The organism is Sagittula sp. SSi028 (genome assembly GCF_048553715.1).
In the GTDB taxonomy this organism is placed as follows: domain Bacteria; phylum Pseudomonadota; class Alphaproteobacteria; order Rhodobacterales; family Rhodobacteraceae; genus Sagittula.
Map to the genome: position 1 here is coordinate 56,597 of NZ_JBLZNC010000010.1, position 43,036 is coordinate 99,632.

The 43,036-nt window shown below is 63.8% G+C and carries 45 protein-coding genes and 1 pseudogene (1 of these 46 only partly in view); 25 read left to right on the forward strand and 21 right to left on the reverse strand.

Annotation, left to right across the window (positions count from 1 at the left end; translation table 11 throughout):
- The 7 genes from ACN5AZ_RS16470 to ACN5AZ_RS16500 form a co-directional block, all read right to left on the reverse strand.
- Positions 1-144, reverse strand: partial view of a carbohydrate ABC transporter permease gene (locus ACN5AZ_RS16470; protein WP_419430000.1) — the beginning only. 750 nt of this gene lie to the left of the window's left edge; the window shows 144 of its 894 coding nt (coding positions 1-144); it begins with the start codon at positions 142-144; its stop codon lies off the left edge, out of view.
- A gap of 57 nt (positions 145-201) precedes the next feature.
- Positions 202-1,458, reverse strand: coding sequence for an ABC transporter substrate-binding protein (locus ACN5AZ_RS16475; protein ID WP_419430001.1), 1,257 nt, complete (start codon positions 1,456-1,458; stop codon positions 202-204).
- Positions 1,455-2,546, reverse strand: a complete 1,092-nt coding sequence (locus ACN5AZ_RS16480) for an ABC transporter ATP-binding protein (protein WP_419430002.1) — start codon at positions 2,544-2,546, stop codon at positions 1,455-1,457. Before ACN5AZ_RS16480 ends, ACN5AZ_RS16475 begins: the two co-directional genes overlap by 4 nt.
- A complete protein-coding gene (locus ACN5AZ_RS16485) occupies positions 2,543-3,304 on the reverse strand; it encodes a DeoR/GlpR family DNA-binding transcription regulator (RefSeq protein ID WP_419430003.1) in 762 nt (253 codons plus the stop codon). Before ACN5AZ_RS16485 ends, ACN5AZ_RS16480 begins: the two co-directional genes overlap by 4 nt.
- A 132-nt stretch (positions 3,305-3,436) precedes the next feature.
- Entirely contained in the window at positions 3,437-5,020 is a 1,584-nt protein-coding gene (locus ACN5AZ_RS16490) for a sodium:solute symporter family transporter (RefSeq protein ID WP_419430004.1), read from the reverse strand.
- A gap of 236 nt (positions 5,021-5,256) precedes the next feature.
- Positions 5,257-6,072: an SDR family oxidoreductase gene (locus tag ACN5AZ_RS16495; RefSeq protein WP_419430005.1), complete on the reverse strand. Its 816-nt coding sequence runs from the start codon at positions 6,070-6,072 to the stop codon at positions 5,257-5,259.
- A 17-nt stretch (positions 6,073-6,089) separates the two neighbouring features.
- Entirely contained in the window at positions 6,090-6,887 is a 798-nt protein-coding gene (locus ACN5AZ_RS16500) for an SDR family NAD(P)-dependent oxidoreductase (protein ID WP_419430006.1), read from the reverse strand.
- Positions 6,888-7,063: 176 nt separating this feature from the next.
- Here ACN5AZ_RS16500 and ACN5AZ_RS16505 point away from each other — a divergent pair, with 176 nt between their 5' ends.
- From ACN5AZ_RS16505 to ACN5AZ_RS16515, 3 genes are all read left to right on the forward strand, one after another.
- Positions 7,064-7,525 (forward strand): NUDIX hydrolase, encoded by a 462-nt coding sequence (locus ACN5AZ_RS16505; protein WP_419430007.1) that lies wholly within the window; start codon positions 7,064-7,066, stop codon positions 7,523-7,525.
- Between the two features lie 75 nt (positions 7,526-7,600).
- Positions 7,601-9,091, forward strand: a complete 1,491-nt coding sequence (locus ACN5AZ_RS16510) for an inorganic phosphate transporter (RefSeq protein ID WP_419430008.1) — start codon at positions 7,601-7,603, stop codon at positions 9,089-9,091.
- 101 nt (positions 9,092-9,192) lie between these two features.
- A complete protein-coding gene (locus ACN5AZ_RS16515) occupies positions 9,193-10,215 on the forward strand; it encodes a GSU2403 family nucleotidyltransferase fold protein (RefSeq protein WP_419430009.1) in 1,023 nt (340 codons plus the stop codon).
- Here the strand turns inward: ACN5AZ_RS16515 and ACN5AZ_RS16520 are convergent.
- Entirely contained in the window at positions 10,212-10,856 is a 645-nt protein-coding gene (locus ACN5AZ_RS16520; protein WP_419430010.1) for an amidohydrolase family protein, read from the reverse strand. The two genes, ACN5AZ_RS16515 and ACN5AZ_RS16520, sit on opposite strands and share 4 nt — an antisense overlap.
- Positions 10,857-11,033: 177 nt before the next feature.
- Here ACN5AZ_RS16520 and ACN5AZ_RS16525 point away from each other — a divergent pair, with 177 nt between their 5' ends.
- Entirely contained in the window at positions 11,034-11,498 is a 465-nt protein-coding gene (locus ACN5AZ_RS16525) for an aldo/keto reductase (protein ID WP_419430011.1), read from the forward strand.
- A 4-nt stretch (positions 11,499-11,502) separates the two neighbouring features.
- On the opposite strand, the gene ACN5AZ_RS16530 is transcribed toward ACN5AZ_RS16525, so the two are convergent.
- Positions 11,503-12,405, reverse strand: a complete 903-nt coding sequence (locus ACN5AZ_RS16530) for an FCD domain-containing protein (protein WP_419430012.1) — start codon at positions 12,403-12,405, stop codon at positions 11,503-11,505.
- Positions 12,406-12,532: 127 nt separating this feature from the next.
- Here ACN5AZ_RS16530 and ACN5AZ_RS16535 point away from each other — a divergent pair, with 127 nt between their 5' ends.
- The 5 genes from ACN5AZ_RS16535 (at position 12,533) to ACN5AZ_RS16555 (ending at position 16,652) form a co-directional block, all read left to right on the forward strand.
- Complete coding sequence (locus tag ACN5AZ_RS16535) at positions 12,533-12,775, forward strand: hypothetical protein (protein WP_419430013.1); 243 nt, start codon at positions 12,533-12,535, stop codon at positions 12,773-12,775.
- Between the two features lie 90 nt (positions 12,776-12,865).
- A complete protein-coding gene (locus tag ACN5AZ_RS16540; protein ID WP_419430014.1) occupies positions 12,866-13,861 on the forward strand; it encodes a substrate-binding domain-containing protein in 996 nt (331 codons plus the stop codon).
- Positions 13,858-14,376: a zinc-binding dehydrogenase gene (locus tag ACN5AZ_RS16545; RefSeq protein WP_419430015.1), complete on the forward strand. Its 519-nt coding sequence runs from the start codon at positions 13,858-13,860 to the stop codon at positions 14,374-14,376. The genes ACN5AZ_RS16540 and ACN5AZ_RS16545 overlap by 4 nt, the downstream gene beginning before the upstream one ends.
- A gap of 11 nt (positions 14,377-14,387) precedes the next feature.
- Positions 14,388-15,905: a UxaA family hydrolase gene (locus ACN5AZ_RS16550; RefSeq protein WP_419430016.1), complete on the forward strand. Its 1,518-nt coding sequence runs from the start codon at positions 14,388-14,390 to the stop codon at positions 15,903-15,905.
- 21 nt (positions 15,906-15,926) lie between these two features.
- Complete coding sequence (locus ACN5AZ_RS16555; RefSeq protein ID WP_419430017.1) at positions 15,927-16,652, forward strand: SDR family oxidoreductase; 726 nt, start codon at positions 15,927-15,929, stop codon at positions 16,650-16,652.
- A 53-nt stretch (positions 16,653-16,705) separates the two neighbouring features.
- Here ACN5AZ_RS16555 and ACN5AZ_RS16560 read toward each other — a convergent pair whose 3' ends face one another.
- Entirely contained in the window at positions 16,706-17,239 is a 534-nt protein-coding gene (locus ACN5AZ_RS16560; protein WP_419430018.1) for a ricin-type beta-trefoil lectin domain protein, read from the reverse strand.
- A 20-nt stretch (positions 17,240-17,259) separates the two neighbouring features.
- A complete protein-coding gene (locus ACN5AZ_RS16565) occupies positions 17,260-17,898 on the reverse strand; it encodes a PEBP family protein (protein WP_419430019.1) in 639 nt (212 codons plus the stop codon).
- A gap of 295 nt (positions 17,899-18,193) precedes the next feature.
- Between ACN5AZ_RS16565 and ACN5AZ_RS16570 the strand changes: the two genes are divergently transcribed.
- From ACN5AZ_RS16570 to mdoH, 6 genes are all read left to right on the forward strand, one after another.
- Complete coding sequence (locus ACN5AZ_RS16570; RefSeq protein WP_419430020.1) at positions 18,194-19,792, forward strand: thiamine pyrophosphate-binding protein; 1,599 nt, start codon at positions 18,194-18,196, stop codon at positions 19,790-19,792.
- Positions 19,776-20,987 carry a CaiB/BaiF CoA transferase family protein gene (locus ACN5AZ_RS16575; RefSeq protein WP_419430021.1) on the forward strand — a complete coding sequence of 404 codons (1,212 nt, stop codon included), beginning with the start codon at positions 19,776-19,778 and terminating at the stop codon, positions 20,985-20,987. Before ACN5AZ_RS16570 ends, ACN5AZ_RS16575 begins: the two co-directional genes overlap by 17 nt.
- A gap of 106 nt (positions 20,988-21,093) precedes the next feature.
- A complete protein-coding gene (locus ACN5AZ_RS16580) occupies positions 21,094-22,458 on the forward strand; it encodes a tetratricopeptide repeat protein (RefSeq protein ID WP_419430022.1) in 1,365 nt (454 codons plus the stop codon).
- A gap of 17 nt (positions 22,459-22,475) precedes the next feature.
- Positions 22,476-23,744, forward strand: coding sequence for an OpgC family protein (locus ACN5AZ_RS16585; protein WP_419430023.1), 1,269 nt, complete (start codon positions 22,476-22,478; stop codon positions 23,742-23,744).
- Complete coding sequence (locus tag ACN5AZ_RS16590) at positions 23,731-25,251, forward strand: glucan biosynthesis protein (RefSeq protein WP_419430024.1); 1,521 nt, start codon at positions 23,731-23,733, stop codon at positions 25,249-25,251. Before ACN5AZ_RS16585 ends, ACN5AZ_RS16590 begins: the two co-directional genes overlap by 14 nt.
- Positions 25,227-27,143 carry a glucans biosynthesis glucosyltransferase MdoH gene (gene mdoH, locus ACN5AZ_RS16595; protein WP_419430025.1) on the forward strand — a complete coding sequence of 639 codons (1,917 nt, stop codon included), beginning with the start codon at positions 25,227-25,229 and terminating at the stop codon, positions 27,141-27,143. Before ACN5AZ_RS16590 ends, mdoH begins: the two co-directional genes overlap by 25 nt.
- A 7-nt stretch (positions 27,144-27,150) precedes the next feature.
- Here the strand turns inward: mdoH and ACN5AZ_RS16600 are convergent, their stop codons facing one another.
- From ACN5AZ_RS16600 to ACN5AZ_RS16625, 6 genes are all read right to left on the reverse strand, one after another.
- The gene (locus ACN5AZ_RS16600; RefSeq protein WP_419430026.1) at positions 27,151-27,441 is read right to left on the reverse strand and encodes a hypothetical protein; all 291 of its coding nucleotides are present in this window, start codon (positions 27,439-27,441) and stop codon (positions 27,151-27,153) included.
- Positions 27,438-28,274, reverse strand: a complete 837-nt coding sequence (locus ACN5AZ_RS16605) for an alpha/beta hydrolase family esterase (protein ID WP_419430027.1) — start codon at positions 28,272-28,274, stop codon at positions 27,438-27,440. Before ACN5AZ_RS16605 ends, ACN5AZ_RS16600 begins: the two co-directional genes overlap by 4 nt.
- Positions 28,271-28,744, reverse strand: coding sequence for a rhodanese-like domain-containing protein (locus tag ACN5AZ_RS16610; protein WP_419430028.1), 474 nt, complete (start codon positions 28,742-28,744; stop codon positions 28,271-28,273). The genes ACN5AZ_RS16605 and ACN5AZ_RS16610 overlap by 4 nt, the downstream gene beginning before the upstream one ends.
- Before the next feature lie 6 nt (positions 28,745-28,750).
- Positions 28,751-29,266: a YHS domain-containing (seleno)protein gene (locus ACN5AZ_RS16615; protein ID WP_419430029.1), complete on the reverse strand. Its 516-nt coding sequence runs from the start codon at positions 29,264-29,266 to the stop codon at positions 28,751-28,753.
- Between the two features lie 264 nt (positions 29,267-29,530).
- Positions 29,531-30,076: a YaeQ family protein gene (locus tag ACN5AZ_RS16620; RefSeq protein WP_419430030.1), complete on the reverse strand. Its 546-nt coding sequence runs from the start codon at positions 30,074-30,076 to the stop codon at positions 29,531-29,533.
- 88 nt (positions 30,077-30,164) lie between these two features.
- Complete coding sequence (locus ACN5AZ_RS16625) at positions 30,165-30,578, reverse strand: VOC family protein (RefSeq protein ID WP_419430031.1); 414 nt, start codon at positions 30,576-30,578, stop codon at positions 30,165-30,167.
- A gap of 330 nt (positions 30,579-30,908) precedes the next feature.
- On the opposite strand from ACN5AZ_RS16625, the gene ACN5AZ_RS16630 reads away from it, so the two are divergent.
- The 10 genes from ACN5AZ_RS16630 to ACN5AZ_RS16675 all read left to right on the forward strand — a co-directional run bounded on the left by ACN5AZ_RS16630 (position 30,909) and on the right by ACN5AZ_RS16675 (position 39,654).
- Complete coding sequence (locus tag ACN5AZ_RS16630) at positions 30,909-31,742, forward strand: transporter substrate-binding domain-containing protein (protein WP_419430032.1); 834 nt, start codon at positions 30,909-30,911, stop codon at positions 31,740-31,742.
- A 106-nt stretch (positions 31,743-31,848) separates the two neighbouring features.
- Positions 31,849-32,586: an amino acid ABC transporter ATP-binding protein gene (locus tag ACN5AZ_RS16635; RefSeq protein ID WP_419430044.1), complete on the forward strand. Its 738-nt coding sequence runs from the start codon at positions 31,849-31,851 to the stop codon at positions 32,584-32,586.
- Entirely contained in the window at positions 32,583-33,251 is a 669-nt protein-coding gene (locus tag ACN5AZ_RS16640) for an amino acid ABC transporter permease (protein ID WP_419430033.1), read from the forward strand. Before ACN5AZ_RS16635 ends, ACN5AZ_RS16640 begins: the two co-directional genes overlap by 4 nt.
- Before the next feature lie 9 nt (positions 33,252-33,260).
- Positions 33,261-33,929: an amino acid ABC transporter permease gene (locus ACN5AZ_RS16645; protein WP_419430034.1), complete on the forward strand. Its 669-nt coding sequence runs from the start codon at positions 33,261-33,263 to the stop codon at positions 33,927-33,929.
- Positions 33,930-33,952: 23 nt separating this feature from the next.
- Positions 33,953-34,879, forward strand: coding sequence for a nitrilase-related carbon-nitrogen hydrolase (locus ACN5AZ_RS16650; RefSeq protein WP_419430035.1), 927 nt, complete (start codon positions 33,953-33,955; stop codon positions 34,877-34,879).
- Between the two features lie 21 nt (positions 34,880-34,900).
- Positions 34,901-36,355, forward strand: a complete 1,455-nt coding sequence (gene hydA / locus ACN5AZ_RS16655) for a dihydropyrimidinase (RefSeq protein WP_419430036.1) — start codon at positions 34,901-34,903, stop codon at positions 36,353-36,355.
- Complete coding sequence (locus tag ACN5AZ_RS16660) at positions 36,352-37,008, forward strand: aspartate/glutamate racemase family protein (RefSeq protein WP_419430037.1); 657 nt, start codon at positions 36,352-36,354, stop codon at positions 37,006-37,008. Before hydA ends, ACN5AZ_RS16660 begins: the two co-directional genes overlap by 4 nt.
- Positions 37,005-37,943 carry a LysR family transcriptional regulator gene (locus ACN5AZ_RS16665; RefSeq protein WP_419430038.1) on the forward strand — a complete coding sequence of 313 codons (939 nt, stop codon included), beginning with the start codon at positions 37,005-37,007 and terminating at the stop codon, positions 37,941-37,943. The genes ACN5AZ_RS16660 and ACN5AZ_RS16665 overlap by 4 nt, the downstream gene beginning before the upstream one ends.
- Before the next feature lie 35 nt (positions 37,944-37,978).
- Entirely contained in the window at positions 37,979-38,905 is a 927-nt protein-coding gene (locus tag ACN5AZ_RS16670) for a dihydrodipicolinate synthase family protein (protein WP_419430039.1), read from the forward strand.
- Positions 38,905-39,654, forward strand: coding sequence for an SDR family oxidoreductase (locus tag ACN5AZ_RS16675; protein WP_419430040.1), 750 nt, complete (start codon positions 38,905-38,907; stop codon positions 39,652-39,654). Before ACN5AZ_RS16670 ends, ACN5AZ_RS16675 begins: the two co-directional genes overlap by 1 nt.
- A 22-nt stretch (positions 39,655-39,676) precedes the next feature.
- On the opposite strand, the gene ACN5AZ_RS16680 is transcribed toward ACN5AZ_RS16675, so the two are convergent.
- The 4 genes and pseudogenes from ACN5AZ_RS16680 to ACN5AZ_RS16695 form a co-directional block, all read right to left on the reverse strand.
- Positions 39,677-40,450: a pyrroline-5-carboxylate reductase gene (locus ACN5AZ_RS16680; RefSeq protein ID WP_419430041.1), complete on the reverse strand. Its 774-nt coding sequence runs from the start codon at positions 40,448-40,450 to the stop codon at positions 39,677-39,679.
- Positions 40,451-40,582: 132 nt separating this feature from the next.
- Positions 40,583-41,845, reverse strand: coding sequence for an ABC transporter substrate-binding protein (locus tag ACN5AZ_RS16685; RefSeq protein WP_419430042.1), 1,263 nt, complete (start codon positions 41,843-41,845; stop codon positions 40,583-40,585).
- A 26-nt stretch (positions 41,846-41,871) separates the two neighbouring features.
- A complete protein-coding gene (locus ACN5AZ_RS16690; protein WP_419430043.1) occupies positions 41,872-42,825 on the reverse strand; it encodes a branched-chain amino acid ABC transporter permease in 954 nt (317 codons plus the stop codon).
- Positions 42,822-43,036, reverse strand: a pseudogene (locus ACN5AZ_RS16695) (branched-chain amino acid ABC transporter permease); the annotation flags it as partial. The gene ACN5AZ_RS16690 and the pseudogene ACN5AZ_RS16695, both read right to left, overlap by 4 nt.

A 43,036-nucleotide genomic window follows, 5' to 3' on the forward strand; every position in this document is an offset into this window, starting at 1 on the left:
GGTGCCCTTGGTCCAAAGCGCGCTCCAGAACGTGGCGGCAGAGGGATACAGCGCAAAGACCGACAGCATCACCAGCGCAGGCGACAGCAGCAGCCAGCCGTGGATGGCGCGGCGGCGGCGGGCAAGGTGAAGCGGATCGGTCATGGCGGGTCTCTGTGATGGATGGGGCCTGCCACGGTGGGCAGACCCCTTGGGTGCGGGTTACTTGTAGGCGCGCAGCTGGCGTTCGGCGGCGGCCTGCGCCTCGGCCAGTGCGTCCTGTGCGGATGTCTCGCCGGTCAGCGTGGACTGGATCGCGGCGTTCAGACCGTCGCGCACGCGGGCGGTCTCGAAGGTCGAGAACTCTGCCACGGCATGTTCCAGCTGGTCCCGCGCCACAAGCGCCGGGGGGAATTCCGCGGTGTAGTTTTGCAGCGCCTCGGTGTCGTAGGCGGCGGGGGAGACGCCCATGTATCCGGTGGAAATCGACCATTCCGCCGCCTGTTCCGGTGCGGTCATGAACTGGATCAGCTTCAGCGCGGCCTGCTGTTCCTCCTCGGAGGCATCTTTGAACACGTAAAAGTTGCCGCCCCCCGTCGGAGAGCCCAGACGTTCCTGCGCAGGCAGCATGGCCACGCCGAAATCAAAGGGCGCCGCGTTTTTCACAGCGGTCAGGTTGCCGGTGGAATGCCACATCATCGCGGTATCCCCTTCAAGGAAAGCCTGACGCAGGGTGCCCCATTCGATGGTGCCCTCGGGCATGATGCCATGCTCGCTGGACAGGGATTTCCAGAACTCCAGCGTCTCGACCACGGCGGGGTCAGTGAAAAAGGTGGTGGTGCCGTCGTCGGACATCAGCTCTTGGCCGTTCTGGATCGCCAGTGCCTGAAACATCCAGTAGGGATAGCCGGTCGAGGGGATCATCAGCCCGTGATGGTCGTCCGTGGTCAGCGCCTTGCCCATCTCCACCAGTTCGTCCCAGGTGGTCGGGGCCTGTTCGGGGTCAAGACCTGCCGCGCGGAACATGTCCTTGTTGTAGTAGGCCACGATGGTCGAACGCTGGAACGGGATGCCCCATGTCTGCCCCTCGATCTGGCCGTTGGCCATCAGCGCGGGGTAGAAGCTGTTCAGCCAGTCCTGATCGTCGGTCAGGCTTTCGAATGGCACGATCATATCCTGTTCGATGAGGTCGTAGGCGTCGATGGAAAACATCACGGCCAGCTGCGCGGGCTCGCCTGCCTCAAGCGCGGACAGCGCCTTGATTCGGGTGTCGTCATAGTTGCCCGCATAGATCGCATTGACCGTGATGTCGGGATTTTCCGCCATGAAATCCGCCACGATGCTGTCGACCACTTCGGTCAGGGCACCGCCGACGGCGATGGGGTAATACATGGTCAGCTCGGTTTGCGCGGCTGTGGGCTGCGCAAGTGCAGAAGAGGTTGCGGCAAACAGTGCCGCCAATGATGTGTAACGGGTCATGATGTCGTCCTGTTGAGTTGCTGAGGTCGCGGTATTGCCGCATCACGGGCCATCCGGTCCGGCTGCGGGGTGGTAATCTGTGGATCGGTCAGCCGCCCGCTGGCGCTGTCGAAGAACAATCGCCGGTCGGCGGGCAGGCTAAGGCCCACGCTGTCGCCAATCGCCTGCGGGGCCGCGCCTGCGACGATCACCGCCAGCCCCTGCGCGCCGGGATGGTCCAGCGTCACAAGGGTATCTGCGCCGAGAAATTCGCGGTCGAGCACGCGCGCCTGCAGGTCCGCGGTAGACGGATCGCTCAGCCGGATGTGTTCGGGGCGCAGGCCGACGGTGACGCGCTGCGACAGGCCCAAAGCGCTGCCTTCGATCAGGGCCATGGGCGGCTCTCCGATAAATTGCGCGGCAAACAGCGTGGCGGGGCGGTCATACAGATCGGACGGGCTGCCGATCTGTTCCACGCGGCCCCCCTGCATCAGCACCACGCGGTCAGACAGGCTCATGGCCTCGCCTTGGTCGTGGGTGACATAGACGACCGTCAGACCCAGCGTGCGGGCCAGCGCGCGGATGTCGCGCCGCACCGCATGGCGCAGCTTGGCGTCGAGGTTCGACAGCGGCTCATCCATCAGGCACAGCGGGCGTTCGGACACGGCGGCCCGCGCCAGTGCCACGCGCTGCCGTTGGCCGCCGGAGAGGGCTGCGGGTTTGCGGGTCTCCAGCCCCTCCAGCCCCGTCATCCGCAGGGCGCGCGCCAACCGCTCGCGACGCTCGCGCGCAGGCACGCGCCGGACCTTCAGCCCGAACAGCACGTTTTCCGCCACGCTGAGATGCGGGAACAGGGCGTAGGACTGGAACACCATCGACAAGTTGCGCTGCCCCGGCGGCAGGGCAGTGACGTCCCGCCCGTCTATGACGATCCGTCCTTGGCGGGGCTGCTCCAACCCCGCAATCAGGCGCAACAGGGTCGATTTTCCGCAGCCCGAGGGGCCGAGGATCGACAGGAATGCGCCCTTTGGCAGGTCCAGGGACACGTCGCGCACGCCGCCTTGGCCATCCCAATCGCGGGTGATCTGCTGCAGCTGAAGAAAGCTCATGCCTGCACCTCTGCGATCAGGGGCGCTTGGGGCAGGTTGCCCAGCATCGTGGCAAAGCCCGCGTCGGGGTGTGCGTCCAGCACGATATGATCGGCGTCGCGCAGATGCCCGCCGACAGCGGCTGCGGGGCGCCCGAATTTGGACACATCCGCCACAAGGATCGACTGGCGCGCGTTGAGGCGCATGGTCTCGCGCATGGCGACTTCGGTCTCGTCGAAATCCAGCAGGCTGCCGTCGGGATCGATCCCGCCCACGCCGTAGATCGCCACATCGGCGCGGTATTTGCCAAACAGCTCTAACGCCTGCGGGCCAAGAATATCGCGGTCGGGCAGGCGCAGTTCTCCGCCCGGCAGGATGATGCGGGCGTCCGGCGCGTCTGACAGCGCAATGGCCGCGTTCAGATTGGGCGTGATCGCGGTCAGCCCCTTGCGCTGTGACAGGGCCGCCGCAACAAGCGCAGGCGTCGTGCCGATGGAAAAGAACAGCGTCGCCCCGTCGGGGATCAACGCGGCCACCCGCGCGGCGATACGCCGTTTGGCGGCCACGTTCAGAACACTGCGCGCGGCATAGGGCAGGTTCGCGGCCTGTTCGATGAACTCTGCCCCGCCATGCAGGCGGCGCAGCTTGCCCGTGGCACATAGCGCGTTGATGTCGCGCCGGATGGTATGGGACGACACGCCGAGATCCTGCGCCAGATCATCGACGCCGACGCGCCCCGCCACACGGGCCTTGTCCAGAATAAGAAGCTGTCGGTTCATCGCGTCCCCCTTGCCCTTGCTCATTTGAGCAACGCAGGTGACAGGGCGATGACGATAAGGTGACATCTTGGTAAATCAGATGTTCATTTGTGCACGCCGCGCGCCTGAACGCGCGCGGCGCGTGGGCAAAGCTTACCAGAAGGCGATCAGGATGCCCGCCATCACAGCCGTCAGAACCAGCCCCCACAGGCGCACATCCAGCAGCCCGCCGGTTGTGCCCTCGGCGGTGGAATAGGCCATGTGCGGACGCCAGATCAGCATGTCATCGGGCGCGCTCTGTGGCGGCAGCACAGTCACCGACAGCCCGTAGTGCACCACACAGGACAGCACCGTCATCACCGGCACCGTGACCGTGAAATGCAGCGGCCAGACGCCGATCTGGCCCAGACCGAACAACACCACACCCAGACCGTGCATTGACAACAGCGTGACCAGCGCCGCGCGGTCGCTGACCCTGCGGCTGAGCGCGCCAAGGGAGTAGATCGCCACAATCGGCGGCACGATGATGGAAAACGCCTGCTGCAGATAGTCCCAGATGCCACCGGCAAACTGGATCAGCGGGGCGACGAGCACGGCAATCAGCATAAAGACGATGGTGCTGATGCTGCCGTATTTGCGCGCCGCGCGCGGGTCGATGTCGTCCTCGGGGCGGGTGATGAAATCATGCACAACCAGCGTCGAAGAGCTGTTGAGCGTGGAATCCACCGTCGACATGATCGCCGCCACCAGACCGGCCAGCACAAGACCCGTCAGGCCCGCGGGCAGGATCTGGGTAATCATCACCGGAAAGACCATGTCCTTTTCCGGCAAATCCGGCAGCAGCGACACCGCCATCGCGCCGGGCAACACCATGATGAACAACGGCACGCATTTCAGCAGACCGCCCAGAATGGCCCCGCGCTGCGCGTCTTGCAGGCTGCGCGCGCCCAGCACCCGCTGCACCACATACTGGTTGGTGATCCAGTACCAAAAGCCCAGCATCCACACGCCGAAAAACAGACCGGGCCACGGCAGGCTCTCATCACTCGTGGGTTTGACCATGTCCAGATGGCCGGTGGGCAGCGCCTCGCGCACCGTCGCCCAAGAGAAATCCAGCGACTGGAACATCAGGTAAGTGACGATGGAACAGCCGACCAGCAGCACGATGGCCTGCAACACATCGGTGTAGACCACCGCCTTTAGCCCGCCGGTGGCCGCATAGCCCCCCGCAAACAGGCCCACGGCAATACAGCTGACCCACAGCGACAGATCGGGAAAGAACGTGGTCATGACAACGCCGCCGGCATACAGCCCGCCCGCGGTTTCCACCACGACCGTGAAAAAGATCGTCAGCCCCGAGAAATACAGCCGCACCCCGCGCGAATAGCGGCGGTCCAGCCATTCCGGTGTCGTTGTGACCTTGGCCCGCAGATAGAGCGGCGCAAACACAAAGGCCAACAGCAGCAAGGGCACGCCGGACATCCACTCAAACGCAGAGGTCGCGATCCCCGTGGCATAGGCCGATCCCGTCAGCCCGATGATCGTCGTGGTCGAGATGTTGGAGGCAAACAGCGAAAACCCGATGGCCCCCCAAGTCAGCGACCGCCCCCCCAGAAACAGGTCCTCGCCGGTTTTGGTGCGCATGGACACCCAGACACCGATGGCCAGAACCACGGCGAGGTAGACAAAGATTACCGCAATATCCAGTCCGGTGATGGCGCTTTGAATAGAGTCCACGATCGCTTTCCCGTTTCTGTGGCGGCGCAGGGCCGCGGGATCAAAAAAACCCGCACGCCGGTCAGGGCATGCGGGATGAATTCAACGCGCGCAGATCAAGGAGACGGGCAAAGGTGAAATCGCATTAGGGATGTTCATGCCGCCCTCTTCATCAGCCAAAGGTTGCTAAAATCTGCGCACCTGCCCAACGGCGGGAACCCGCGCTAAGTTCCTTGGACAACGGCAGTTTTCTGCCCTTAGGCGCCGACGATCATGCCGCCATTCACATGAATGGTCTGGCCGGTGACAAAAGACGCGTCGCGGCTGGCAAGGAAGATATAGGCCGGCGCGATCTCGCGCGGGTGGCCCACACGGCCAATGGGGGCGGCCATGTTGCGCAAAATGTCCTCGTCGAAATCCTCGAACACCTCCTGGATGTCGGTGGCGACGGGGCCGGGGGCCACCTCGTTCACGCGGATGCCCTGATCCATGTATTGCTTGGCCAAAGACCGGGTGAAGGTCGAGATCGCCCCCTTCGTCGCGGAATAGGGCAAGAGCGCATCGTTGCCGACAAAGGCATTGATCGAGGTCGTGTTCACGATGGCCGCGCCGCGTGTCATATGCCGCAGGGCGGCGCGCGACAGATAGAACATGCCCGCCATGTTCACGTCGAAATGGGCGCGCCAGTCGTCATCGCTGACCTCTTCGAGCGAGGCATAGGGTTTCTGGAAACCGGCGTTGTTGACCAGAACGTCGATCCCGCCCCAAGCGTCGATCACCGCCTGCACCGCCGCATCGCAATCGGCGCTGGAGGCCGTGTCGCCCTGTATCACTAGCGCTTCCGTGTCTTCGGCGATGATGGCGCGGCGGGTGTCCTCGGCCTTGTCCTTTGCCGAGTGGTAGATGATCGCCACCTTGGCCCCCTCGCGCGCCATGTGTTGGGCCACCGCCCGCCCGATGCCGCTGTCCCCGCCAGAAATCAGCACGCGCTGCCCCTGCAGTTTGCCCGAGCCGCGATAGTGGTCGTCGATGTATTCGGGCGTCGGCAGATGGGAAACCTTGTCCTGTGTCATGGGATGCACCTGAATGCTTAGGTGTTGATCGCAGCCACGGCCCCGCCGTCCACGCGCCATGCCGATCCGTTGGTAAAGCTCGCCCGGTCCGAACACAGCAGGGCTGCGGCTGCGGCGACCTCCTCGGCGCGGCCACGGCGTTTGAGCGACAGATAGGGGCGTTCCTCGTCCAGAAAGCCCTTGATCGCTTCATCGCGGGACACGCCTTTGGCCTCGGCGCGCTTTTCCATCATGCCGTCGGTCATCGGGCTTTCGATAAAGGCGGGCATGACCGCGTTGACCAGAACGCCGCGCGGGCCATAGGGCAGGGACAGCGCTTTGGTGTAGCTCAGCAACGCCGCTTTGGAGGCGTTATAGACCGCCTCGTCCGGATAGGGCTGCACCGCGTTCTCGGAGACGGTAAAGACAACGCGGCCCCATCCCTTGTCGACCATGGGCGGCACCAAGGCTTGCGTCATGCGCACGGCGGACATGAAATTGACGTTCCAGCATTCGAACCAGTCGTCATAGCTCATCTCCAGCGGGTCGCCCTTAGCCCCTGTGATGCCTGCCATATGCACCAGAATATCCGCGCCCCCGTGGCTGGCGATGCTGGCGGCCAGCGCTTTGACCTGCGCATCATCCGTGAGATCCGCCACCTTTTGCCCGCACACCGCAGGGCCCACGGCCTCAGCCGCGCGGTCCAGCCCGTCCTGCGTTGTGTCGGTCAGAAACAGCCGCGCGCCGTCTTCGGCCAAGGCCTGCGCCGTGGCCATGCCAATCCCGCCGGCAGCCCCGCTGATCACGGCGAGCCGCCCGTCAATATTCAGTTTCATGGGACACCCTTTCCTTGTGTTCAGGACAACAGTTGCAACCCAGTTGGGTTCCGTGGCTTCTTCCCTGATCGGGCAGGCTTGCAGTTCGCCCCGAAACACGACATGACCGGTGGGCTGGCGTGGACCTGTTCCACACCGACAGCCAAACTGCCCCCAAACCACACGGATTCCCCTGATTGAAGCGCCTGATCCTGCACGTTCTGACCGATTACATCCGCCCGATGCTGTCCCGACCCGGCAAGTATCAAACGGCGGCACTGTGTTATCGGGAGACGTCCGGCGCGCGTGAGGTTTTGTTGATTTCCAGCCGTGGCACAGGACGGTGGGTGATCCCCAAGGGCAACCTGATGCGCGGTCTCAGCGCCGCAGAGGCCGCCGCCACCGAAGCCTGGGAAGAAGCGGGGGTGCGTCCGCTCTCCGCGCCGCAGCCGATGATCGGGGAATTCTCCTACCTCAAGATGAAACGGTCCGGCCTGCCGGTCAAAACCACCGTTCTTGTTTTTCCGCTGGAAGTGGCCGGACTGGAAGAGACATTTCCCGAGGCAGGGCAGCGCAGGCGTGTCTGGGTCAGCCCGCAAGAGGCCGCCACCATGGTGGCCGAGCCCGAGTTGCAGGACATATTGCGCGATTTTGCCTGATCGCGCGTTCATCCCGGTGGCTGTTGTATATCTGTTACATTCTGGGTAAGGCGCGCGCCAACGCAGGAGCGCATGATGCCACAGAACGAACTTGACCCGAAGCACCTTGAAACCCTCGACCGCGATCTGGGGCGGCTGTCCACGCTGGAAACCGCCACATCCTATACCAGCCGTCCGGTCATCGGATTGGGTGTCGGGCTGTTGTTCATGGTCTTTGCCGCGCTTTTGGCGGCGATGGTGTTCGGGCAGGCCAACAACACGCTTGTCGTGGTGATTGCGGCGGCCTTCGGGGCCTATATGGCGCTGAACATCGGTGCCAATGACGTGGCCAACAACATGGGACCGGCGGTGGGGGCGAATGCGCTGACCATGGGCGGGGCCATCGCCATCGCCATCGTCTTTGAAAGCGCGGGCGCGCTGTTGGCGGGCGGGGATGTGGTGTCCACCATCGCCAAGGGAATCATCGCTCCCGAAAGCCTTGGCACCTCGGGGACGTTTATCACCGCGATGATGGCGGCGCTGCTGGCCTCTGCCATCTGGGTCAATCTGGCGACGTGGATCGGGGCGCCGGTGTCGACCACCCATTCCGTTGTCGGTGGCGTCATGGGCGCGGGGATTGCCGCTGCGGGTTTTGGCGCGGTCAGCTGGGATCAGATGGGCGCCATCGCGGCAAGCTGGGTGATCTCGCCCGTGTTGGGCGGTGTCGTGGCAGCGGGCTTTTTGTGGTTCATCAAATCCAACATCATCTACACCGAGGACAAGATCGCCTCGGCCCGACGCTGGGTGCCCGTGCTGGTGGGCATCATGGGCGGGGCCTTTGCCACCTATCTGGCGGTGAAGGGTCTGAAACGCATCGTGTCCATTGATCTGGGCGATGCGCTGCTGATCGGGGCGGTCTCTGGCGTGGTGATCTGGCTGGTGATGATCCCCGTGATCCGCAAACAGTCCGAGGGTCTGGAAAACCGTAACAAGTCGCTGAAGGTCCTGTTCGGCATCCCGTTGATCGTCTCGGCCGCGCTGCTGAGCTTTGCCCACGGGGCCAATGACGTGGCCAACGCGGTCGGCCCGCTGGCGGCGATTGTGCAGGCGTCGACCACCGGCGATTTCACCCATGCCTTTGGCATTCCGCTGTGGGTCATGGTTATCGGCGCGCTCGGGATTTCCTTTGGTTTGTTTTTGTTCGGGCCGAAGCTGATCCGTATGGTCGGCAACCAGATCACAAAGCTGAACCCAATGCGCGCCTATTGCGTGGCGCTGTCTGCTGCCATCACCGTGATCGTGGCAAGCTGGCTGGGCCTGCCGGTCAGCTCGACACATATCGCGGTCGGTGGTGTCTTTGGCGTCGGGTTCTTCCGTGAATGGGACGCAGAGCGCCGGATGCGCAAGGCCAAGGCCGTGATCCCCGGCGCCAAACGCCTGCCCCCCGAAGAGCGCCGCCGCCGCAAGCTGGTCCGCCGGTCGCATTTCATGACCATCATCGCCGCATGGATCATCACCGTGCCCGCCGCCGCCCTTCTGTCGGCAGGCCTGTTCGCGGTGATCAACGGCGTCATGTCGGCGGGATAGCGGGTCTTTCGCCAATTACTAAACAAAATACTTTCCTGTATAGTAGTCACGCTGCTATACAAGACCAACTTTTGTTTAGTAACGCGGGGAGAGGGCAGCTTATGGCGGATTTGCGAAGCGGCGCGCGCTCGGCCTATTCGGATTTGCTGCGCCTGCTGCAAGACGACAGAGTGGGGGCGCTGCGCGGCTCTGTGCGGTCAAAAACCATCGGTGGCAAGCTGCATTGGTACAGCACCGAACGCATCGGGCGGGACCTGAAATGGTGGTACATCGGCCCCGACACCGACGACACGCGCCACAGGATCGACCAGCTGCGGCATTTGCAGGAACAGGCCCCTGACCGCAGGCGGGAACGGGCACGTCTGGTGCGCCTGCTGCGCGCCGAAGGGTTGACGCCCATGGACCGCGAAACCGGCAGCCTGCTGTACAACATGGCCAAGGTCGGCACCTTCCGCTTGGGCGGGACGTTGATCGGCACCCATGCCTTTCGCCTGATGGAGGGGGAGCTGGGCGTGACCCTGCCGCAAGATGGGGCCGAAACCACCGGTGATGTGGACATTGCACAGTTTGAGCGGCTGTCACTGGCCCTTGGCGATCAGGTGGAACCGTCGTTGGCCGACACGTTTTCCGCGCTGAAGTTTGACCCCATCGACGGGCTGGACCGCAACAGCGTCTGGCGTTGGCAGCAGGCGAAATCGGGCACGCTGATCGAATTTCTCACCCCGTCGTTCGAAGAGGACGAAGGCATCAAGGCGCTGCCTGCTTTGGGCGTCAAAGCCCGCGCGCTGCACCACCTGAATTATCTGATTGCGGACCCGATCCCGGCGGCGGCGCTCTACCGCGAAGGGGTGCTGGTGCAGATCCCGCGGCCCGAACGCTTTGCCATTCACAAGCTGATCGTCGCGGATCGCAGGCGCGAAGGCCCTGACGCAGACAAGGCGCATAAGGACCGGCGGCAGGCGGCGTGGCTGATCGAACAGATGGCCGACGACCGCCCCGCCGATCTGTGGGAGGCCTACAGCGACGCCCTGTCACGCGGTCCGAAATGGCGCGCACGCATCGAAAGCACGCTGAAACGCATGCCGGACACGCAGGCCCTGTTGGACGACTGCGCCGAGGGCTAACCCTTCGTTTCAATCGAGGTGGAACACCTCCTCCATCGCGGCCCACCATTCGCCAGCCCCGACAGTTTGCACATGATCTGCGGGTGACGGGCCAGTGTGGCCATACCCTGCCGCCAGTCCGGGCCTGGGTCATTCCCGTCAAAACGCGGTTTCGCGCAGTGATCGATGACGATGGACAGATCCGGCAACTGGCGGGCCAGCGTCTCGATCACCGCCAGATGCCGCGGCGTGATCAATGCATCCAGCCGCAGACCGGCATTCGCCACCGCACGCAAGCCGCGCAACACATCCTCGCGCAGGATCCAGTCTGTGTCGTCGATGTCCTGCAGCATGGGGCGAACCCCCTTCAGCCGAGGATGGGCGATCTGCTGCAGTTGCGCGGGCACATCGCCGCCAAGGTCCACCCAGCCGACCACCCCGCGCACCAGTGGCGTCTGATCCGCCAGTTCCAGCAAAAAGCGGGTCTCTGCCAATGTGGGCGCGGCCTGCACCACAACCGTACCCGTCACCCCGGCGGCACGGGCCAATGGCGCAAGATCCTCGGGCAGCAGATCGCGCCGGATCTGCGCCACGCTGTCATCCATCCAGGTGTAATCCCCCCGGTTGATCCGCCAAAAATGCTGATGCGCGTCGATGATCACGGTTTTTCCTTGCGTCGTGAATTGTTCTAAATAATAACAAACCGAAAAGGGAGGCCCGTCAATGTCTAATTCCTGCGTTGTGCAATTCGGCTCTAACCGGCTCTTGCAAGCCCACGCGGATCTGTCTCTGGCCGATCCCGCCTGTGTTGCGGCGCTCGAAGCAACAGGAGGCATCCAATGACCCCGCAAGACATCGGCACAACAGGCGTGCGCGTCAGCCCGCTGGCCTTTGGCTGCGCCAGCATCGGCAATCTGTATCGCGCCACCACGGATGCCAAGGCGCAGGCCGTTCTGCACAGCGCGTGGGCGGCGGGATTGCGCTATTTTGACACTGCGCCACATTACGGGCGCGGCCTGTCCGAGATGCGGCTGGGGAGCTTTCTGGCGGACCACCCAGATGTGGTGGTGTCCACCAAGGTCGGGCGCGTCCTGTCGCCCGCAAAACAGCCGATTGCCGAGGCCGACGGCTTTGTCGCGCCCGCGCAAAACGGTGTGCGCTATGACTATTCCGGCGACGGGATCGAAGAGAGCTTTGAGCAAAGCTGCCAGCGGTTGGGACGCGACCGTATCGACATTTTGTATGTGCATGACCTCGGCGAATACACCCACGGGGCGGAACAGTTCGACGCCCTGTTTGCGTGATCCGTCAGCCCAGATCGTGATGGCGCAGCGATGACAGCAAGGTGGTTTTGGACGTCCGCAAATGGCGTTGCGCCGCTTGGCGCGCGGCCTCTGCATCGCGGGCTTCCAGCGCATCAATGATGGCCAGATGTTCGTCAATGGCGGCGGCGTTGCGGTCCTTTTCCTCTGTCTTATCCCACATGTAATGATAGTGGAAAATCAAAGAGATCACCTTTTGAAACTCGGCAATAAACCGGTTCGAGACCACCGAATTCAGCGCGCGGTGGAACCGCTCGTCGAGCTTCGAGAAGGCGTGGAAATCCGTATCAATTGCCGCACGCAGGGCCAGATGGTCGTGCCGTAGCTCTGCCAGCTTGGCCCAGACCGGATGATCCACCGGGGCCTCGACCACATGGGCGATGGCGTTTAATTCCAGCACCGACCGGAAATCCGACAGCTCGATCGCAAAATCCTTGGTAAAGCCCAGCAGCATCCAGCCCCCTTGTGGGCGGCGCGACACCAGCCCGAAACGGCTGAGACCGGCGAGGAATTCCTTAAAATCATGCTGGGGCACGTCAAAGGTGCGCGACAGTTCCGCCACCGACAGCGGGGTGTTTGCGGGCACATCGAACCGCAGCACCCAGTCCAGAAACCTCTGTTCCAGATCGCGCCGGTCCTGCGCCGCTTCGGGCAGGGACATGCGATCGGCCTTCACCGGATGGCGCAACAGGTGTTTGTCCCGCCCCTCCCATGAAATCAGCCCGTTGTCCTGCATCTGCGCCAGACAGCGCCGGATCACCGTGCGGCTGACGCCCACCTTTTCCGCAAGCCGCGTTTCCGACGGGATGGAGGCGTCGATGCCCAGAGCCTCACAAAAGGTGAGGATATCGTTATAGGCCTCTCTGAAGCGTGTGTCCGTGCGCGCCATGGCAGATCCTGTCGATTGCGGCCTGTGGGCCAATGTTCTTGTTCATTATTATAAAAAACATTTGACAGGAATCAAGCTGAACCGTTTATGTACTAAATAATTAAATTCCGGTCCAAGGGGGAGCGTCATGTCTCAAGCCATCAAAACCGCCCAAGGGGGTGCGCCCCTGATCGGCCTGATGCCCGGCGCAGCCAAGCTGCACCGGCTGAGCGCCTTGATGACGCTGCTTTTGCTGATTGCGGGCTTTGCCTTTGCCAGCCCTGCGTTCTTTTCGGTCAACAACGGGCTGACGGTGCTGTTGCAGACCTCTGTGATCGGGCTGTTGGGGATCGGCGCGGTCTGGATCGACCAGATGCGCAACAGGCGCTGACGGTCACAGACGGATGCCCACCTGCAGAGGAGGCAGGGGCGCACCCCCGTCCAAACACGATCAACCCCAATCTCAGTGGAGGAGAATGAGATGCGTGGCTTGATACTAGGTATGCTGGCGTCCGCGCTGGCCATGACAGCGGAGCTGGCCCAGGCGGGCGAAATCGCGGTCATCGTGAAAACCACCGGCTCGAACTTCTGGCAGAACGTGAACAAAGGCGCAGAAGCCGCGATTGCCGCGCAATCGGAACACAGCTTCAGCTTTGACGGCCCCGCCACCGACAGCGCCCTGACCGAGACGGCGGAAGGCACCTTTCAGGCGTTTCTGTCCACCGACAACTGTGGCGCCGGCGAGGAAGTCGCCAAGCGCATGATTGACGAGACAGGCACCACCGGCAAGGTTGCCGTTATGTCCTATGTGGCGGGCGTCGGGTCTGAAATCGGGCGTGTGGGCTGTTTCCCGGGCTATCTCGCGGCGCATTCCGATCTGGAAATTGTTGGTCCCTATTATTCACAAAGCCAGATGGCTTTGGCGCTGAACCAGACGACGGATATTCTTGCCTCCAACCCCGATCTGGTCGGCATCTTCGGGGCCAATGAACCCACCGCCGCGGGCATGGGGCGCGCCATCATGCAGGCGGGCAAGGCCGGAGATCTGGTCGCCCTCGGCTTTGATGGCAACGAGGATTTGCAGCAGTTTGTGCGCGACGGGCTGATGGAAGCCACCGCCGTGCAGGGCTCTTTCGTGAGGGGAGAGATGGGGGTCAACGCCATTGCGCGGGCCATCTATTTCGACACCCGCATCCTGATCATGGACGAACCGACAGCGGCGCTTGGGCCGTCGGAGACCGCGATGGTGGCCGATCTGATTCGCCAGCTTCAGGCCGAGGGCATCGGCATTCTGCTGGTCAGCCACGACATGCATGATGTGTTTGAACTCTGCGACCGCGTGGTGGTGATGAACAAGGGCACGCTGGTAGGGGCGCATCACATTGACGAGGTGACCAAGGACGACGTTCTCAGCCTGATCGTCAAGGGCGAGCTGCCCGCCGACTGGTCCGCCCGCAATCTGGAGGCGGCCCAATGAAAGACACCCCCACGGATACGATGACCTGCGGTGTCTGCCTTGAGCCGGGCCGCTTTGGTCTGGAACAACGCGCGCGCCCCATCGGCATCGGCACCGCGCTGTTTGCACGGATCGCCGGGGCAGAAGTGCATATGATGGATCTCAGCCCCGACCGGCTGGCCACCGTGTCGCGGCTGTTCGGCTTTGACGTGGTGTTCGATGCCACCGGCAACGCCAAGGCGATCGAGGCGGGCTTTGCCCTCGTGGCGCATGGCGGCGTCAGCGTTCTGGTCAGCGTGGTCAAGGATCACATCACCTTTGCCGACACGGAATTCCACAAACGCGAAAGCCAGATCATCGGCAGCCGCAACGCCCTGCGCGCGGATTTCGACCACGTGATGACGGCCATGCGCGCAGGCCAGATCCCGACGGATGCCCTGCTGTCCGACGTCATGCCGCTGGCCGATCTGCCCGCCCGTTTTGCCGCCATCGCCACAGACCGCAGCCATCTGGTCAAGGTGCTGGTGACGCCGTGAAAGATACTGATATGACTGAAAGCCCCTTTGCGCTCTGCCTGCATGCAGCGGACAATGTGCTGGTCGCCCTGCGCGCCATTCCCGCAGGGACCGCATTGCCGCAGGGTGTCACCACCCGTGATGTGATCCCCGCAGGCCATAAACTTGCGCTGCGTGATACAGACGCGGGGGCCGTTATCGTCAAATACGGCCAGATCATCGGCACAACGACCGAAGCCATTCGGGCGGGCGCGCATGTGCACGTGCATAACCTTGGTATGGGCGCGCATAAGCAGGACTATGACTTTGGTGCCGCTGCGCAGGCTCTGCCACCGATCGATCCCCCCGCGCAATTCCAGGGCTTCCACCGCCCGTCAGGCCGTGTGGGCACACGCAACTATCTGGGCATTCTAACTTCGGTGAATTGCGCAGGCTCCGTGGCGCGTTTCATCGCGCAGGCGGCAGAGCGGGCGAACCTGTTGGACGTCTTTCCGAATGTGGACGGCATCGTGCCGATTGTGCATGGCTCCGGCTGCGGCATGTCGGGCAAGGGCGAGGGGTACGACACCCTGTTCCGGACGCTGGCCGGTTACGGGCACAGTGCGAATTTCGGCGCGATCCTGATGGTGGGCTTGGGCTGCGAGGTGATGCAGATCCCCGACCTGATCGACCGCAAAGCGTTAAAGGACAGCGCGCGCTTTCGCTATATGACCATCCAGACCGAAGGGGGCACCGCCGCCACCGTGGATCGCGGGCTGGGCCTGCTGCGCGAGCTTGCTGCCGAGGCGAACAAGGCCACCCGCGCCCCCGCTCCGGCCAGCGCGCTTGTTCTGGGGATGCAATGCGGCGGCTCGGACGGCTATTCCGGCATCACCGCCAATCCCGCGCTCGGGGTCGCGTCGGACCTTCTGGTGCGGCATGGCGGCACCTCGATCCTGTCCGAGACGTCAGAGATCTATGGTGCGGAACACCTGCTGACGCGCCGCGCGGTCGATGCCGCGACCGGCCATAAGCTGATTGATCTGATCGACTGGTGGGAGGATTACACCGCCCGCAACTTTGGCGAGATGGACAACAACCCCTCGCCGGGCAACAAACGCGGCGGGCTGACCACGATCCTTGAGAAATCGCTGGGGGCCGTGGCCAAGGGCGGCAGCGCGCCGCTGGCAGGGGTGTATAAATTCGCCGAACCCATCGACAGGCCCGGTTTCGTGTTCATGGACAGCCCCGGCTACGATCCCTGTTCGGTCACGGGACAGACCGCATCGGGGGCCAATCTGATCGCCTTTACCACCGGACGGGGCAGCGTGTCGGGCTATCAGCCGGTGCCCTCGATCAAAATCGCCTCCAACCCCGATCTGTGGCGGCGGATGCAGACCGATATGGATGTGAACTGCGGCGATATTCTGGAGGGCGTCACCCTGCAGGACAAAGGGCAGGAGATCTTTGACCTGATGCTGCGCACGGCCTCTGGCGCGCAAACCAAAAGCGAGGCGCAGGGCTTTGGCGCGGTGGAATTTGTGCCATGGCAAATCGGGGCGGTGATGTGATGCCCAAAGACAGGAGAGACCATGAGTTTTGATCTGACAGGCCAGCGCGTGCTGGTGACCGCCGCCGCGCAGGGCATTGGCCGCGCCAGCGCCGAGGCCTTTGTCCGCGCCGGTGCCAGCGTGTTGGCGACCGATCTCAACGAAAGCGGGCTGGCCACGCTGACCGGCTGTGACACCGCCCGACTGGACGTGCTGAATGCGGCCTCTGTGGCGCAGGTCTGCGCACAGGCGGGGCCGGTTGATGTGTTGTTCAACTGCGCGGGGTTCGTTCACGGCGGCACCGTGCTGGACTGCACCGAAGACGAGCTGGATTTCGCCTTTGATCTGAATGTGAAATCCATGATCCGCATGGTGCAGGCCGTGCTGCCGGGCATGGTGGACCGCGGATCGGGCGCGATCATCAACATGTCCTCGGTCGCCTCGTCGGTCAAAGGCGTGCCGAACCGCTGCGTCTATTCCACAACCAAGGCCGCTGTGCTGGGGCTGACGAAATCCATCGCCGCCGATTACGTGGCCAGTGGCATCCGCTGCAATGCAATCTGCCCCGGCACGGTGCAATCGCCCTCGCTCGACGACCGTCTGGCGGCAACCGGCGATTACGACACGGCACGGGCGGATTTCATCGCGCGCCAACCGCTTGGCCGGATCGCCGAGGCGTCAGAGATCGCTGACCTTGCGGTCTACCTAGCGGCGGCCACCTACACCACGGGGCAGGCGCATTGCATTGACGGGGGCTGGGCGCTGTAAACCGCGCCATATCTGCGCCCCGCCACATCCGGCGGGACGCAGATCACTGCGGTTTAGTCAGCGGTGCGATAGGCCCAGGTCTGCGACGCAGCCGCATCGTCGGAACAGGCCGCAAGGGTCAGCTCCTTGATCTGGTTTTCCTGACTGCGGCCAAAGCGCGTGTCCTCGCCCAAGGTCAGGCACAGCGTCTCGTCAGCGGCGGGCGAAATCACGCCTTCGCCGTCAAAAACAAACTGCTGCGCGTCAGATCCGTCACAATCGACCAGCTCCAGTTCCGCCCCGGCGGCAAGGTCGACAGGCTGCATACAGACGTCAAACTCGGGCATATAGAACACGCCATCCGCGAATTGGTCGGAATCAAATCCCTGATCGACAAAGATCTCGCCCTTGGGGCTGTAGCAGGTGTGCCCTTGCAGACCCGCCGCCGGATCGGCCTGCGCGCCTTGGCCGCCAGAGATATCGATGCAGTAGCCGTTCTGGATATTGTCCAGCTTGTCTGTGGCGTAGACCTCGACCGTGTCAGCAAAAGCAGCACCGGCGCACAGGGACGCCGCGACTGCAGTGATGGAAAGTGTCTTGGTAAACATATTAGGTTCCCTTGTTAGGATTAGTTAACGGTCAAACGGCACAGCACCGTGTTGCTTTGTTCCAGATCCGGCCCCCAGATGAACTGTGCCTCGGGGGTCCAGTCGACCTCGGTGTAGCCGAATTTCGGGTCGACCTCGGCGGCGGAGAAGACGCTTGCCGCAGGCCAGTCGCTGGCGTCGAACTCTGCAAGATCCCATCCCTCGGGCGCGTCTTCGGCGGCAAAGCCACAGGCCCCTTCACCGGCGACCGGATCGGCCACATCCTCGCATGACTTATCCAGCGGCGCGGTATGGATCACCTTGCACTGCCACGCGGCGTCGCTGACCGCCGCAATCGCGCCGTCCCCATCGCGGATCTGCAGGATCACACCGCCGTCGCCCATCTGCTGGCGGCGCGTGCCGATGTATTCCAGCCCTGTGTCGTTCTCTTTGAAATCCTTGGCGATCAGCCCGATGGTAAAGGGGCGCTCTGCCTCGAAGGTAAAGCTTTCCTTGTTGAACGACCGCTCCGTGGTGATGGGCACGCTGTCGGTTGCCACGACCTCGCCATCAATATGCATCTCGAACCAGTTGTCGGCCCAGACATCAGCGGAAAAGGTTTCGGCCTGCGCCGCTATGGGCAGGACCAAGAGGCAAGCAGGGATCAGACGGTGAGGCATGGCGCGACCTTTTATTGCAAAGTACCTTTACCACGGGTCAACGCGGAATTTCCGTCGCGCGATCCCGAAAAAATTCTCTCACCAGCGTTTTACAATCCTGCCGTGTACGGATCGTGACCCGCTGCCCGCTATCGGTAAAACTTTACCGACTAAGCAGAGCGAATTCCGGCGCGCTCAATCAAACGGAAACCTCTCGGGCGGTAGCCGTTCACCTGTGGATGACGTTTGCGTGGGGTGGGCTTGTTCGGCAGGGGGCGATCATGCACCAGTTGCGCAAACAACAATAGGATGAACCATGCGCGCAGCGGACGTTATCGCCAAACGGCTGTATGAACAGGGATGCCGCTATGCCTTTGGCATGCCGGGCGGCGAGGTGCTGACCCTTCTGGATGCTTTGGACAAGGCGGGGATCGAATTCATCCTGTGCCGCCACGAGAACGCCGCCGGTTTCATGGCAGAGGCCACGTATCACCGCACCGGCGCGCCGGGCATCTTGTTGGCCACCGTGGGGCCGGGGGCGCTGAACGGGATCAACGTGGTGGAAAACGCCCGTCAGGACCGTGTGCCGATGATCGTGCTGACCGGCTGCGTCGATGCGGATACGGCGCAGGTCTACACCCATCAGGTGCTGGACCAGCCGCAGGTGTTCCGCCCGATCACCAAGGGCAGCTTTACCCTAACCGCAGGGGCCGCGCATGTGATCATCGACAAGGCGCTTGGCCTCGCCACGCAAGGGCGGCCCGGTCCTGTGCATATCGACGTGCCGATTTCCGTGGCCGACGCGCCGGCCGACGGGGGCGGTACGTTGCGCCCGCCCGCCCTGCCCACCGCGCCTGCCGGTCCTGCCGTGGACGCCATCCGACACAGTCTGGCAGGGGCCAAACGCCCGCTGATTGTCGCCGGTCTGGATGTTCTGTCCGATGAGGGGGCCAAGATTGTCACCCGCGCCGCCGAAACGCTGCAGGCCCCCGTCATCACCACCTACAAGGCCAAGGGGCTGCTGCCGGAAAACCACCCGCTTTCCTTGGGCGGCGCCGGTCTGTCGCCCAAAGCGGACCAGATCCTGCTGCCGCTGATCGCGCAGGCGGATGTGGTCCTGTGCATCGGCTACGATCCGATCGAGATGCGGCAGGGGTGGACCAACCCGTGGGACCCCGCGCGCCAGACGGTCATCGACGTGACCGCCGTGCCCAATGACCATTACATGCACCACGCCACCTACAACATTGTCGGCGATCCGGTGCACAGTGTGGCCGCGCTGTTGCCCGAGGCACCGCTTACCGGCTGGGACATCCCCGCCGCGGCCGAGGCCAAGACCGCGATGCAACAGGCCTTTGCCCCCTCCGACACATGGGGACCGTCGCAGGCCATCGCCATTTGCGGGGATATGCTGCCCAAGGACACGCTGATCACCGCCGACAGTGGCGCACACCGGATCTTGTTGTCGCAAATGTGGGAATGTCGCTTTCCGCGCGCGCTGACGCAATCCTCGGGGTTTTGCACCATGGGCTGCGCCGTCCCGCTGGCCATCGGCGCCAAGCTGGCGGACCGCGACCGCACGGTTGTCTCCTTCAGCGGGGATGCCGGGTTCCTGATGGTGGTCGGAGAGCTGGCCACCGCCGCCGAACAGGGGCTCGCCCCGATTTTCGTGGTCTTCGTCGACGCCTCGCTGGCGCTGATCGAACTGAAACAGCGCGGACGCCAGATGAAAAACGTGGGCGTCGATTTCCAGGGCACGGATATGGCCGCGCTTGGCCGCGCCTTCGGGGGCAACGGCGTGTCGGTGCGCGATGCGGACGGGCTGCGTCAGGCATTGACCGATGCCATGAGCGCGGAAACCTTTACGGTGATTGCGGTTCACATCGACAGGCAGGCCTATGACGGAAGCTTCTGACACGCCCGGCGCGCTGGACGGGGTTCTGGTGCTGGATCTGTCGCGGATCCTTGCCGGACCGACCGCAACACAGATGCTGGGCGATCTTGGCGCCACGGTGATCAAGATCGAAAACCCCAAAACCGGCGGCGATGACACCCGACGATGGGGGCCGCCTTACGTGGACACGCCCGACGGGCAAAGCGATCTGAGCGCCTATTTCCTTGCGGCCAACCGCAACAAGTTCTCCGTCGCCGCCGACCTTTCCACGCCAGAGGGGCAGGCATTGGTCCGCCAGATCGCGGCGCAGGCGCAGATCGTTGTCGAAAACTACAAACCCGGCGGGCTGATGAAATACGGGCTGGATTACGACAGCCTGCGCCAGATCAATCCCGCGCTGGTCTATTGTTCCATATCAGGCTTTGGCCAAACCGGTCCGAACCGGGACCGCCCGGGCTATGATCTGATGGCGCAGGGCTTTGGCGGTATCATGTCGATCACCGGCGCGCCGGATGGCCCCCCGATGAAAGTCGGCGTGGGCATCGCGGATGTCATGTGCGGGATGTATGCGACCATCGGCATTCTGGCCGCGCTCCGCCACGCCGAGGCCACCGGCGACGGGCAACAGATCGACCTCGCGCTGGTGGACAGCCAGATGGCTTGGCTGGTGAACGAGGGGACAAATACGCTGGTCTCCGGCACGCCACCGCAGCGCCGTGGCAACGGTCATCCCAACATCGTGCCCTATGATGTCTTTGCCACGCAGGACGGCCACATCATTCTGGCGGTCGGAAATGACGGACAGTTTCAGGCGTTTTGCAAGGGAATCGACCGGCCCGATCTGGCAGCCGACCCGCGCTTTGCAACAAATCCGTTGCGCATCGAGCACCGCGAACAGTTGACCGGTCTCATTTCTGTAACACTTGCCGAAATGGGCAGCGCCGATTTGTTACAAAAGCTGCGCGACCACGGCGTGCCCTCCGGCCCGATCCACCGCATCGACGAGGCGTTGCACTCCGATCAGGCCCAAGCGCGCGGCGCTGTGGTGCAAATTCAGGCAGATACCAGCGCCGGACACGTCGATTTACTGGGAAATCCGCTGAAAATGTCTCGAACACCGGTGAGATACGCCAAAGCGCCGCCGCGTTTCGGCGCAGACACCGACGACCTGAAACGCCTGTTGGATCAAGCCCGCGGACCGTCATCCTCACGGTAAATTCATTGACCGATCACGTTTCGGGAGGTCACGGGCAGGTGAAACGATGTTTTAGATAGGTCGCGCTATCCACGTTGCAGACAGGTCAACGATGGAAGGCGTTTCAATGCGAACCGACATAAGCACCAGCGACATCAGTCTGGATGACGACAAGGCGTTGCATCACTGGAACGGAGTCATCCACGGGGTGTTGTCGCACGGGCAGGCCACCGGCGACCATCTTGCCGCGCTGACCACACAGGCCCCTGATTTTGCCATGGGCCACGCGATGAAGGGGCTGGCCTGTCTGATGCTGGGCCGCCGCGAACTGTTTGACGCGGCACAGGCCGCAAGTGACGCAGCCACCCGCGCCCTGTCCTTGGGCGGGGCCACCGCACGCGAACGCCTGTGGTGTCAGGCGTTGCAGGATTGGCTGGCGGGCGCACCCTCGCAGTCGATTGCCCGCATGGAAGAGGCGATGCGCCTCAACCCCGCCGACACCATCAGCATGAAACTGTCCCATGGCATCCGGTTCATGCTGGGCGACAACCACGGCATGTTGCGCTCCGTCGACCGTGTCATTGGCGCCCATGATCACAGCCACCCTCTGTATGGCTACGCCTTGGGCTGCCGGGCCTTCGCGCTCGAGGAAGTGGGCCGCTATGACGAGGCGGAGCAGACCGGACGGCGCGGTCTGGACTTTGCCCGCGACGACGCATGGGGGCTGCACGCGGTCGCCCATGTCTATGACATGACCCATATGACCGAACAGGGGATCGCGCTGATCGACGGCTTCCCCGACGCGTGGTCGCACTGCAACAACTTCCGGTTCCATGTCTGGTGGCACAAGGCGCTGCTGCACCTTGACCAAGGCGACATTGCCACTGTTCTGGATCTGTACGACACCAAGATCCGGGATGAGAAAACCGACGACTACCGCGACTTCTCCAACGCGTCCTCGCTGCTTGTCCGGCTCGAACTTGAGGGCGTCGATGTGGGGGACCGCTGGGTGGAACTGGCGACGCTGGCCGCCAAACGCAGCGACGATGGCTGTCTGACCTTTGCCGACATGCACTATATGCTGGCGCTCATGGGGGACACCGACAGCGGCGCCGCGGGTCGCCTGACCGCCCGCATGGCGCAAAGCGCGCAGATTGATGACGACATCGGCCGTGTCATGCAAAGCCCCGGTCTGGCCCTGTCGCACGGGCTGGAATGCTTTGGCGAGGCGGATTACGCCACGGCCTTCGCCCAGTTGCATGCCGCGCAACCGCATTTTCAGGCCATGGGCGGAAGCCACGCACAGCGCGACGTCTTTGAACGCCTCACGATCGAGGCAGGCCTGCGCGCGGGCCGCATCGATGACACCGAACGGCTGATTCTGGCCCGCACCGCCCTGCGCGGCGGCCATGAGGACAGCTTTGCCGCCGCACGCATGGGCCAGATCGCCCAGATGCGCCGCGCTCAGGCGGTTTCGACCGCCGCCGAATAAGACGGACACCGACCCAGATGACCACTGCTGACACCAACATGCTGTCCCCGTCACGGGCGACAACCGCCACGCCCGCGTCCAAGCGCACGCGCGACATCCGGCTGGATTTCTTTCGGGGCATCGCGATGTTTATCATCCTCTTCGCCCATACGCCGGGCAACCCGTGGACCAGCTGGATTCCCGCCCGCTGGGGATTTTCCGACGCGACCGAGATGTTCGTGTTCTGCTCTGGCATGGCCAGTGCCATTGCCTTTGGCGCGACCTTTGATCGGGCGGGCATGGTGCTGGGCACTGCGCGGGTGGGCTTTCGCATATGGCAGGTCTACTGGGCGCATGTGGGCCTGTTCTTTGCCACCACGGCGCTGGTGGTCTTTCTGACCGACCTCGAGATCACCAGCCAGAACTACTGGGGCAACCTGAACCTGTGGATGCTGTTCACCGAAAGCGACCGCTGGGAAAACCCCAATATCCTGTTCAGTTTCATGACCTTGCAATGGGTGCCGAACCTGTTCGACATCCTGCCGATGTATATGGTCATTCTGGCCATGATGCCTGCGGTGATCGCCTTGGCGCGGGTGCATTTCGGGCTGGTGGTGATCGCTTCGGTCACTGTCTGGCTGCTGGCGCAACGGGCGCTGACAGACACGCTTGGCCTGCCGTATCTGAACTTCTCCGCCGAGCCTTGGCTGCGCGATGATGGCAGCCAACGACAGTGGTTTCTCAACCCCTTTGGCTGGCAGCTGATCTTTTTCACGGGCTTTGCCTTTATGCGCGGCTGGATTCCCAAACCGCCCGTCTCCGCATGGCTGATCGGTCTGGCCTTGGCCATCGTGCTGCTGAACATCCCGTTTTCAAACATCGGCGTGCGTGAATTCGGCTTTGACTTTGCCCGCAACTGGCGCGCGGACAACGGCCAGTGGTTCTCCAAATCCGACCACGGCATCCTGCGCTTTGTGCAGTTTATGGCGCTGGCCTATCTCGCGTGGGTCATCGCAGGGGACAAGGGCGCGCGTATTCGCGCAGGCTCCGGCACGCTGTCGCACCTGTGGCAGCCGACGTTGGCCATGCTGCTCAAGGTCGGGCAGCAATCGCTGGCGGTGTTTGTCGTCTCGATCGTGGTGGGCCGCCTGAACGGTGCCATTCTCGACATCATCGGGCGGGACTGGATGACTGTGACCTTGGTGAACCTGTTCGGCATGACCGTTCTGGTGACCACCGCCTATGTCGCGGGCTGGATGAAATCGCAGCCGTGGCGCGTGAAGGGGCCTGCCCATGCTGCGGCGTGAGTTTCTGGGCCTGCTGGGCGCGCTGACCGCCAGCCCGACATTCGCACAACAGGCCGAGCCGGGGTTGCAACTGGGCCGCGCCACGCCCTTTGCGCCCAAGAATGTGGTCGATCTCGCACGGCGCAGGGCGCAAAGCCGCTACGTCCCGCCCCAACCTGTGCCCGCGCCATGGACCAACATCAGCTACGAGGATTACACCGCGATCTGGTTTGACGGGCGCAATGCCCTGTGGCGATCAGAGGCCGACACCCCCCTGCGGATGGATGTCTTTGCGCCGGGTCTGTATTTCGCAACGCCGGTCGATATCTCGGTGGTGGACGGTGGGCACCAGCGGCCTTTGCGCTTTGATCTGGACGTGTTTGACAAGACCGACCGTTTCCCCGATCTGCCCGTCGATGACAGCTTGGGCTATTCTGGGCTGCGCCTGCGGGCCGAGCTGGAACGTCCCGGTATCTTTCAGGAATTCGCCGTCTTTCAGGGGGCGAGCTATTTCCGCGCCATCGGCACGGGCGACATCTACGGTCTGTCCGCGCGCGGTCTGGCCATCGACACCGCCGCGCCCGAAGGGGAGGAGTTCCCCGATTTCCGGGCCTTCTGGATCGAGAAGCCTGCGCCGGGGCAGGACACCTTCACCGTGCATGCGCTGCTCGACAGCCCAAGCGTGACCGGCGCCTACCGGTTCAAAATCACCCCCGGCCAGCCCTTGGTGATGCAGGTCACGGCCCATCTGTTCCCGCGTCGTGATCTGGACAACGTGGGGATCGCGCCGCTGACATCGATGTTCCAATACGACCAGACGAACCGCGCGCGCTTTACCGACTGGCGACCGGCGGTGCATGACAGCGACGGGCTGCTGATCAACAACGGGGCGGGCGAAACCATCTGGAGACCGCTTGCCAACCCTGAAACGCTACAAATCAGCGCCTTTGTCGACGAGACACCCAAAGGCTTTGGCCTGATGCAGCGCGCCCGCCGGTACAGCGATTTCACCGATCTCGAGGCGCAGTATCACCGCAGGCCCGGCGCGTGGATCGAACCCTTGGGCGATTGGGGGCAGGGGTCGGTGGCACTGGTCGAAATCCCGACCCCGTCCGAGGTCTTTGATAATATCGTCTGCTACTGGCGGCCCGCAGGTGGCTTGGCCGCCGGATCGGAACACCGTTTTGATTATTTGCTGACCTGGGGCGCGGATGTCGCCTATGGCAAGGGGCTGATCGTGCTGAACACGGCCATCGGGTCGGCCTTTGACAATGACGGGATCATCGCGGTTATCGATTTCGCTGATGGACCAAACGTGCCGCAGGATCTGTCGCAGCTCGACATTGTGGTCAACGCCAGCGCCGGAGAGGCATCAAGCGGTGTGGTGCAGCGCAATCCCGAAACCGGCGGTCCGCGACTGGCCTTCAAATTCCACCCGGGCACCGCCCGGCTGATCGAATTTCGCGCCCAACTGCGCCTCAACGGTCAACCGCTGACGGAAACATGGCTGTATCGATGGACCGCATGACAGAGTACGCCCGCGCAGACATGCCGCCGCGCGCGCCCTTGCAGATGCAACCGCAAAGCTTTGGCAGACCGGCGGCACAGCGCGCGCAGGCCCAGCCCCGCGACCCGCGCCATTGGCTGTGGCGGGCGGCGGCATTCATCCCGACCGTGCTGGTTACCATCGCGATCTGCGTGTCCGTCACCGATTATCTGGGGCAAGGCGGTGTGTCCGTGATCGAGGCAACCGCCGTGGGCCTGATTGCGCTGAGCACCGTGTGGCTGGTGTTCGCGGCCAGTTCGGCCTGTCTGGGCGTGGTGCGTTTTGCGCGCCAGCCCGACCTGCCGCCGCAACGGCCTGCCACGGTCCAAGAGATCGCCATGCTGCTGCCCATCTATAACGAGACCCCGTGGGATGTGTTCGGCAACGCCGCTGCCATGCTGCGCGAGCTGCAAAGCATATCCGGTGACCGGTTTACCCTGTTCATCCTCAGCGACACCCGCGACCCGAGCGTGGCCGCGCTGGAGGAGCGCGCCTTTGCCGCCCTGCAGGCCGATGCCAGCGGCCCCGCGCAGGTGTTCTATCGCCGCCGTGCGCAGAACACTGACAAAAAGGTCGGCAATATCGCGGACTGGATCGAAAACTGGGGCGCGGCCTATGACGCCATGCTGGTGCTGGATGCGGACAGTTTGATGAGCGGCCACGCCATCCGGCAACTGGCCGATGCGCTGGCCGCCGATCCCGACGCCGGCCTGATCCAAAGCCGCCCCGTCCTGATCGGGGCCGAGACCCTATTTGGCCGCGTTCAGCAATTCTCGAACGCGGTCTATGGCTGGCTGGTGGCTGAAGGCGTGGCAAGCTGGTCGCAGGACGAGGGCAACTATTGGGGCCATAACGCCATCATCCGCACCCGCGCCTTTGCCCAAAGCGCGCGCCTCCCCTATCTGCGCGGCTTTCGCGGGCGGGATAAGCTGCTGCTCAGTCACGATTTTATCGAGGCGGGCATGCTCCGTCGCGCGGGATGGCGCGTGCGTCTGCTGCCCCGTGTGACCGGCTCATACGAAGAAACACCGCAGACCCTGATCGATCACGCCTTGCGCGACCGCCGCTGGTGTCTGGGCAATATGCAGCACCTGCGCCTGCTGGCCGCGCGCGGCTTTCACCCGATCACGCGGCTGCATCTGCTGCAGGGGGCGCTGTCCTTTCTGATGTCGCCGGTCTGGCTGGCCGCGCTGGTGATCTGGGCGCTGGTCGGCATCACCGATGACACGCCGGTCAGCTATTTCTCGCCCAGCAATCCGCTCATTCCCACCTGGCCAGAGGCGATGGACGACACAATCGGCTGGTTCTTTCTGTTGTTCATCTACGGGATGCTTTTGTTCCCGAAACTGATTGGCGCGGCGCTGTTCGGGATGCGCCCGCGCACACGGATCGCCTATGGATCTGGCCGAGTTTATCTTGGCTCGATTTGTGTCGAATTGCTGCTGTCGGTGCTTTATGCGCCCATCACCATGGTGCAGCAGACGACGGCCACGCTCTACGCGGTTCTGGGAAAATCCGCAGGATGGGCGCCGCAAAACCGCAGCGGCGGCCAATACGGTTGGGGCGAAACCCTGCGCTTTCACTGGGTCGAGACGCTATTGGGGGTGGTGATCCTTGGCGGGATGTATGCAGGCCACGTGCCCGCCCTGATCGCGCCCATTGCGATAAGCCTGATGGGGGCCGTGCCCCTGTCGCGGCTGAGCGGCTGGCGCGTCACCGATGCCTCTGCCCGCGTGCTGCGGCTGGACACACCGCACAGCCTGCGCGAACCCGCCATCGTGCGCACCGCCCGACAGGAACGCGCCAGACTGCGCCGCCTGCTGGACGGTCAAACAGTCCCCGCAGAGCCTGCCGCAACCATTGCCGCTGAATGAACCCGACTTAGGGGCAGGTGTTGCGCACGACCGCGACCGCCCCCAAGACCAGCAACGGCAGCGCAAAAGCGCGGTAGCTGACCTGCAGCGTAAAGCCCAGATAGGCCGCGAAAGAACCGTTGAACAGCAACAGGCTCTCTTCGATTGAGCCGCCGTTGAACCCGCCCACCGTCTTGATCCCCACCAACACGGCAAAGCTCAGCCCAGCCGCCACGAGGTAGCCCCAGACACCCCAGCGCGGGGTCAGCACAAACCCCAAACCACCGGCCACAAGCGTCACCAAAACCAATGTCATCATAGCGTCTCAAACCAATCCATTACGAGCGCGGACCACCCCTCGGGCACCACATGTCCGCCGGGGAATATTGCCAGTTCCAGCGCGCTGTCCGGCGCACATCGGTCCCATGCGCGGCGCAGGAACGGGCCGTCGGTTTCAAACCGGTCGGCACGCAGATGCACGCAGGCGTTGGCCCTTCGCCAGATCTGCAGCGCGGCAAAGATATCGCCCTGCGCGCGTGCGGTCGGGTCGGTGATCGGCACGCGGTTCACCACACGTCCCTCCAGCGGCACCGTGCCATCGGTCCAGCCATGGGTGTGCAACATTTTCACCGGACCCGCGCAGCTTTCGGGGTGGGGGCGCCAGAAATTCCCGCCAAGCGGCGCATAGGCGGCAAAGCTGTCGGGCGCGAGGCAGGCGGTATAGGCCACCATGGACCCGCCGATGGAAAACCCGCCAAGGATCATCTTCGCGGGGTCCAGCCCGAACCGCGCTGCCGCATCGTCACGCACCGCTGTCAGAAAGTCCACGTCCTGCATCTGCTGCCCCGTGGACGGGTGGAACCGCCACGACCGACCAGAGCGCCCCGCGCGCGGCACGCCATCCGGCGCGATCACGGCAAAGCCACGGTCGAGGTAACCGTCAACCATCCGCGACACCCGCAGCGCCCCCGCGCCAGAGCCGCCCCAGCCGTGCAAATAGACCACCGCGCCCTCGGGCGGTGTGTCGGGCAGCGCGATGTAGTAATCGCGCCCATCCACGCTGCAGGCGGTGTCTGTGGAACAGGCCACCGCCTGTTGCCCGAAACTCATCCCTGCCATCAGGCCCAAAGCCCGCAAAATGCCCGTTCTCATGGCCTGTCCACCGGCAACCCGCGTTTCAGCCAGCCCGGACCGGCACGGCTGCCCAACATGCCTTCGGGAACATCGATAATGGGCGAGACCCCCTCGGCCTCGAACAGTTGCGTCACCCGGGCAGAGCGCACCCCGCGCGCGCAGATCACGGCCACCGGCTGCTGCGCATGGCGCCGCGCCACCAGCACGGCGGACACGAAATCCGACCGCCGCATATCAATGCCCACGGCGTTTTGCGGCAGGCCCGTGGCCTGCCATTCATCCGGTCTGCGCACATCCACCAGCAGGATATCGCCCTTTGCGGCGGCCTCTAACGCCTCTGGCGGGGTCATCACCCCGGCCTCCTGCGCGCGCGAAAATCGCGTCTGCACAACCAAGACACCCCCGCCCAACAGGGCGAGGGTCCCGATCCCCAACACGCGGCGACGCGTGACGCCGCCACGTGGGGATTGATCCGTATCGCGGTCCAAAACCGCTTACTTCACCGGCGCAGAAGAGCTGAACTGCGGAATGGTGTTGGTGGAGGCATCCTTGCCTTCGATGCCGGTCCAGTTGTTTTCCGCAAGGGTGATGTTGCCGGGAATGTCCTCTTCCCAAAAGCCCACCACATCCTTTGTGATGTTCAGATACAGGGTGCCGTCCACGATGCGCCACAGATTGGGGTTGGCCGGAACCTTGCCGCCTTTGGACACGCCGTAAGCGCAGTGACCGTCATAGGCGGGGACATATTTCGCAGGGTCCGCCACAAAGGTGTCGCGGTTTTCCTCGCTCGAGAATGCGAATGTCGCGCCGTTGTATTCAGCGGTGATGTCCGCCTTTCCCGGAACGGCGGCAGGCTGCGCTGTGCCCACGGGGTTCTGATCCATGTCCCAATAGGCGACAACGTCATAGCCCGACACGGCAAAGCCTGTCTCGTCGATATATTGTTCACCGGCAAAGGCAAAGGTGGCCGAAGTCATCAGCACAGCGGCCGAGGAAATGATCCATTTCATCACGTAGGTCCTTTTGATCAGATCGTTTGGGTCTTTGACCTGACAATCGATACACCGCGTGATGCTAACTGAATATTACCCCTCGCGGCGGAGTGATGGCCCGTGTGTGGATCGGTTGCTGGATCAACGCTTTTGTTTCAATATTCACGCGGCGTGAGCGTGAATGCCCCAAAGTCGCACGAAACCCGATGATGCGGCCCGCAGGATTGTAACAATTCTACTCAACATAACACAGATTACAGGCCGCGCATGCCTCCATCGCGATCAGCTGGCGGCTTTCAGCTCCACCGGCGTCAGGTAGACGACCGCATCCCCCAGGGCGACCATGACTTCGCCGTCTTGGATGTTGACCTGCATCTGCATGTTGCGCTGCGCCAGTGCGGCCAGCGCCTGTGTCTCCGGCTCGGGCAGGTTCACCACCCGCAGATTGCCGAACCGTTGCACGCTGCCGTTGATCTTGTCCCACCAGATCTCTGCCGGACGCCCGCCGTAGGTGTAGATCACCACCTGACCGGCCTTGGCGCAGGATTGGCGCACGACTTTCTCGCTGGGCAGACCGAGGCTGATCCAGACATCCAGCTCTCCGCTGAGGCTTTTCTGCCAGATGTCGGGCTCGTCATCGGTGGACAGCCCCTTGGTCAGTTCCAGATGCTCATGCGCGTTCAACGCAAAAGCCACCAGCCGCAGCATCATCCGCTCGTCGGTTTCCGACGGATGTTTGGCCACGGTCAGTTTGTGGCTTTCGTAGTAGTGTCTGTCCATGTCCGACACGGACAGATCAACTTTGTAGATGGTGGCCTTCAATGCCATGGTCTGCGCGCCCCGCTGCCCTGTTCTCCGCTGCGATAGACCCATCGCCCAAGGCATGAAAGCCCAAAGCAGCGGCGCGGGGCGCAGCTCAGGCCGAAAACAGCCCCTCAAAATCCCTGAAGCCCTTGATTTCGATCGGATTGCCGGAGGGGTCAAAGAAAAACATGGTGCGCTGTTCGCCGGGCTCACCCTCAAAGCGGATGACCGGCGGGATGTCAAAGGCCACGCCCTTTTCCGCCAGCCGGTCCGCCAGCGCCAGCCAGTCGTCCAGCCGCAGCACCGCCCCCATATGCGGCATCATCACCATGTGATCGCCCACTTTGCCACTGCGCGTGGTCGCAAAGGGCTGCCCCAGATGCAGCGACAGCTGATGGCCGAAGAAATCGAAATCGACCCATGTGTCGGTCGACCGCCCCTCGGCACAGCCCAGAATCTCGCCATAGAACCGGCGCGCCGCGTCCAGATCGGTGACATGAATCGCAAGATGGAAAACAGACTGCATGGCGGCTCCTTTGGATATGCCCGGAATGTGCGCGAAACTTGCCCATTTGCTGTGCAGCGTAAAGGGGCGGGATTTCACACCCCACCCCCCAGCAGACCCCGCCAAAGCAGTGCCCCGGCCATAACAAAGCCAATACCATTCAGAAACTTAATCACCCGATAACCACGTTTTGCGACAGCGGAATGACACCCTAACTATAAACAAAACTTATATTGATAGTCTTATTATAATCGGGATTTCTATTGCCCGAGCAGGGTGGATCCGGCTCCTAAAAGGCATGTCTCGCCTCCCTCAAATCAAGAAGACAGCCCACCAACACGGAGTTTCCACATGCGCCTTTCCCACGCTCTTTTGACCACAGCCTTTGTTCTGGCGGCCACCACAGCACAGGCCGACGGCTACAAGGTCGCGCTTGACGGCACCTTTGCCCCCCATGCCATGCCCAGCCTGTCCGGCGGCGTCGAAGGTTTCAACGTCGATCTCGCCCAAGCCATCGGTGACAAGCTCGGCACCGAGATGGAGGTCATCGCCGCGCAGTTTTCCGGCCTGATCCCCGCGCTGCAGGCGGGCACCTATGATTTCCTCGTGGCGCCCACCACCGTGACCGCCGAACGCGCCGAGAACCTGCTGTTCTCCGAAGGCTTCATGGACACCAACTTTGCCTTTACCGTGCCCGCAGGCAGCGACGCGATGGACGGGCTCGACGCCTTCAAGGGCAAGACCATCGCTGTGAACAAAGGCTCCGTCTACGAGAGCTTTCTGACCGACCGCGCCGAGGAATACGGCTGGGAGGTCGTGTCCTACGGCACCAACACCGACGCGGTCGAGGCCGTCGCCACAGGCCGCGCGGACGCCAATCTGGCAGGGGCCACCGTGTCGGCATGGGCCGCCAAACAGAACCCGCGCATCGATCTCAGCTATGAATACCCCACGGGGCTGGTCTGGGCCTTTCCCTTCCGCAAGGACGACACCCAGACCCGCAACACCATCGACACGGTTCTGGAATGCCTCAAAACGGACGGCACCATGGCCGCCCTGTCCGAGAAATGGTTCGGCGTCACCCCGGCCGAGGGCGCAACCATCGTCACCCCCACCGCAGGCTACGGCACGCCTGGCTTCGACGGCTATGACGACACCGCCCATGACGTCACCTGCGATCTGTAATCCACGCTGAACGGGCGGGGCGGATGGACCGCCCTGCCCCCCCCCTTTTGAAAGACCCCCGATGCCCATTGCACCGACGCCGCCACCACAGGTCCACGACCGCCCCATGCTGGAAATCAACCAGCTTGAAAAACGCTTTGGGCAGACGCAGGTGCTGACCTCCATCGATTTGCGCGTCAAACGGGGCGAGCTTGTCTTTGTGATCGGGCCGTCCGGCTCTGGCAAATCCACCATGCTGCGCTGTTGCAACCGGCTGGAGGAACCCACATCCGGCACGATCCTGCTGGACGGGGCGCATGTCACCGCCTGCCACGGGCGCGCGCTGGACGCCATGCGGCTCAAGATCGGGATGGTGTTTCAGGGCTTTCACCTCTACCCGCATAAAACCGTTCTGGCCAATGTCATGCTGGCGCAGGTCCACGCGCTTGGGCGCAGCAAACCACAGGCCGAAGCCCGCGCCATGGACATGCTGACCCGCGTCGGTCTGGCGCATAAGGCGCAGGCCATGCCCGGCGCGCTGTCGGGTGGCCAACAGCAACGGGTCGCCATCGCCCGCGCGCTGGCGCTGGACCCCAAGGTGATGTTGTTCGACGAACCGACCTCGGCGCTGGACCCCGAGCTTGTCGGGTCGGTTCTGGCGGTGATGAAGCAGCTGCGCGACGAAGGCATGACCATGGTGGTGGTCAGCCACGAGATGGGCTTTGCCCGCGAAGCCGCCGACCGCGTGGTGTTCATGGACGGCGGTGTCGTCGTCGAAGAAGGCCCGCCCGACGCGATCTTCGGCAATCCGCAATCCGACCGGTTGCGCGCCTTCCTGTCCCGCTTGAACCAGAGCGCGGCATGAGGTTTTTCGACACCTTCTTTGACGGCGCGGTCATGGCCCGTTACCTGCCCGACCTGCTGGGCGCCATTGTCACGACCCTATTGCTCAGCGCGGTGATCGTGACGCTGGGGCTGGCGCTCGGGCTCGGCTTGGCCTGTTTGCGCAGCCTCGGGCGCTGGTATCTGACGCTGCCCATCGTGGCCTTTGCCGACATCGGCCGCGCCCTGCCCCCGCTTGTGCTGATCCTGATATGCTATTTCGGCCTGCCCGGTCTGGGGCTGAACCTGTCCGGCCCGATGGTGCTGATCCTTGTGCTGGGGGGTGTTCTGGCCGCCTTCGCCGAGGAAATCTTCTGGGCCGGTCTGACCGCCGTGCCCCAAGGCCAGTGGGAGGCAGGCCGCGCCACCGGTCTCAGCTTTGGCCGCACGCTGTTCGACATTGCCCTGCCGCAGGCGATCCGCCTAGGCATCCCGCCGCTGGTGAACCGCGCGCTGGCCATCACAAAGATGACCGCGCTGGGTTCGGTGATCGGCGTCAAGGAGATCCTCGCCGTGTCTTCCTCGGCGCAAAGCTTCTCCGGCTCCGCCACGCCGCTGACCATGGCCGCGCTGGCCTATCTGGCGATCTTTTTGCCGGTGGTCGTGCTGTCGCGGCTGCTGGAACGCCGCTTTGCCTGGACGGTGTGAGGATCGGATATGAGCAACTTTATCGACCTGTTCTTGAACCTCGACATCATGGCACAGGCTTGGCCCTTGCTGCTCAAGGGGTTGGTTGTCACGCTAAAGCTATGTGCCGTGGTCATCGGTCTGGGGCTTGCGGGCGGGCTGGTTCTGGCGCTGGCCGCGCTGTCGCCACGGCGCGCGCTGAAATGGCCCGCGATCTGTTTCATCGACCTGTTCCGCGCGCTGCCGCCGCTGGTCTTGCTGATCTTTGTCTATTCCGGTCTGCCCTTCACCGGCCTCGCGCTCAGCCCCTTTATGGCGGTGGTCATCGCCTTCTTTCTCAACAACTCCGCCTATTTCGCCGAGGTCTTTCGCGCGGGCATCCAAAGCGTGCCCAAAGGCCAGACAGAGGCCGCCCGCGCCACCGGCCTGAGCCAAGGGCAAACGCTGCTGCATGTGGTCGTGCCGCAGGCGGTGCGCAACGTGCTGCCGGACCTTTTGTCCAACACGGTGGAGGTGGTCAAACTGACATCGCTGGCCTCTGTCGTGTCCTTGTCCGAGCTGCTCTACGCCGCGAATATGGCCCGTTCGGTCACCTATAACTCGTCGCCGCTGGTGCTGGCGGCTGTGATCTATCTTGCGATCCTTTGGCCGCTGGTGCGGCTGATCTCGCGCTATCAACGCGGGCTGGCCGCGCATTGAACGTCTTTTGAAAGGAACACCCCATGAGCGAACTCATCATTGGCGGCGCACAGATCGGCGGCATCCAGAAGGACGAAACCCGCGCCGAGGTCGTGGCCCGCATGATGGCCCTGATGGATCAGGCCCACGACGCAGGCGTTCAGTTTCTGGTCTACCCGGAAATGACGCTGACCACGTTCTTTCCCCGGTTCTACGTCGAGGACCGCACCGAATTCGACCACTGGTTCGAAACACAGATGCCCAATGCGGCGGTGCAGCCGCTGTTCGACAAGGCGCGCGGCTATGGCATGGGCTTTACCTTCGGCTATTGCGAACTGACCCCCGAGGGGGCGCATTACAACACCTCGATCATCGTCTCGCCCGAGGGCGAGATCGTCCTGAAATACCGCAAGACCCACCTGCCCGGCCATGCGGACTATGAACCCGAACGCACCCACCAGCATCTGGAAAAGCGCTATTTCCTGCCCGGCGACACGGGCTTTGGCGTGGTGCGCAATCAGGGTGCCGTGATGGGCATGGCCATCTGCAACGACCGCCGGTGGCCCGAAAGCTGGCGCATGCTGGGGCTGCAGGGGGTGCAACTGGTCGCGCTTGGCTACAACACCCCCAGCCAGAACAACCTGTCAGCCGAAGAAGGCCCCGAGCGCCGCATCTACCACCACGAACTGTCGGTCTGCGCAGGGGCCTATCAGAACGCCACCTACGCCGTGGCCGTTGCCAAATGCGGGCTGGAGGACGGCAACCACATGTTTGCAGGCTCCATCATCGTCGACCCCGACGGCTTTGTCGTGGCCCGCGCCCAGACCGAAGCGGACGAGCTCATCGTCCATCACGCGGATTTCGCCAAATGCGATTTCGGCAAATCGACCGTGTTCAACTTTGCCGCGCACCGCCGGATCGAACACTATGGGCTGATCGCGACACAGACCGGCGCGCAGGCGCCCGACTGACAAGACACAGGAGCACAGCAGATGCACTTCGATACGGTGATCCACGGCGGCACCATCGCCACAGCCGACCACATTGCCAAAGGCGACATCGGCATCAAGGACGGGCGCATCGCCGCGGTGGCCGAACGGCTGGACGGCGGCGACCGGCGCATCGACGCGGGCGGGCGGATCGTCATGCCCGGCGGGATCGAGGCCCACGCCCATATCGCGCAGGAAAGCTCTGCCGGGGTGATGACGGCGGATGACTACCTGTCGGGGTCGATCTCTGCGGCCTTTGGCGGCAACTCGTCCTTCATTCCCTTCGCAGCACAGCAGCGCGGGCAATCCGTGGACGATGTGATTGCCACCTATGACGCGCGCGGCGCGCGCTCTGTCATCGATTACTCCTATCACCTGATCATCTCGGACCCCACGAAGGAGGTGCTGACCGATCAGCTTCCGCGCGCCTTCGACCGTGGCATCACCTCGTTCAAGGTGTTTATGACCTATGATCTGATGAACCTTGGCGATGGCGGGATGCTGGACATTCTGACCGTGGCGCGGGCGCATGGCGCGATCACCATGGTGCATGCGGAAAACAACGACATGGTCAAATGGATGAACCGCCAGCTCGCGGCCAAGGGGCTGACCGCGCCGAAATACCATGCTGTCTCCCGCCCCGAACTGGCCGAGGAAGAGGCCATCAACCGCGCCATCCAACTGGCCAAACTGGTGGATGCGCCGCTGTTCATCGTGCATGTGTCCACCGCTGGCGGGGCCGAAATCGTGCGGCGCGAGAAATTCAACGGTGCCAAGCTCTTTGCCGAAACCTGTCCGCAGTACCTTGCCCTCACGCGTGACGATCTCGACCGGCCCGGCATGGAGGGGGCGAAATACATCTGCTCACCCCCCTTGCGCGACCACGCCACCCAAGATGCGCTGTGGCACCATATCGCGCAGGGCACCTTTGAAAGCGTAAGCTCCGACCACGCGCCCTACCGCTTTGACGCGACGGGCAAATTCATCAACGGGGCAGATGTCCCCTACCCCAAGATCGCCAATGGCATGCCCGGCATCGCCGCCCGCCTGCCCTATCTGTTCTCCGAAGGTGTGGCCAAGGGCCGGATCACGCTGGAACAGTTTGTGGCGCTGTCCTCGACCAATGCGGCGCGCACCTTTGGCTGCGCGACCAAGGGGCGGATCGCGCCGGGGATGGATGCGGATATCGCCATCTGGAACCCCGAGGCACAGACCACCGTCACCGCCGCCGACCAGCACGACAATATGGATTACACCCCGTTCGAGGGCATGACCCTGACCGGCGCGCCCGAGATCGTCATGACCCGTGGCGCGGTGATCGTCGAACACGGGCAGCTTATGGCGCAAGAGGGTCAGGGCCGGTTCATCGCCCGCCAGCCGGTGGATCTGCGCGGCAAACCCGGCTGGACGGCCAAGGAGCTCGACCCAAGCCAGAACTTCGGCGCGGTGCTGCGATGACCGGCCCGCTTCTGATTGTGAACCCCAACTCCTCGGCCACGGTCACGCAAGGCATCCGCGATGCGGTGGCGCATCTCGCCCCTGTCACCGGCCCCGCGTTCGAGGCCGTGGACCTCCCCCACATGCCCGCCACCATCATGACGGCGCAGGATGTGGCGCGCGCCGGTCTGGGCTTTGCCGAAGCGGCCCAAAGCCGCCCCGACGCCTGCGCCTATGTCTCGGCCTGTTTTTCCGATCCCGGGGTCGAGCTGACACGCACATTGGTGTCCCAACCCGTCATCGGCATTCAGGAGGCGGGCATCCTGACCGCCATGGCGCGCGCCGATCTGTTCGGCATCATCGCGCTGTCACCGGCCTCTGTCGCCCGTCACCGTGTCCGCATCCGCGCCATGGGGGTGCAGGCGCGCTTTGCCGGTGAACTGGCCCTGCCCGGCGTCTCGGCCGAGGCATCGGGCCGCGATCCTGCGGTCTATGGGCTGTGCGTCGATATCGGTCGCCAGTTGGCGGATCTGGGCGCAGGCGCGGTGGTTCTGGGCTGCGCAGGCATGGCCCCTGTGCGCGCGCGGCTGGAACGCGACATCGGCATCGCCGTGATCGATCCGGTGCAGGCGGGCGTTGCCATGGCGCTTGGCATGGTCGGGGGGCCGCAATGACCGGCGACCCCGGCCTGCCCGATGTCTCCCTGCGCCTGTTGGAAATCTTTGCCACCATGATGCGCTGCGCCACCACGGTCGAGGCCGCCGAACAGCTGCGGATTTCGCAACCCGCCGTGTCCTCCGGGCTGCGGCAGCTCGAAACCCAGCTTGGGCTGACCCTGTTCGAACGCACCGCCCGCCGCCTGCAACCCACCGCCGAGGCCAAGGCGCTGTATGACGAGATCCGCCCTGTTTTCGGGCTGATGCGCGGGTTCTCCCAACGCGCCCGCGACATGAAACTGGGCATGGCGGGGCGGCTCAAGGTGATTGCCACGCCGCCGCTTGGCTACAGCGTGGTGCCCGCCGCCCTGCGCCGCTTTCTGGAGGCCCGCCCCGATGTCTCTATCGCCTTTGACGTGCGGCGGCTGGAACAGGTCAAGGATGCGGTGCAAAGCGGTCAGGCCGATATCGGGCTGGCCATCGACCATGACCGGCATGCTTCTGTCAGCGTGGATGTGCTGCAACGGGCGCATATGATCGCGCTGGTGCCGCGCAACAGCCCGCTTGCGGACAAACCGCATCTGACCGCGCTGGACCTGCAATCCGAACCCATGGTCGGACTGGATGCGGGGTCGAACCTCGGCCAGCTTGTGCGCAAGGCCTATGAACAGGTCGGCGCCGCCTACACCCCCCGGATCGAGGTCCGCTACTGCGCCACCGCCGCCGCCCTTGCCGCCCAGCATCTGGGGGTCACCGTGGTCGATCCCTATTCCGCCAGCACCCATATGACCGACGCGCTGGTGGGCAAGCCCTTCCTCCCCGCCTCCGAGGTCAAGGCCGTCATGTACACGCGCCGTGGCCTGCCCCATTCCAGCCTGCTGCACAGCTTCATGTCGGACCTGCGCGCGGCCTTTACCGACAATGACCTGCTGATCGCCGATCCCCCGGCCTGACCCTTTCCCTTCATACCTCACCCAAGGACCGACCCATGCCTTTGCTGACCTCGGACGCCCGTGGCGTCTTTATGATCTCTGTCACCCCCTTCACCGATGATGGTGCTGTCGATTGGGACAGCCTCGACCGCGTGGTGGATTTCTACTTTGACAAGGGCGCGGACGGGCTGACCATCCTTGGCATGATGGGCGAGGCGCCAAAGCTCACCCAATCCGAAAGCCGCGCCATCGCCGAACGCGTCATCAAACGCGCAGGCGACAAACCCGTGGTGGTCGGGGTCTCTGCCCCCGGTCTGGCCGCCATCGGCGAGCTGGGCCGCGCCGTGATGGACATGGGCGCGGCAGGCTGCATGGTCACCACGCCCGGCAGCCTGAAAACCGACACCCAGATCCACGGCTACTTTGGACAGGTGGCGCAGACGCTTGGCGCGGATGTGCCCATTGTGTTGCAGGATTTCCCGCTCGCCACCGGCGTGCATATCTCGGACGAGGTGCTGGCCCGCATCATCGACGACATCGCGCAGGTGGTCATGCTCAAACACGAGGACTGGCCCGGCCTGTCCAAGATCACCAGACTGCGCCGCGCCGAGGCCGAGGGCCGCCGCCGCATATCGATCCTGTGCGGCAACGGTGGTGTCTTCCTCCCCGAGGAAATGGCCCGTGGCGCCGACGGCGCGATGACCGGCTTCGGCTTCCCCGAAATGCTCGCCGATGTGGTGCGGCTGGTGGATAGCGGCGATCTGGACCGTGCGCAGGATATCTTTGACGCCTATCTGCCGCTGGTGCGCTACGAACAGCAGCCCGGCGCGGGTCTGGCCGTGCGCAAATACGTGCTGGCCAAACGCGGGGCCATCGCCAGCAGCGCCGCGCGCGCCCCCTCTGCGGGTCTTACCCCCGAAGCCATAACAGAGGTCGAGCGTCTGCTCGACCGTCAGACAAAACGACTGCAGGAGCTGAACTGATGGATCTGGGACTGACCGGAAAAACCGCCCTTGTCTTGGGGGCCAGCCGTGGCCTCGGCGCGGCCAGCGCCAGACAGCTTGCCGCCGAGGGCGCGCATGTGATTGCCGCCTCACGCTCTGGCGCGGCCCCCGCCGACGGGATGGAGACACTGGCGCTGGATCTGGCCGACCCCGACAGCGTCGCCGCGCTGATCGACCGGCTGGCCGGTCAGCCGGTCGATATTCTGGTCAACAACTGCGGTGGCCCCGCCGCCGGTCCCGCCAAGGGCCAAAGCCGCGCCGCATGGCAGGCCGCCTTTGACGCCATGGCCGCGCCGATCTTTGCCATCACCGATGCGGCCCTGCCCGCCATGATCGCAAACGGCTGGGGGCGGGTGGTCACCATCGGGTCGTCCGGGATTGTGCAGCCGATCCCCAATCTGGCGCTGTCCAACGGGGTGCGCGGCGCGGTCGCGGGCTGGTCCAAAACCCTCGCGGCCGAGGTCGCAGCCAGCGGCGTGACCGTCAACATGGTGCTGCCCGGACGCATCGCCACGGACCGGCTGGCCCAGCTTGACGGCATCAAGGCCGACAAAACCGGCGCCTCGTTGGAGGACGTCCAACAGGCCAGCCGCGCCACCATTCCCGCAGGCCGCTACGGCACGCCGGAGGAATTCGGCGCCATGGTCGCCTTTTTGTGCTCGCAACAGGCGGCCTATGTCACCGGATCGATGATCCGCGTCGACGGCGGCATGATCCGCGGCATGTGATGACCGCCGTGCAGGCCAAAGCCTATCGCGCGGCCTGCACACGCGCCAGAACGTCGCCCATGGCACGGCGCAGCGCCTCTGACCCGCCGCTTTGGTCGAAGACCTCGAACATTTGCGCATTCAGACCGCCGGGCGTGCTGTGGGCCTCGCGCAGCTCGGGGTAGGTCTTGCCGCTGTCTTGCGTGGTCTGGGCCAGCGCCAGAAACAGCCCCGACAGGAACCGCTGCGCATCGGGGGCTGCGACCCCCTGCCCCGCCATCCAGTCTGTTGCCACCTCTTGCAGCCCGTAAAACGTGCCCATCAGCGCCGTCAGCACCGCAAAAGCATCCAGCTCTTGCAGCGATTGCGCCACGACCACGCCGCCCAGCCGGTCAAAAATGGCGCTGAGCCGGTCCGAGGGCGCAGACAGCACCGTCACCGTGCGATGATCCGCCACCGGCGGCAAAGGGATGGCGCGGGTGATCTGCCCGCACGGCCCCGCCCAGCTTGCGATCTTTTCCACCGGCACCGTGGCAATCAGGCTTGCGATCTCTTGGTCGGGGGCGAAACGCAGAGGCGTCAGCACCGCCTCCGCCTGTTGCGGCAACACGGCGAGAAACACCAGATCACAGCCCGCATCGGCAATCTGCTGGTTCTCCTCGCATACCGTGACCGCTGCATAGCTTTGCTCCAGCTCTGCCGCCACCGCGCGGCTGCGGGCAGAGACCACGATGCCCTCGACCTCCAGATCGCTGCGCATGATGCCCGTCACGATGGCCTTGGCGATGTCGCCGGTTCCGATAATGCCGATTTTCATAAGCTGCCCTTTTGCTGTGCCACGACGGTTTCGCCCGGCAGCGTGGCATAGAACCGCCAGCGCCACAAACCCGCAGACAGCAAACGGCCCGCCGGTCAGGGCGGGCCGCGTGATCGTGTAACCCTTTTGGGTTTATTTCAGCGACGCGATAAAGGCATCCACCTCGTCGAGCGAGATATAGGACCGCTCCTCCACCCCCTCTTCGGCAAAGGACCACAGCACCGCAGGGGCCGAGACATCGCCGTTGGCGTCAAAGCGCACATTGCCGGTGGCGCCTTGATACATGACGCTGCCACCCTGCCCCAGAATCTCGCGCGCCTTGGCAAAGCCTTCGCCATCGGCGGTGACCGGCGTGCCCTCGGGGTCGGTGACACGGGCGACCTGGGCTGCGATTTCGGGGCCTGTGGCGTCCTTGCCTGCCGCTTCCATCGCCAGCAGCGCAATCATCGTGGCGTCATAGCTGTTGGCCAGACCGGGGCCGCTGGGCTCGCTGCCGAATTTTTCCTTGTACATCTCGACAAAGGCCGCCGCACTGTCCACGCGGGGCGAGGCCGTGTCCGTCCCGATGGCGCTGCCCAGATATTGCAGCCCGACATTGTCGCGGAATTCCTCGGATTTCAGTGAATTGGCCATGATCATGTTCTGCGTGCCCCCCAGCGACAGCCATTCGCGCACGGCGGCGGTGCCCTCGTTGGGATACAGGCCCAGATACAGCGCATCGGGATTGCCCGCCAGCGCGCTGGTGACCTCGGCGCGATAAGACGGCTGGCCGTCGTTGATCGCCACCGATGCGGTGACTTCGATCCCCAGCGCCTCAAGGTCAGAGACAATCAGATTGGCCAGATCCTGCCCCCAGTCGTCGTTCTTGTACAGAACCGCGACCGAGCCATAGCCCTCATCCGCGGCGACCTTGGCCCCCACAGCCGCCTGCACGCCCGTGGTGGCAAAGGTGCGGAACCACAGACCGTCGGTCTTTTGCTCCGCCGCCAGTTGCGTAAAGGCGGTGGAGGACGAACAGCACGACATCTGCATCACCTTGCTGGGCACCGTGACAGAGGTCAGGATCGGCATCGACACACCAGAGGACACCGCCCCCAGCAGCACCTGCACCCCGTCCAGATCCACCAGCGCCTTGGCCGCGTCGACGCCGACCTTGGGGTCGACCTGACTGTCGCGCAGCACCATCTCGACCTCGCAACCGGCAACGCCTCCGGCGGCGTTGACCTGCTCGACCACGAATTGCGCGGTCTCTGCGATGGGGCGACCCCAATCCACAGAGGTCGGCAGCACGGCCCCGATCTTGGTCGTGCATGACTGTGCCGATGCGGCCCCCGCCACCATGGTCAAAACCACGGCAGAGGCCCCAAGCAGCGCCTTATGTCCCGTCTGTGTCATAGTACCCGTTCCTTCCCGTTGATGTGTCACGCGTCTGACCGGCGTGACTGTGAAACGACCAACCGCTCGGGCAACAGCCCCTGCGGCTTCCAAAGCAGCATGCCGACGATGACCAGCCCGATCAGCACATACTGGATCGATCCGGTGTAAAGCTGCGCCTCGATCGGTGCGAAGCGCGACAGACCCCAGCCGCTGGCCGTCCACGCCGCCCAGATGACAAAGGCGCCCAGAACCGCGCCACGGTTGTTGCCCGCCCCGCCCACGATCAGCATCGCCCAGATCTGAAAGGTCAGCGTCGGCAGCACATCCTGCGGGCTGACAAAGGCATAGAACGTGCCGTACAGGCCCCCCGCCAGCCCCATCAGCACCGATCCGGTGACAAAGGCGGTCAGGCGCACGCGGTCGGGTGCCTTGCCCAGCGACTGCGCGGCGGTCTCGTCCTCGCGCACCGCGCGCAACAGCCGTCCAAAGGGCGAGGCCGACAGCCGCTCCAGAAACATATAGGTCCCCGCCAGCAACAAAAGCACCACCAGCAGAAACGCCAGATTATAGGTGAACCCGTCCCCCAGCGCGTCCCGCAAGGGGCGGTCAAAGCCGCGCAACCCCTTGGCGCCGCCGCTCAGCCATTCGGCATTGCGCATCACGTTCTCGAAGGCCACCGCCACCCCGAAGGTCGAGATCGCCAGATAATCATGCCGCAGCCGCAGCGTCAGAACGCCCACAACCCAGGCCAGCGCACCGGCGATGGCCATACCCCCCAGCAAGGCCAGCGGATACACCAGACCAAAACCGCCAAGCTGCGCCTCCTGCGGAGCGCCCCCCAACAACAGCGTGCCATAGGCCCCCGCGCCAAAGAACGCGACCACCCCGCCGTTGAACAGCCCCGTGTTGCCCCACTGCAGGTTCAGCCCCAGCACCGCAATCGCAAGGATCGCGGCAATCGTGGTAAAGAACACCAGATACGAGATCACCCCGATCATGTGCGGGCCTCCCCGAACAGACCGTTGGGCCGCACCAGCAGCACCGCCAGAATAATCAAAAAGGGCACCGACGGGCTGTAGCCCGATGGCAGCACCAGCAGCGCCATATTCGCCGCGATGCCCACAATGAACCCGCCCAGAAGCGCGCCGTAGATCGACCCGATGCCGCCTACAATCGTCGCCGCAAAGATCGGCAGAACCAGATCGCGCC

Excerpts from the sequence above, each read along its gene's own strand:
- ACN5AZ_RS16475 (WP_419430001.1), bottom strand. The coding sequence starts at position 1,458 with ATGACCCGTTACACATCATTGGCGGCACTGTTTGCCGCAACCTCTTCT.
- ACN5AZ_RS16480 (WP_419430002.1), bottom strand. The coding sequence starts at position 2,546 with ATGAGCTTTCTTCAGCTGCAGCAGATCACCCGCGATTGGGATGGCCAA.
- ACN5AZ_RS16485 (WP_419430003.1), bottom strand. The coding sequence starts at position 3,304 with ATGAACCGACAGCTTCTTATTCTGGACAAGGCCCGTGTGGCGGGGCGC.
- ACN5AZ_RS16495 (WP_419430005.1), bottom strand. The coding sequence starts at position 6,072 with ATGACACAGGACAAGGTTTCCCATCTGCCGACGCCCGAATACATCGAC.
- ACN5AZ_RS16500 (WP_419430006.1), bottom strand. The coding sequence starts at position 6,887 with ATGAAACTGAATATTGACGGGCGGCTCGCCGTGATCAGCGGGGCTGCC.
- ACN5AZ_RS16510 (WP_419430008.1), top strand. The coding sequence starts at position 7,601 with ATGCCACAGAACGAACTTGACCCGAAGCACCTTGAAACCCTCGACCGC.
- ACN5AZ_RS16515 (WP_419430009.1), top strand. The coding sequence starts at position 9,193 with ATGGCGGATTTGCGAAGCGGCGCGCGCTCGGCCTATTCGGATTTGCTG.
- ACN5AZ_RS16525 (WP_419430011.1), top strand. The coding sequence starts at position 11,034 with ATGACCCCGCAAGACATCGGCACAACAGGCGTGCGCGTCAGCCCGCTG.
- ACN5AZ_RS16530 (WP_419430012.1), bottom strand. The coding sequence starts at position 12,405 with ATGGCGCGCACGGACACACGCTTCAGAGAGGCCTATAACGATATCCTC.
- ACN5AZ_RS16535 (WP_419430013.1), top strand. The coding sequence starts at position 12,533 with ATGTCTCAAGCCATCAAAACCGCCCAAGGGGGTGCGCCCCTGATCGGC.
- ACN5AZ_RS16540 (WP_419430014.1), top strand. The coding sequence starts at position 12,866 with ATGCGTGGCTTGATACTAGGTATGCTGGCGTCCGCGCTGGCCATGACA.
- ACN5AZ_RS16545 (WP_419430015.1), top strand. The coding sequence starts at position 13,858 with ATGAAAGACACCCCCACGGATACGATGACCTGCGGTGTCTGCCTTGAG.
- ACN5AZ_RS16550 (WP_419430016.1), top strand. The coding sequence starts at position 14,388 with ATGACTGAAAGCCCCTTTGCGCTCTGCCTGCATGCAGCGGACAATGTG.
- ACN5AZ_RS16555 (WP_419430017.1), top strand. The coding sequence starts at position 15,927 with ATGAGTTTTGATCTGACAGGCCAGCGCGTGCTGGTGACCGCCGCCGCG.
- ACN5AZ_RS16560 (WP_419430018.1), bottom strand. The coding sequence starts at position 17,239 with ATGTTTACCAAGACACTTTCCATCACTGCAGTCGCGGCGTCCCTGTGC.
- ACN5AZ_RS16565 (WP_419430019.1), bottom strand. The coding sequence starts at position 17,898 with ATGCCTCACCGTCTGATCCCTGCTTGCCTCTTGGTCCTGCCCATAGCG.
- ACN5AZ_RS16570 (WP_419430020.1), top strand. The coding sequence starts at position 18,194 with ATGCGCGCAGCGGACGTTATCGCCAAACGGCTGTATGAACAGGGATGC.
- ACN5AZ_RS16575 (WP_419430021.1), top strand. The coding sequence starts at position 19,776 with ATGACGGAAGCTTCTGACACGCCCGGCGCGCTGGACGGGGTTCTGGTG.
- ACN5AZ_RS16580 (WP_419430022.1), top strand. The coding sequence starts at position 21,094 with ATGCGAACCGACATAAGCACCAGCGACATCAGTCTGGATGACGACAAG.
- ACN5AZ_RS16585 (WP_419430023.1), top strand. The coding sequence starts at position 22,476 with ATGACCACTGCTGACACCAACATGCTGTCCCCGTCACGGGCGACAACC.
- ACN5AZ_RS16590 (WP_419430024.1), top strand. The coding sequence starts at position 23,731 with ATGCTGCGGCGTGAGTTTCTGGGCCTGCTGGGCGCGCTGACCGCCAGC.
- mdoH (WP_419430025.1), top strand. The coding sequence starts at position 25,227 with ATGGCTGTATCGATGGACCGCATGACAGAGTACGCCCGCGCAGACATG.
- ACN5AZ_RS16600 (WP_419430026.1), bottom strand. The coding sequence starts at position 27,441 with ATGATGACATTGGTTTTGGTGACGCTTGTGGCCGGTGGTTTGGGGTTT.
- ACN5AZ_RS16605 (WP_419430027.1), bottom strand. The coding sequence starts at position 28,274 with ATGAGAACGGGCATTTTGCGGGCTTTGGGCCTGATGGCAGGGATGAGT.
- ACN5AZ_RS16615 (WP_419430029.1), bottom strand. The coding sequence starts at position 29,266 with ATGAAATGGATCATTTCCTCGGCCGCTGTGCTGATGACTTCGGCCACC.
- ACN5AZ_RS16620 (WP_419430030.1), bottom strand. The coding sequence starts at position 30,076 with ATGGCATTGAAGGCCACCATCTACAAAGTTGATCTGTCCGTGTCGGAC.
- ACN5AZ_RS16625 (WP_419430031.1), bottom strand. The coding sequence starts at position 30,578 with ATGCAGTCTGTTTTCCATCTTGCGATTCATGTCACCGATCTGGACGCG.
- ACN5AZ_RS16630 (WP_419430032.1), top strand. The coding sequence starts at position 30,909 with ATGCGCCTTTCCCACGCTCTTTTGACCACAGCCTTTGTTCTGGCGGCC.
- ACN5AZ_RS16635 (WP_419430044.1), top strand. The coding sequence starts at position 31,849 with ATGCTGGAAATCAACCAGCTTGAAAAACGCTTTGGGCAGACGCAGGTG.
- ACN5AZ_RS16640 (WP_419430033.1), top strand. The coding sequence starts at position 32,583 with ATGAGGTTTTTCGACACCTTCTTTGACGGCGCGGTCATGGCCCGTTAC.
- ACN5AZ_RS16645 (WP_419430034.1), top strand. The coding sequence starts at position 33,261 with ATGAGCAACTTTATCGACCTGTTCTTGAACCTCGACATCATGGCACAG.
- ACN5AZ_RS16650 (WP_419430035.1), top strand. The coding sequence starts at position 33,953 with ATGAGCGAACTCATCATTGGCGGCGCACAGATCGGCGGCATCCAGAAG.
- hydA (WP_419430036.1), top strand. The coding sequence starts at position 34,901 with ATGCACTTCGATACGGTGATCCACGGCGGCACCATCGCCACAGCCGAC.
- ACN5AZ_RS16660 (WP_419430037.1), top strand. The coding sequence starts at position 36,352 with ATGACCGGCCCGCTTCTGATTGTGAACCCCAACTCCTCGGCCACGGTC.
- ACN5AZ_RS16665 (WP_419430038.1), top strand. The coding sequence starts at position 37,005 with ATGACCGGCGACCCCGGCCTGCCCGATGTCTCCCTGCGCCTGTTGGAA.
- ACN5AZ_RS16670 (WP_419430039.1), top strand. The coding sequence starts at position 37,979 with ATGCCTTTGCTGACCTCGGACGCCCGTGGCGTCTTTATGATCTCTGTC.
- ACN5AZ_RS16675 (WP_419430040.1), top strand. The coding sequence starts at position 38,905 with ATGGATCTGGGACTGACCGGAAAAACCGCCCTTGTCTTGGGGGCCAGC.
- ACN5AZ_RS16680 (WP_419430041.1), bottom strand. The coding sequence starts at position 40,450 with ATGAAAATCGGCATTATCGGAACCGGCGACATCGCCAAGGCCATCGTG.
- ACN5AZ_RS16685 (WP_419430042.1), bottom strand. The coding sequence starts at position 41,845 with ATGACACAGACGGGACATAAGGCGCTGCTTGGGGCCTCTGCCGTGGTT.
- ACN5AZ_RS16690 (WP_419430043.1), bottom strand. The coding sequence starts at position 42,825 with ATGATCGGGGTGATCTCGTATCTGGTGTTCTTTACCACGATTGCCGCG.